This window comes from Klebsiella sp. C360 (genome assembly GCF_048822415.1).
In the GTDB taxonomy this organism is placed as follows: domain Bacteria; phylum Pseudomonadota; class Gammaproteobacteria; order Enterobacterales; family Enterobacteriaceae; genus Klebsiella; species Klebsiella quasipneumoniae.
Window position 1 is genome coordinate 1 of record NZ_JBMEZZ010000007.1, and the last position, 55,882, is coordinate 55,882.

Sequence of the window (55,882 nt, forward strand, 5' to 3'; positions counted from 1 at the left end):
CGCGGACATCTGAATTGAGCCACAGGCGGACATTACTATTGAGCCATTACAATCCAAGTGCGCATAATGTATATTATGTTAAATTGTCGATTGGAGGAATATACACCACATATCGCATCCACTCTTCTGTATCGCTCCTCTTCACGTGACTCGGTAAAACGCGCCGTAAAACCCCGTCCATCTGGGCCGGGTTTTACGGCCCACCCGATATTTGATACCGCCTGAACTACGCGCTAGAGAAGATTCTCTTCATCTAGAGAAATTACCTGAATGCCGGCATTACGATACGCCTGAACGTCATCAGGCAGCCGATCCACCACCACCGTGTCAATTCGATCTGCGGCGGTAAATTGGGCAAGCGAGGTGTTATTCAGCTTACTGTAGTCGCAGACAATAATCACCTGACTGGCGTGTTCCACCATGCCTCGTTTCGTTTCTGCTAGCATGATATCGGCCACGCAGGCGCCGTGTTTCAGCGACAGCGAATTGGTGCCCATAAATGCTTTATCGACGTTTAGCGTGTCGAGAATGGAACGTCCGTTGATCGCTACCACGCAGTGGTATCCCTTCTTAACGATCCCCCCCAGCAGAATAGTTTGAATCGAGGCACTGGCCTCAAGCTCCCGGGCGATTTGGTAATCATTGGTAACCACCGTGACGTTCTGTCTGTCACGAATATTGCGCGCGATATGCAGCGTCGTGGTACCGGTATCCAGCACGATTATATCGCCATCCTCAACCAGCGCCGCCGCGCGTTGGCCGATCCGTTCTTTCGCGCTGAAATTAACAATTTCGCGGGCGTCCGACGCCTGTTCGAAGCTCGCTCGGGTACGAAGGACGGCTCCGCCATGAGTTCGGGTCAGCAGCCCCTCCTCTTCCAGTTGGCGGAGATCGGCACGAATGGTAGCGCCAGATACATTAAAGACGTCACACATCTCAGAAACAGCAACTTTGCGTTTTTCCCTGAGTATACCGAGTAACTTCTCCTGTCTTTCTTCTGCAAACATTCTGCCTCTCTCTTTTTTACAGCTCGTTACGCGCGTCGCGGCGCTGGCTTACCTTTGCGTATCAGTCGGGTCCTACGCTGAGCGCATCCAGCCTGTCGTATAAGGCAGCGGATTGCCGGTACAGCGTATCAAAAAGCTCGCAGCAGGCGTGGTAATAATCCCGCAGACGGGGATCTGGCGAAATCAGTTTGTCGAACTGCACCGTTTGCCGCACGCCGCTGGCAAAATCGGCGTACAACCCTACGCCAACCCCGGCGATAATACCGCATCCGGTGACGCCATTCTCCTGATTACGCGTAGATAATATCGGCAGATTGTACGCTGCGGCTTTGATTTCAAGCCACAGCGGGCTGCGCGCGCCGCCGCCGGAAGCGATCATTTGTTGCGGATATTGCCCGCACGCCTGCAGCTGGCGAAGATTGCGCCAGGACGCAAAGGCCACCCCTTCCAGGACCGCGCGGAATAAATGACCGCGGCGATGCTTACGCTGCAGGCCGAAAAACTGCGCCCGCGAGTTCGTGTGTTCGGCCAGGCGTTCTCCCGTCAGATAGGGAAGAAAGAGCAGCCCTTCCGCGCCCGCCGGGACCGCTGCCGCTTCCTGCAAAAGCTGCGGATGCGTAATCTGGTTATCGGCCAGCGCCAGCCGCGCCCAACGGACGGCATCGCCGCCGGCGTCGAGAATCGTAAATCCGCCCCAGGCCGCGTTGGCAAGATGAAGATTATTAACCAGCGGATGGTGTAACGGCCGCGGGGACACCACCGTCATCAGCGTCGACGTGCCGGTTGAATCAGACGCCATCCCCGGTTCATACACACCCGAGCCCAGCAAAGAGGCCGCCATATCCGACGTCCCGGCAACCACCGGGATTCCCGCCGGCAGGCCCGTCAGGTCGGCTGCGCGCGGCGTCACCAGGCCGATTATGTCGCTGGAAAGTTTAAGATCCGGTAGCTGATCGACCCGCAGACCAAACGTTTCGCAGGCTTGCGAAGACCAGGCGCGGGTTTCGCTGTCCATCAGGAAATAGCAGGACGCCTCGCTATATTCGGTCGCCAGGGCGCCGGTCAGCATGAAATTAATATAGTCCTTCGGCATTAATACTTTGGCGAGCTGCGGCCAGCGCTCCGGATGATTTTCGCGCCACCAGGTTAACTTGAAAGCGGGCCATGCAGCCGCTGGCGGATTATTCAAATGCGCCAGCCACTTTTCCCGACCTTCGCGCGCGTTAAAGGCGTCAACCTGAGGCTGGCTGCGCTTATCATTCCACAGCAACGCCCTATCCTCCACCAGCTCGCCACGGTCGTCCAGCAGGACGGTGCCGTGCATCTGTCCGCAGGCGCCAATAACCGCAATCTGCGCAGCCGTTTCTGGATAGCGATAAAGCACCTCGCGTATACAATCGCAGGCGGCCCGCCACCATAAAGACGGCGCTTGTTCTGACCAACCCGCACGCGGCGTGATTTGCTCATACTCTCTTTGCGCAAAGCCGATCATCGCGCCGTCAATGCGCAAAATGGCGGCGCGGGTACTGCCAGTGCCAACATCAATCGTGAGTATTTTATCTTTCATCACTGACTCCGGTGACGTCTTAAGGCGGGCCATCAGGCCCGCGGTCTCTCAGTTTAATCGGCGTTCAGTTCGGGAAAACGTTCCGGGTGCTGCTCCAGTTCAGCCAGCACCTTGGTGACCGCGCCATGGCTCATGCCAAAGCGACGGACGCCAAGCTGGTACAGCGCGCGCACCGTGGCCAGATCGCGAATGCCGCCGGCGCCTTTGATATCGATTCGGCCTTTAAGCTGGTCGGCAATGATGCTGACTTTTTCCACCGTGGCGCCGGTGGGCGCCCAGCCGGTAGAGGTTTTGACCCACTTCATTCCCACCTCTACGGCGATATCGCACACGCGGCGAATCTGCTCCTCATTGAGATAGTGCGTTTCGAGGATCACTTTAGCGGGGACCGGGGCGGCGGCTTCCACCACGCGGCGCAAATCTTCCCGGACATAGTCATAATCACCGGATAACACTTTGCCGATATTCACCACCATATCCACTTCGCGGGCGCCGTCGGCAATCAGCTGCCGTACCTCCTGAACCTTGGTGTCGGTGGCATGCCCGCCGCCGGGAAAACCGACCGGCCCGCCAATCATCACCTCTCCCCTTCCCTGCTGCGGGAGCAGCGTGCTCAGAAAGCGCGTCCAGCATGGCAGCACATGGACGGAAATAATGTTGTAGCGAGCGGCCAGCTCGGCGCAGGCGCGAACGTCCGCTTCGGTACTGGTGGCCTGGACTGCGCTCAGGTCAACTAAACGTGCAAAACGACGGGTGGTTTCATTCATGGTTTTATCCTGCTCTTTGTTTTTAATTGATTTCATTTAATGCTGTTATCTGGCTTAAATCCATTTAAAAACGCATCAAATGAAAATAACGTGATCAGATTAGCATTTTTTTATTTTCATTTGCTTTTAATTAGCAGGCAGAAAATGATTGCTGCCCTTGCAGAGCAGGCATAAATGGTCATAAACGGGCGTAAAGACAATATTGCATTTATTTTTGTTTGTTTTTGTTTATGCCTGAAAAACGGGTGAGATAGCGAAAACCGCGGGCGGAAGCACCGCCGAAATGTGCGCGTTATCACGCTGTCCGGCGGCGAAAAGCTCGCCTTCGCCGGGCATTCCCGGGATCGCAACGCCCTGCGCAAGGGAAAGGTAATCTCATTATGTACTTCAGGAGAGCGCTATGTTGCCTCTGGAACGTCATCGTTTAATTGTTGAACTGCTGGGCCAACGCGGCGTAATGCGGGTGAATGAGATTGCGCAAGCGACTCGGGTCTCCAGGGAAACGATTCGCCGCGATCTAAGCGAGCTGGAGCGGAAAGGGATCTTAACGCGGAGCCACGGCGGCGCGCTGGCAGCGGAAAACCCGCTGCCGTCGCCCAGGGCGGCGGCGTCCGCCCTGCCGGTCGAAGACAGCCAGGGAAGCTTTCAGCAAAGAACGCTGCTGCACAGCGAAGGCAAAATGCGCGTGGCCCGTAAAGCGCTGCAGTTTCTCCAGCCGGGAAAGACCATCGTCCTGGACGGCAGCAGCACCAGCTGGTTTTTGGCCCGGCAGATGCCGGAGATGGCGTTAACGGTTATTACGCCCTCCATCCGCATCTTACAAACCCTGATGAGCCGACGCTCGTTGCATCTCGTGGGGCTGGGGGGCGACTTCTCCCCGACCGAAGAGTCGTTCTTCGGGGAAACCGCCTCACGAACGCTACGCGAGTATGCTATCGATACGCTCTTTTTCTCCTGCCAGGGTCTGGAGCGCGATAGCGGCTTGTATGCGGGTACGGAAGCCCACGCCGCCCTGCTGAAACAGATGATGCTGGCGGCCTGTCAGACCATAGCATTGGTCGACGGCAGCAAGCTGGGGCGAACAGGCGTCGCCCGCATCGGCGGATTGGGCGAGCTGGACTGTCTGGTGACCGAAAAGTTTGTCGATCCGCTGCTGGAAAAAGAGATGACCTGGCATAACGTCGGCCTACAAATCGCCTGAGTACGCCGTCATGACGTGACGGTTAATACGCGCAATGTCGAAACGCTGCTTCCCGCGGCAGGGCCAGACTTTGCCTGAAATCAGCCACTACCGGAATAAATGAGGCCTTATGCGTTATTACCTTTCTCCCTCGCTCATGTGTATGGACATGATGAAGCTGACGGAACAGCTGCACTTTTTAAACGGCAAAGCCGACAGGCTGCATGTCGACATAATGGACGGCCACTATGTCAAAAATCTGGCGCTATCGGCCAGCTTTGTGGCGCAAATTCGTCCCTACACATCGCTTCCCATCGATGTCCACCTGATGGTCGAAGAGCCCGCCTCGTTTATCCCGTCGCTGATAGAAGCCGGCGCTGACGCTATTTCACTGCATCCGGAAACCATCTGCCGCGAAGCCTTCCGGCTCATCAATATGCTTCGCCAGGCGGGGAAAGAGGTGGGCGTGGTGCTCAATCCCGCCACGCCGGTTGAGAGCATCCAGCACTATCTGCATCTGCTCGATAAGGTGACGGTGATGACCGTCGATCCAGGCTATGCAGGTCAGCCTTTTATTCCCGAAATGCTCGCCAAAATCGCGCAGCTTCATCAGCTAAAAGAGAGCGGCAACCTCAGCTTCTTGCTGGAAGTCGACGGCTCATGCAATCGCAACACCTACCGCGAGCTGCTGGGAGCCGGGGCGCAGATATTGGTCATGGGCAGCAGCGGTTTATTCCGCCCGGATATGCCGCTTGAGCAGGCCTGGGAAAAAATGTCCCGCGATCTGTCCGCCGCGCTGCACTCCCCCGAGCTCGTATAAAGGAGCGAATGATGTCAGGAAAAGTCTGTGTTTTTGGTTCATTCAATTTCGACATGGTTGCCAGGGTGGAGCGCTTTCCGGTACCGGGCGAGTCGTTAGTGGCCTGCGGGAGTATGACCAGCGCCGGGGGGAAAGGGGCGAACCAGGCCACCGCCGCGCTAAAAGCGGGGGCGAATGTCCACTATATCGGCAAGATTGGCAATGATACCTTCGGCCATTTTGCCCGCCGTCATCTGAAAGGCGTGGGCTTCAATGCCGTGACGCTGCTGGTCGCCGAAGACGTCCCCACCGGCAACGCGCTGATTTATGTGGCCGGCAATGATGCCGAAAACATGATTGCCGTCGACCCCGGCGCGAATATGACGGTGACCGATGATGAAATCGCCGGCTGCATTCCCGCTATCGGCTGCGCGGATGTGGTGCTGGTTCAGCTGGAGAACAATCTTTCCGCCATTGAGCAGGTCGTTGACGCCGGCAAAGAGGCCGGGGCCTTCGTGGTGCTCAATCCTGCGCCCTGGCAGCCCGTTGAGCACGCCTTTCTAAGCAAAGTGGATCTGCTCACGCCGAACGCCACGGAGGCCGGGTTAATGACCGGGCGCCGGGTTGACTCTCTGGCGGCCGCGGCCGAGGCCGCCGATGCGCTGCATGCTCAGGGCGCGCGCAACGTCATTATCACCCTCGGCGCAAAGGGCGCCCTGCTGAGCGAGCAGGGCGTGAAATCCCCTATTCCGTGCTTTCCTTCTCATCCCCGCGATACCACCGGCGCGGGCGATGCCTTCAACGGCGCGCTGGCGGCGCGACTGGCCTGCGGCGAGCCGCTGCATGCCGCAGCCCGATTTGCGGCGGCCTACGCCGCCGTCAGCGTCGAAAAGCAGGGCGCATCATCTTTACCTGAGTACCAGGAGGCACGAGAACGGCTTTTGCGTGCCGCCTCTGATTATGAAATGGCATAAACCCTACTGTATAAAAACCATTAAGAGGATAGCTCAATGAGTACGCTAATCACGGATAAGGTCGATAAAGCGGCGGTCCACAATGAAAAACTGGACACCAGCGCGTATTTACCGCATACCCCCTGGCTGCAATTTTTACTGGTCTGTTGCCTGTTTGCGCTATGGGGGATGGCGGGCAACCTGAATGATATTTTGATCGCCCAGTTTAAAAAGGGCTTCGATTTAACGGATACCCAGACGGCGCTGGTGCAGTCGATTTTTTTCCTCGGCTACTTTTTTGTCGCCCTGCCTGCGGCGGCGCTGATAAAGCGTTATTCCTATAAAGCGGCGATCATTATTGGGCTGTGCCTGTACGCCCTCGGCTGCTTCCTGTTCGTTCCGGCCGCGCAGATCATGACCTACGGCGCGTTCCTCGCCTGCCTGGGGGTGATCGCCTGCGGACTCTCTTTTCTGGAAACATCGGCAAACACCTATTCAAGCCTGCTGGGCCCGATTCAATCCTCCACCCAGCGCATTAACTTTTCGCAGATCTTCAACTCGCTGGGCGTGATTTCCGGCGTGCTGATTGGCCAGGTGATGGTGTTTGGCGAGAACGATCCGAGCCATGAACAGCTGCTGGCGATGCCCGCCGCCGCCGCGGACGCTGCGCGCCATCAAATGGTCGGCCAGGTGGTCGGACCCTATCTGATTATCGGCTCCGTGCTGGTGGTGCTGGCGCTGGTGTTCGTGTTTATTAAATTCCCGTCGTGCAAGGGCACGCCCTCTCAGCAGCAACAACTCCCGACGGAAAGCATGGGACCTACGCTGAAACGCCTGTTTGCTATCCCGCGCTTTCGCCTCGGGATCCTGTCGCAGTTTTTGTACGTCGGCGCCCAGGTTGGCGTATGGAGCTTCACGATTCGCTTTGTGCAGCTCGTGCAGCAGGGCACCAGCGAGCACTCCGCGACTTACTGGCTGCTGGCTTCTCTGGTGATTTACGCGGTGGGTAAAACCGTGGCCACCTGGTTGATGAACCGCCTGAACCCGGCGCTGCTGCTCGGTAGCTTTGCCCTGGCCGCCACTGTCCTTTTATTGGTTGCCGTATTCAGCAGTTCAATGCTGGCGGTCTATGCGCTCATTCTGGTCAGCTTCTGTATGGCGCCATGCTGGCCGACGAACTTTGGTCTGGTGATCAAAGGGATGGGGAAAGATACCCAGACCGCAGGCTCAATCGTGGTGATGTCGATTATCGGCGGGGCCGTTATTCCGCTGGTGATGGGCATTATCTCGGATATGAACGGCGGCAATATGCAAATCGCCTTTATCGCTCCGCTCCTGTGCTTTGTGTATGTCGCTTTCTACGGTTTCTGGTGCGTGCGTAAGGGGGTATAACATGCGCGAACTTATCAACACGATTGCTCATATTGGCTATCAGGTCAGTGACTTAACGCGTTCGCTTGCCTTCTATGAACCGCTGGGCTTTCAGCGCCAGCAGCGGTTTAGCAAGCCGTCGCCGCAGGGCAATATTGAAGTCGCGTTCCTGGAAATGGCGGGCGCCGTCCTCGAGCTGTATCAGCTTCCCGCAGGAACGCCCTTTGACGCTCCTCGCTGCGGTATCGATCATCTGGCGCTGGAAGTCCGCGACCTGGATGCGGTGCAGCAGCGGCTGGCGGCGCTCGGTTATCCGCTCGATGAAGGGCCGATAGAAGAAGACAACATGCGCTTCCTGCTTATTCGCGGCCCCGATGGCGAACGGCTCGAGTTCGATGCTTTTAAGCGCTAAGCGGCCGGCCTGATCCCCTTCTCCCTTTTAGGCCCGGTTAATACGGGTCTAAAAGCGGGCTTCCTCAGGCTTTACAAAAGCCTGCCTGATTCCAGATTTTCTCCCTCCACCCGGCCTCTCCCGCCCATTGTGCAATGTTACAAAATTGCTTCTGTTTTGTTGATTTTCTATTGTGAGCCATTCGGCAATTTCCTCTCCTGAATTTCCCCAGACTACTCCTACTCAATACGCGATATCAGGAGAGACACATGAAGAGCACCTCCGCCGACTTCCAGAATCTGTACCAGGCCCTGAGTCACAGTGCTGCCCGCAGCCCGGATGCCCTGGCGCTGGCGTTTGAGGACCGGCGCTATCTGTACCGCGATTTTCATCTGCGGGTACAGCGGGCGATGGCGCAGCTTGATCGCGGCTGGTCGCTGCGCAAAGGCGACCGTATTCTGCTGGCCTGGGGGAATCACCCCGCTTTTTGCGAAATCCTTTTTGCCGCACTTGGTCTGGGCATCGAAGTGGTGCCTTTCAGCACCAAACTTAAGCAGGCCGAAAGCGAAGAGCTGGTAGGCCATATCGCTCCCCGGGTTGTTCTGTTCGATGCGACCGTGCAGGACTGGCTGAAACACACCCCGGACGCGCGTGCGGTTTCACTTAGCGAATGGCAGGCGCTCAGCCTTCCCGAACCGCTGACCCACCAGCCGGTCCCGGTTAACCGCGACGATACGGCGGTCATGATGTTCACCTCCGGAACCACTGGAGAGCCTAAAGGGGCGATTATCACGCACAATAACCTGCTCTGCGCGATTGACGCCTATACGCAAAAACTGAATCTCACCGCCGCGGATAGCACCATTCTGGCGGTGCCTGTCTATCACATCACCGGCCTGTCGGCGCTGCTGGCGCTGTTTATTAGCCTGGGCGCGAGCATCTGGCTGCAGCACCGGTTCAATGCCCCGCAGGTGATCAACACTCTGCGCGAACAGAACATTACCTTTCTGCACGGCTCGCCCACCATTTTTATCCTCCTTTGCCAGGCGGCGCGCGAGCAGAGCGCCAGCCATCCCGGTGATTTTCCCGCCCTGCGCACGATTGCCTGCGGCGCGGGCCACCTGAGCGACGGACTGATCAGGGAGTTAAAAACCCTGTTTCCGCATACCGCAATTCAGCCGATCTACGGCCTCACTGAAACGACCTCGCCCGCGACCATTTTTCCCGGCGACGTCTGGGGCAGCGATAAATGCGGCAGCTCGGGCCAGGCGATCCCCGGCCTCGCCATTACGATCCGCAACGATCGCCAGCAGCCCCTCCCCGCCGGGCATATCGGCCATATCTGGCTAAAAGGCGATGTGGTGATCCGCGAATACTGGCAGCACAGCGAACGACGCCCGAGCTGCGATGCGCAGGGCTGGTTTTGTACCGGCGATCTGGGCTATCTCGACGACGAAGGCTGGCTGTACATCAAAGACCGCAGCAAGGACATGATCAATCGCGGCGGCGAGAAAATTTACTCGCTGGAGCTGGAAAACATTCTCTCTACCTACCGGGGTGTACGGGAAGTTGCCGTCATCCCGACCCCCAGCCCGGTCTATGGCGAAGAGCCCGTGGCGTTTATCGTGCCGGATGGCCAGCACCACCTGACCAGCGAAGAGATCCTCAGCTGGCTGAAGGTCAGAATCGCCCGCTTTAAGCTGCCGGCGCGCATTATTTTCACCCGTGCTTTACCGCGTACCCACAACGGCAAAGTGAGCAAACAGCAGCTCAAAATGCGCCTTGCAGAATCCATCATCACGCTATCAACGGAGGATAAAAAGTGAGCAGCAAATTTATCGACGCCCATCAAGCGGCACAGTGGGTCGCCAGCGGCGACACCGTCTGCACCGTCGGGATGACGCTTATCGGCGCGGCGGAGTCCATTTTAAGCGCTATCGAAGCGCGCTTTCTGACCGCGGGCGAACCGCGCGACCTGACGCTGCTGCATGCCGCTGGGCAAAGCGATCGCCAGCGCGGCATCCAGCACTTCGCCCATCCGGGTATGGTGACGCGGCTTATCGGCTCGCACTGGGGCCTGGCGCCGCGCTGGATGGCGATGATCAACAACAACGAAGTGGAAGCCTGGTGCCTGCCGCAGGGGCAGATCGTCCATCTCTATAGCGCGATGGCCGCCGGGCTTACCGGGCGGCTTTCCCCCGTCGGGCTCGGTACCTTTGTCGATCCGCGAATGGAAGGCGGGCGGATGAACGCCCGCACCCGCGAACGGCCCAATCTGGTCGAGCACGTGGCGTTTCGCGGCGACGAGTATCTGTTCTACCCGGCTATTCCCCTGAACGTAGTCATTGTGCGCGGCACCCATGCTGATGAAGACGGCAACCTCACGACCGATGAAGAGGTGATGAAGCTGGAAGTCCTGCACGCAGTGCTCGCCGCCAGACGCTATGGGGCAAAGGTGCTGGCGCAGGTGAAATATCGCGTAACGAAAGGCTCGCTGCATCCGAAAAGCATCACCGTTCCCGGCAACCTGATCGACGCCATTGTGGTGTGCGAAGAGCCGCAGACGGATCACCGCCAGACTTCAAGCTGGGCCTTCGACCCAGCGCTGTGCGGCGATATTCAACTGCCCGCCGCGCAGAATGCGCCGCTGCCGCTCGACCTGCGCAAGCTTATCGGGCGAATTGCCTGCCGCTACCTGACGCCAGGCTGCGTCATCAATCTCGGCACCGGCATTCCCAACGATGTTATTGGCGCCATCATTCACGAAGAACGGCTCGGCGAGCAGGTCACCATCACCGTGGAATCAGGGATCTACGGCGGGCAGCAGGCGGGCGGCGTTGATTTCGGCATTGGTCGTAACCTGAGCGCGATGATAAGCCACCAGGATCAAATGCTTTATTACAACGGCGCGGGGGTCGATATCACCTTTATGGGCGCCGGCGAGATGGACCCGCACGGCCACGTCAACGCCACGCGGCTCGGCGCATCCTGCCCCGGCGCGGGCGGTTTTATCGATATCACCCAGAATGCCCGCCACGTCGTGTTCTGCTCTTCTTTTACCGCTAAAGGGCTGGAGATCGCCTGTGAACAAGGGGCGCTGCATATTCGCCGCGAAGGCGAGGTACGTAAATTTGTCGCTGGGGTAAACCAGATTTCTTATAACGGCGAACTGGCCCGCGCCAAAGGACAAACCATGCATTACGTCACCGAACGGGCGGTTTTTGAACTGCGCCCGGAAGGACCGGTGCTGACGGAAATCGCCCCCGGCATCGATCTTGAGCGCGACATCCTCGCGCATATGGATTTTCATCCAGCGATCGCCGCGGATCTTCAGGTTATGGACCGCCGTTTGTTCGCCCCGCCGCCCTGCGGCCTCGCGGAACATCTGTCCCGGAATTCATCCTCTGACTCATAAGGAACTTTGCTATGAAACTTGCCAGTAAAACCGCCATTGTCACCGGCGCCGCGCGCGGTATCGGCTTTGGTATTGCCCAGGTGCTTGCGCGGGAAGGCGCGCGAGTGATTATCGCCGATCGCGACGCGCACGGCGAAGCCGCCGCCGCTTCTCTGCGCGAATCGGGCGCACAGGCGCTGTTTATCAGTTGCAATATCGCTGAAAAAACGCAGGTCGAAGCCCTGTTTTCCCAGGCCGAAGAGGCGTTTGGCCCGGTAGACATTCTGGTTAATAACGCCGGAATCAACCGCGACGCCATGCTGCACAAATTAACGGAAGCAGACTGGGACACGGTGATCGACGTTAATCTGAAAGGCGCTTTCCTCTGTATGCAGCAGGCCGCTATCCGCATGCGCGAGCGCGGCGCGGGCCGCATTATCAATATCGCTTCCGCCAGCTGGCTTGGCAACGTCGGACAAACCAACTATTCGGCGTCAAAAGCCGGCGTGGTGGGAATGACCAAAACCGCCTGCCGCGAACTGGCGAAAAAAGGCGTCACGGTTAACGCCATCTGCCCGGGCTTTATCGATACCGATATGACGCGCGGCGTCCCGGAAAACGTCTGGCAAATCATGATCAACAAAATCCCTGCGGGCTACGCCGGGGAGGCGAAAGACGTTGGCGAGTGCGTGGCGTTTCTGGCGTCCGACGGCGCGCGCTATATCAACGGTGAAGTGATTAACGTCGGCGGCGGCATGGTGCTGTAAGGAGAAAAACGATGACACAGGCTAATGATATTGTGGTTGTCAGCGGCGTTCGTACCGCTATTGGCACGTTTAACGGCAGTCTTAAGCATACCCACCAGCATGACCTCGGGGCAGCGGTCATTCGCGAAGCGATCGCCCGCGCCGGGATTGCGCCACAGGATATCGACGAAACGATCGTCGGCAACGTCGGGCAAATCGCCGAAAGCGGTTTTATCGCCCGCATCTGTCAGCTGCGGGCGGGGATCCCGCAGGAGAGCGCCGCGTATTCGGTGAACCGCCAGTGCGGCTCCGGACTGCAGGCCCTGGCGGACGGCATGATGCAACTGCAAGGCGGCCAGGCCGAGGTGGTCGTCGCCTGCGGAACGGAAAATATGACCCAACTGCCCTACTACCTGCGCAAAGCGCGCGATGGCTATCGCATGGGCCACGGCGAGCTGGAAGATGGGCTGATCTCTATCCTTACCTGGCCGGAAGGGCCTTATCACAACGGCATCACCGCGGAAAACGTCGCGCAACGCTTCGGCATTACCCGCGAAGAGATGGACGATTTCGCCTGGTCAAGCCAGCAAAAGGCGCTGAAGGCGATCGCCGAGGGTCGCTTCCGCGAACAGATCCTGGCCCTTGAAGTGCCGGACGGCAAAAAAGCAACCCGCCTGTTCGCGACCGATGAACACCCGCGCGACACCCCGCGTGAAAAACTCGCCACGCTGCGTCCGGCCTTTAAAGCCGATGGCATGGTGACGGCGGCAAACTCATCGGGCATTAACGACGGCGCGGCCGCCCTGGTGTTGATGACCCGTCAGCAGGCGGAAAAACGCGGCTTAACCCCGCGCATGCGTATTCGCGGCTGGGCGGTTGCCGGCTGCGGCGCGGAGATTATGGGGTTTGGTCCCTCTCCCGCGACCCGACGCCTGATGGACCGTCTCAATATGGATGTCCACGCCATCGACCTAATTGAACTCAATGAGGCCTTCGCCGCCCAGGCGCTGGCGGTGATGAACGATCTGCGTCTCGACCCGGCCCGCGTTAACGTCAACGGCGGCGCGATCGCCCTCGGCCACCCGGTGGGCGCCAGCGGTGCGATCCTGCCGGTCAAACTGATGTATGAAATGGCGCGCAGCGGCGCACGCACCGGTCTGGTCACCATGTGCATCGGCGGCGGCCAAGGGATTTCTATGCTGTTCGAGCGCGAAGGCGCTTAGGAAAAGACGGCCCGAAGTGGGGCTTCGGGCCGGGCGTCGTTCGGGTCAGCACCCGGCGACAACCTGTGAGCTGACGAACGGGATCGTCTCGATTCCGGCAAGGCTTCTGACCACGAATACGGGGAAATAATAACCATGTCCGCAATAAATGAAAAGGCGGTAAACGGGACGCAGCTGCAGCTCACCCATAAAAAGATCTACCGCCATTTAATGCCGCTGCTTATCGTGGCGTACATCATCAGCTTTATTGATCGTACCAATATTGGCATGGCGAAAGCGACCATGTCGGTGGATATCGGCCTTTCCGCAACCGCATTCGGCCTCGGGGCCGGGTTGTTTTTTCTCACCTACGCAGTGCTGGAGATCCCCAGCAACCTGTTTTTAACCCGGATTGGCGCGCGGCGCTGGATCGCCCGCATCATGATCACCTGGGGGATCATCTCCTGCGGTATGGCGTTTGTCACCGGGCCTACGTCCTTTTACATGATGCGCCTTTTGCTCGGCGCCGCCGAAGCGGGGCTCTATCCGGGCATTATTTACTACCTCACCCTCTGGTTTGGCCGTGAAGAGCGCGCTAAAGCCACCGGTCTGTTCCTGCTGGGGGTCTGCCTTGCCAACATTATCGGCGCGCCGTTGGGCGGATTGTTATTAAGCCTGGATGGCATGTCCGGCTGGCACGGCTGGCAGTGGATGTTCTTTATCGAGGGACTCCCTGCGGTACTGCTGGCGTTCGTCGTCTGGCGCAGACTGCCGGATAAACCTGCCGACGCCCGCTGGCTGGACAGCGACGATGTGCAGGCCATCAACGCGGTACTGGCGAAAGAAGCCGAGGAAACGCGCCATACGCCAAGCCGTTTCTCCCTGAAAACCGCGCTGACCACCCGGGTGTTTTTGTTGCTGGTGCTGATTTACTTTACCCACCAGTTTTCGGTTTACGGCCTGAGTTATTTCCTGCCGGGGATCATCGGTAGCTGGGGCCAGCTTACTCCGCTGCAGATTGGTTTGCTGACCGCCATCCCGTGGATGGCCGCCGCCGCGGGTGGGATCCTGCTGCCGCGATTCGCCCGCACGGAACAGCGTTCCCGCAGCATGCTGATGGCCGGCTATCTGGTCATGGCGACCGGCATGGCGATTGGCGCCATTGCCGGTCACGGTGTGGCGCTGCTTGGCTTCTCGCTGGCCGCCTTCATGTTCTTCGCTATGCAATCCATCATCTTTAACTGGCTCCCGTCCATCATGAGCGGGCATATGCTGGCGGGCAGCTTCGGCCTGCTTAACTGCCTCGGACTGTGCGGGGGCTTTCTCGGGCCGTTTATCCTCGGCGCGTTTGAGGATCGCACCGGCGCGGCAACGTCCGGCTTATGGTTCGCCGTCGCGCTACTGATCATCGGCGCGCTGGTGTCTCTGTTCATCAAAAGTTCGTCATCCCCTGGCAGAGCATCGGCAAAACAAGCCGGCGGCGAAAAAGCGTAATCAGGAGGTCCTTATGCGCATCGAAGTCTTACTGGATTTAAAAACTCGACTCGGCGAAAGCCCGGTCTGGGATGTCGAACAGCAGCGTCTTTGGTGGGTGGACAGCCTCGACGGGCGCCTGTTCGCCTGTAACGCGCAGGGCGGCGCGATTAAGAGCTGGGACGTGCGGCAGAAAATTGGCTCGTTCGCCCTGCGCCAGAACGGCGAAGGCGCGGTGGTGGCGCTACAGAATGGTGTGCATCTGCTCGACTTCGCCAGCGGCGAGCTGACGCTGCTGCACCATCCGGAAGCGGACCGGCCCTTTAACCGGCTCAACGACGGCAAAGTCGATCGTCAGGGACGTTTTCTGTTCGGATCGATGGATATGCGTGAAGAGGAGCCGAGCGGCGCGCTATATCGCCTGGACGCCGATCTGTCACTACACGTGCTGAAGAAAAATATCATCGTCTCTAACGCCCCCTGCTGGAGCCCCTCCGGCGAGACGTTCTATTTTGCCGATACCTGGACGGGCGAAATCTGCGCCTGGGACTACAACACTGCGACCGGCGATCTCTCCGGAGAACGAGTCTTTTGCCGTGTCGATAGCAGCGAAGGCGGCGCGGCGGATGGCGCCACCGTGGACAGCGAAGGCTATCTGTGGAACGCGCTGGTCTACGCGGGCAAGCTGGTGCGCTACACGCCGGAGGGCAAGATCGATCGCATCATTGAGATGCCGGTGAAAAAAGTGACCAGCGTGATGTTCGGCGGCGAAAACCTCGACGTGCTGTACGTCACCTCCATGGCACAGCCGCCCCTGCCGCGCTTCCCGGAAGACAATCAGCTGCGCGGTAGCCTGTTCGCCATTTACGACCTGGGCGTGACCGGCGTAGCAGAACGGCGTTTTGCCGGCTAAACGAACCACCGGTTCGCCGCGATAACAATAATACCCGGCGAACTGACTCTGACCCTGACACCAGGCGGCGCGCAGCATGCTGTCGCGACGCCGCGGAGTAAACACGACTATGACAACAATCAATCACACACCTGCCGGCGAACAACGTGGGAAAAAGCGGCTGATACATCGTTTCTCCTGGGTTTCGCTACTGGTTTGCTGGCTAATCTGGGTGCTCAACGCCTACGATCGCGAGATGATCCTGCGCCTTGGCCCGGTCATCTCTAAGGAGTTCTCGCTCGCCCCGGAACAGTGGGGCAATATCGTCGCCCTGATCATGGTAGCCCTTGCGGTACTGGATATTCCCGGCTCCATCTGGAGCGATCGCTACGGGTCTGGCTGGAAACGAGCGCGCTTTCAGGTACCGCTGGTGCTGGGCTATACCGCCCTCTCTTTTCTTTCCGGTATTAAAGCGATCAGCCACGGGCTGACGGCCTTTGTGCTGCTGCGCGTTGGCGTCAACCTTGGGGCCGGCTGGGGCGAACCCGTCGGCGTCAGCAACACCGCGGAGTGGTGGCCGAAAGAGAAGCGCGGCTTTGCGCTGGGGGTGCATCATACCGGCTATCCGATTGGCGCGCTGCTGAGCGGCGTGGTGGCAAGTCTGGTGCTTTCCGCATTTGGCGAAGGCAGCTGGCGCTACTGCTTCCTGCTGGCGCTGATCGTCGCCATCCCGCTGATGATCTTCTGGGCGAAATATTCTACCGCCGACCGCATCAACACGCTTTATCAGCATATCGACAGCCAGGGGTTGACGCGCCCGGCGACGCAGGAAAGCAGCCATGTCGCCAAAGGCGAAGGGATGAAGACCTTTTTACGCACCCTGCGCAACCGCAATATTTCGCTGACGGCGGGCAATACCCTGCTGACGCAAATTGTCTATATGGGCATAAACGTTGTGCTGCCGCCGTATCTTTATCATGTCTCCGGCCTGTCGCTGGCGGCATCCGCTGGCCTTAGTATTATCTTCACGCTTACCGGTACCCTGGGGCAGATCATCTGGCCCTGGCTGTCGGATAGCTTTGGCCGTAAACGAACCCTTATCGTCTGCGGTCTGTGGATGAGTATCGGCATTGCGCTGTTCTATTTCGCCACCAATATGCCGCGCCTTATTGCCATTCAGCTATTTTTTGGCCTGGTGGCCAACGCCGTGTGGCCTATCTACTACGCCATGGCGTCGGACTCCGCTGAAGAGCGCGCCACCTCGACCGCCAACGGCATTATCACCACGGCGATGTTTATTGGCGGCGGCATTTCGCCATTGCTGATGGGCTGGCTCATCCAGTTCGGTGGGGGCTGGGGAAATCCGGCAGGGTATATTTACGCCTTCTTTACCATGGCGGGATGCGCCCTGCTGGGGATGTTATTGCAGCTCATGACCATCGATAAAACGCCGCGTAAAGCGCATTAATTCAGGAGAACGCATGAAGATTGTTATCGCGCTGGATTCGTTTAAGGGGAGCTGTAGCGCGCAGGCCGCCTGCGCAGCGGTAGCACAGGGTTTGCGTCGGGTAGACAAGGCGCTGGAACTGGTCGAAATGCCCGTCTCGGACGGCGGAGAGGGTCTGCTCTCAACCCTGGCGGAAAGTCCGCTGCTGAAGGGGGCGAGGTGGCAACAGCAGCGCTGTACCTCGCCTTATGGTCCCTCCGTGCAGGCGGATTTTCTGATCCTGCCCGGCGAGCGGGCCATTATCGAGATGGCGCAAAGCTGTGGGCTGGAACTGACGCCGCAGGCGCAGCGGGATGTGCGTCAGGCCAGTAGCTACGGGCTGGGGGAACAGGTAAAAGCGGCGCTGGACGCCGGGTGTCGGCATTTAATTATCGGCCTGGGTGGTAGCGCGACCAACGATGGCGGCATTGGTTTTGCCCAGGCGCTTGGCGCACGATTCTGGCGTAAGGACGGCACCCTGCTGCCGGTTCCCGCGGCGGGTCAGGACCTGACGCATATTCAGCGCATCGATTTGAGCGAACTGGATCCGCGTTTACACCAGGCCGAAGTCCAGGCCTCCTGCGACGTCTCGAACCCTCTGCTTGGCGAGCATGGCGCTACCTGGGTGTATGGCGCGCAGAAAGGCGCGGACGAGGCGGCGCTCTGTGAGCTGGAGACGGGAATGGCGCATTATAGCCAGCTGCTTACGCAAACCCTCGGGTTCGACGTCAGCGAACGGCCCGGCGCCGGGGCCGCAGGCGGTATGGGCGCTGCGCTTATCGCCTATACCGGCGCCACGCTGCGTCCGGGCATTGACCTGGTGCTGGAACTGCTTAACGCCGACGGCCATCTGCACGATGCCGCGCTGACGATCGTTGGTGAAGGATGGCTCGATCGACAGAGCGCCTTTGGTAAAGCCCCGGTGGGTGTGGCGGGTAAAGCGGCACGCCACGGCGTACCGGTTGTTGCCCTTTGCGGCGGGCGCGATGAGAGCAGCCGGCAATTATATCAACACCATATTGACGCCATGTGGTCTATCTGCCAGCGCCCTATGCCGCTGGCGGAGTCGATGAACACCTGCGAACAGCTCCTCGCTGACGCCGCGGAAAATGTACTACGAACCTTTCTGAGCGGGCGGCGCGGAGAGGCACCTGAGCGGAAAACGGTATGATTATTACGACAGCGCTGGCTAATGAAATTGTCGCCCGGGCAATGGCGATAATTCATCATAACGTGAACGTGATTGACCATCATGGACAGATCATTGCCTCAGGTGAACGGCATCGTATCGGCGAGCAGCATGAGATCGCCCGTGAGGTGATACGTACCGGTAAACGCATTTGTATTAACAACACCGCGGAAGCCGCGCGTTTCCAGAATGTGCATCCCGGTATTAATCATCCCATTATCTATGACGATCGCGTGGTGATGGTGGTGGGCATCAGCGGCGATCCCGCAGCGATCAGCCGCTATGCTGAACTGGCGGTACTCACCGCCGAGCTGCTGGTCCGCCAGGCCATAGAGATGCGGGAAACCAACTGGCGTCAGCGTCTGCGTGATACCCTGTTTGGTCAATATCTTGATCAAGGCGCTTCGCCCGCCGGACAGGAAGCGCTTCATCGCCTGATGGAGCTTGGCTTCGCTTTTGATGCGCCGCTGGTGCCGGTCGTGGTGACCGTGCAGGTTGAACAGCATCAGCTAAGCGAAATACTGAGTACGCTGCTGCGAGAATTCTCGCAGTTGGCCGGGGTAAGAGACGTCATTTTGCTGGGGAGCAATGAGATCCTGATCCTCAATACGCTGAGCGAATCCCAGGAAACGCTGCTGCGGGGCATCGAGTTTGTCCTCAGCAATCAGATCAGCCATTACCATATCGGCATTGGCGTGCAGGCTGACAGCGCTCCGGATATTCGCGAGGCCATCCGATTCGCCCGTTCGGTGATTGAGGTCGGGAGCAAAGTACAGCCGCAGCGGCAGATCTACTACTTTCGCGAAATGGCGATGCTCTGCCTGTTCCGGGTGCTGGAAGACAGCTATATGGTCAATTTTTTTATCAATAACGTACGCCAGCTGCTTGAGCATGATTCCGGCGAAGTGCTGCTGGATACCCTCAGCAGCTTTATTGCCAATAACGCCGAGCCGGGAAAAACGTCGCTGCTGTTGGGGATTCATCGCAATACGCTCACCTACCGGCTGCAGCAGATTAAAAAGCATATTCAGCTCGATCCGATGGTTTTCACCGACCTGACGCAGCTGGCGGTGTCTGTACACTGCTATCGTCGGCAGAACCCGCGCCAGAGCGAATGGATTGATACCTTAAGCTAACGTGCGGTAGATTCGAATTGATGCCCCATCCTCAAGGATAAGTGGCCGCCGAGGCCACTTTTTCCTGAGGGCGCTTCACTATGCTTTCGCCGACGTCGACAGCCACTGATATATCGAGGACAGATCCTGCCCGGCAAATCCCGCATCCGCCGCCTGCTGCCACAGTTCGGCGATGTTATCCAGTCCCGGCATGGTGTGCGGCTCGGACAGGGACAAGGCCAGCCGGGCATCTTTCAGCGCATGCGCCAGCTGCATCTGCGGCGCGAATTGCTCATTGGCGATGGCGTCCAGTTTGACTTTGACATAGGGCGCCGCCAGCGGGCCGCCCTCCAGGGCGCTCCACAGCTGGTCGGGGGTAAAGCCCAGCGTCTTCGCCAGCTGTGCGCTTTCCGCGATGCCCTGCATCATCGCAATCAGCCAGGCATTGAGGACCAGCTTCATTTTCTGGCTGTTGCCCGCCTCGTCAAACCACTGCGTCCCACGTGAGATAGCGGCAAATACCTGTTCCGCCGGGCCACACTTTTCACGATCTCCGCTGGCGAGCACCAGGATCTGCGCCTTCTCCGCCGGGGCTTTGGTCCCTGAAACCGGGGCATCGACGAAGGTCATCGCCGGCTGACGCTCCCGCAACAAAGCGATAGCCTCCTGGGTCTCCGCCAGGCCGATGGTGCCCATCTGGCAATAGATCGCCTGCGGCTGACAGGCAGGCGCTATTTGCGCCAGTACCTGCAGGGTAGCCTGACCATCGGCGAGCATACTGATGATCACCTCGGCATTGGCCACCGCCTGCTGCGGCATGGCGTGCAGGGATAATCCCTGCTCCTGTAAATCCTCGCCGCGCGCTGGCGAACGGTTCCAGCCCGCGACGGTAAAGCCCTTCTTCAGCAGATTGCTGGCAAAAGCGTGTCCCATGGCGCCGAGTCCCAGCACCGCGACTTTTGGTAATGTACTCATCTTGTCTGTCCTGATTCGCGTGTTAATAAATGGCGGACGTCTACTATCGCATCTCTGGCACGGATGTCAGTAGCAATAACCGCCCTATAAAGTGACACTGTCACTATATGATAGCCACGTTTATCGCGGCTCAGGGCTGGCGGAGCCACTCCAGCAAGCGGCGCATCGCTGGCGACAGGCGTTCGTCATCCTGATAGCACAGGCACAGCCGACGCAGCGCCCAGCGATCCTGCAATGTGATAACGGCGAACCGGTAGCGTGGCAGGTAGCGTTCGGCAATAACGCGCGGCAGGATCGCCGCGCCGGCGCCGTGAGCCACCATCTCGCAAAGCCCTTCAAAATGGCTCATCCTGATGCGGACGTTCAGCGCCTGGCCGACTCCGGCGGCCTGCTCTTCGATATGCTGCTGCAGCGCGCTGGTCTGATAGAGCGCGACCAGCGGCTCATGGATGATCGTTGCGAAAGCCACCTCGGCGGCGTCACTCAAGGCATGGGCCGGCGGCACGATCAGCACCAGGGGATCCTCCGCGACGGGCTCCAGGCGCAACGGCCCGGGGTCGACCGCATCGGACACCACCCCGACCTGCGCCACGCCAGCCAGAATGCTGCTGACAATATCTGCGCTGGTGCGCTCTTCGGTGTCGATCTGTATCCCGGGATGCGCGGCCATCCACGTGGCGAGCTTGCCTGGCAGAAAAGCCGACATCGCCGAGGTATTGGCAAACAGGCGCAGCGTGCCCTGCTGACCGCGGGCGAAGGCGTGCATCGCCTGGCGCAGACGCCGCTGCTGCTCTAACAACGGACGGGCATGGCGCGCCAGCACCTCACCGGCCTCGGTCGTTGTCACCCCCCGGGCATGACGGTGCAGCAGCGGCACACCGACCTCCGCTTCCATTTTGCGCAGCCTTTCGCTGGCGGAGGCCAGCGCCAGATGGGCCGCCGCCGCCCCGCCGGTAATGCTGCCGCTATCCACGATGGCGATAAACAGTCGCAGATCGGCGAGATCCAGTCGCATAACGCCCTCCTTTCCCTTCGGTTTTACCGTAGCCTGCGGGCAACATACCGCATTGTCCACCCGGCGACCAGCTGTTTCAATGCCCTTCTCTGAGCCGATAAGTGAGCCATGATGTTTGATCTTCACACTCTCTGTTTACTGCTGATCTTTATCGCCGCCGGGCTGGTCAAAGGGGTGACCGGTATGGGACTACCCACCGTGGCGATGGGCCTGCTTGGCCTGCTGATGCCGCCACCGGCCGCGGCGGCCCTGCTGGTGCTCCCCTCGCTGTTAACCAATCTCTGGCAACTGCTGGCAGGCCCCGCGCTGGCGCAGATTGTGCGTCGCCTCTGGTTAATGATGACCGGGATGATTATCGGCACGCTGGCAGGGTCGTCACTGCTCATCCACCTGAACCCGCGGTGGTCGGCGCTGGCGCTGGGCGCCGTGCTGATAGCTTATGCCGGATACGCGCTCCGTGGTCCGGCGGTGCAGGTTTCCGCCCGCGTGGAAGAGCGCCTGTCGCCGCTGATGGGCGGACTGACCGGACTGATCACCGGGGCGACCGGGGTGTTCGTTATTCCGGCGGTGCCCTGGCTGCAGGCGCTGGGCTTTCGTCGCGACGAGCTGGTCCAGGCCCTGGGACTGTCGTTCACCCTCTCTACTCTGGCGATGGCGGCCGGCCTCTCCCTGCACGCTGGCTGGCGCGCAGAGTCGCTGCTGCTGTCGGCGCTGGCGCTGTTGCCCGCGCTGCTCGGCATGTGGCTGGGACAGCGGATCCGCTCGCGTCTCAGCCCGCAGCGTTTTCGTCAGGGCTTTCTGTTGTTCCTGCTGGCGCTGGGGCTGGAGCTTGTCCTCCGGGGGCTGCTGGGGGGATCGGCCTAGCGGCGGGTAATGTGCTTCACATTGTATTTACTGGTGTTCTGGTAGATCTCTGAGAAATCAACGATCGCCCGGTTCTGGGCGTAGCTGACAGACTGCACCCGTAGCAGGAGGCTGTTAGGCGCCACCTGCAGCAGCTCCGCCTGCTCGCGGGTCGCCAGCACCGGCGTATAGCTGCGATGGCTCTCGATAATGGTGATATGGCACTCTTTTTTGAAATAGTTGAACTTAGACTGCTCAAGGTTACCCACGCTGAGCCACGGAAAAGCGGCGTACGGAATGTAGCTGTTCTCCACCAGGATCGGGACCTCATCAATCAGGCGCAGCCGCCTGACGTAGTAGACTTTCTCTCCCGGCTGGATCTTTAACTGCTGGGCAATGGCCGGCGGGGCGTCAAGCAACGTGAACTCAATGACCTTATTACGGTAGTTGGTGACCCCCACCACCTGCATCTGGTAGTTAAACCCCTCCAGCTCGCCGCCATGATAGTTACTCTTACGCACAATGCAGGTTCCGCTGCCGTGCCGTCGGGCGATCAGCTTTTCCTCCTCCAGTAGCGCCAGCGCTTTGCGCAGCGTCATCACCGAGACCTGCAGCTCCGCAGCGAGCGCTTTTTCGCTGGGCAGCATATCCCCGACGGCGTAGTCGTCGCTGTTGATACGGGCCTTCAGTTCGGTGGCAATCTTTTTATAAATCACTTTTAGATGTCTCGTTGAGATGGAGGGTGTGGGAAAGAACGATAAATAACGCATTGTATTTACAGATAATAGTTAACTTTTACGCGAGAGATAAGACGTTAACTCATCTATAAAAATGGTTATATTTATATATCTCTCCTGCAACAATATATATGACTTTCGTCACAGATGGCCTTTTTCCTGCTCGGGATCCCGGTGGTCTGATCCTAGTCTGATAAGCCTATTGATCAGGTGATGACAGCTGGCTATGAAGACGAGAGGACAACCATGATTGGCGTGAAAAAGCTTCAGGACTTTTCCAAGGCGATGATCGGGCCGGTGCTGTATCTGCCGGCTATCGGCCTGTTGATCGCCCTGTTCAGCATGACCACCAACCGGCTGTGGGTGGATGAAAGCAGCGGGATCTATCTTTTAGGGAAATTCGTCTCCAGCATGCTCTGGGCGCTGATGAACAATCTCGGGTTTCTGTTCTGCCTCGGGCTGGCAAGCGGTCTGGCGAAAACCCGCAAAGCCGAAGCCGCTTTCGTGGCGGCCATGACCTGGCTGGTCTACCTGGCGGCGAACAACAGCTGGCTGACCCTGACCCATCGCCTGGCGACCGGGGCCACCAACGCGCAACTGTATGGCAGCGGACAAACCTACATCTTCGGTTTTCAGGTTATCGATATGGGCGTGTTCCTCGGTATTATCCTTGGCTGCGCTGTCGCCTTTGTTCACAATCGCGTGGTCGGCATCGAATTTCGCGGCGCGCTGTCGATCTACGGCAACAGCAAGCTCGTGCTGATCGTGATGCTGCCGCTGGTGGGCCTGTTTGCTATCGCCACCGTCTATCTCTGGCCGGTGGTGGAGTTGGGCATCTCGGCGCTGACCGGCTTTATGAAATCATTTGGCGCCATTGGGGTCTTCCTGTACGGCTTTCTCAACCGGTTCCTGATCCCCACCGGGCTGCATCATCTGATCTGGTCGCCGTTCGTCTTTACCTCTATCGGCGGTCAGTTGCTGATTGATGGCCAGACCGTCATTGGCGCCAAGCCCATTTTCCTCGCCGAAATCGCCCGTCATCCCGTTGACGCGCTCAGTGATTCCGCCCGCTTTTTAACCTATGGGATGGTGAAGATTTTTGGCACCGCCGGTATGGCGCTCGCCTTCTACCGCACGGCGAAACCGGAGAATAAACAGCGACTCAAAGTCACGCTGATCCCCTTAATTGTCACCTCAGTGCTGGTGGGGATCACCGAACCGTTTGAGTTTCTCTTTATCTTCACCGCCCCGCTGCTGTGGCTTATCTACTCCCTGCTGGACGGTTTCTTCCAGATGCTGGCCTGGCTGCTTCATGTGCGGGTCTGCGCCACAAACGGTCTTATCGATTTTGTCGTCTATAACCTGCCCGCCGGCGCCAGCGTGACGCGCTGGCCGGTATTTGTCCTGCTCGGCCTGCTGGAAACCGCCACCATGTACCTGGTCGGCACCTTCTGCATTACCCGCCTGCGAATGCTTACCCCGGGGCGCGAAGCCGCTGCCGATGCGGCGTCTTCCCCACAGACGGATCAGGCGCATGGCGATTCAGACAAAGGCGCGCTGGTGATTGCGGGGCTGGGCGGTAAAGAGAATGTTTGTACGGTGGAAAACTGTTTTACCCGTCTGCGGGTCGATGTGCGCGACCCTGCTCTCATCCAGCAGACGCTGTTGAAAGAGAGCGGCGGGAGCAGCGTGCTGATTAAAGGCAATCATGTCCAGGTGATCTATGGCCTGGGGGTTAACAAAATTCGAACGGCGGTCAACGCCAGTCTGGGTGTAACTGAATAACGAGGTGGTAAATGAAAGATAACTTTGTGGTCACGATTGCCGGCGGCGGGAGTACCTACACGCCAGGGATTGTCATGATGCTGCTGGAAAATATGGCGCGCTTTCCCCTGCGGGAGATCCGTCTGTACGATAACCATCACGAACGTCAGAAGACCATCGGCGACGCCTGCGCCATTCTGGTGGCTGAACGCTTCCCGCAGGTGAAGTTCAGCTATACCACCGATCCGCAGGCGGCCTTCACCGACGTTGATTTTGTGATGGCGCATATTCGCGTTGGCCTGTATGAGATGCGGGAAAAGGATGAAAAGATCCCGCTGAAATATGGCGTGCCGGGCCAGGAAACCTGTGGGCCGGGGGGGATCGCCTACGGTATGCGCTCGATTGCCGGCGTACTGGAGCTGGTCGATTATATGCAGCAGTACGCCCCGGGGGCGTGGATGCTCAACTACTCCAACCCGGCGGCCATCGTCGCGGAAGCGACCCGTCGCCTGCGTCCCGACGCGCGCATTATCAACATCTGCGATATGCCGGTGGCCATTGAGGGGCTGTTTGCCGACATCCTCGGTCTGCCGTCCCGCAAGGCACTGAACGTCCGCTACTACGGCCTGAATCATTTTGGCTGGTGGACCAGCATCACCGATAAAGCCGGTAACGATCTGATGCCGGCGCTGAAGAGTCACGTGGCGGAGCAGGGTTACAGTAGCCCAAAAGAGGATTTTCAGCATAAGGCGCCGAGCTGGATCGAGACCTTTAAAAAGGTGAAGGATGTGTTTGCCCTTGATCCCCTGACCCTGCCTAACACTTACCTGAAATACTACCTCTACCCTGACTACGAGGTGGCGCACTCTGACCCGGACTTTACGCGGGCCAACGAGGTGATGGCCGGGCGTGAAAAAGAGGTCTTCGATATGGCCCGGGAGATCACCCGTCGCGGCACCGCGGAAGGCGCGCATTTCCACGCCGGGGCCCATGCCACTTTCATCGTCGACCTCGCCTGCGCCATCGCCTTTAACACCCAGGAGCGGATGCTGTTGATCGTGGAGAACAACGGGGCGATCGCCAACTTTGACGAAACGGCGATGGTGGAAGTCCCCTGCCTGGTGGGCGTCAACGGCCCGGAACCGCTGGCGATGGGAAAAATCCCTTCGTTCCAGAAAGGGTTGATGGAGCAGCAGGTGGCGGTGGAGAAGCTGGTGGTTGACGCCTGGATCGAGGGCAGCTACCAGAAACTGTGGCAGGCCATCACCCTGTCGAAAACGGTGCCCAGCGCCGCGGTGGCGAAAGCGATCCTCGATGAGCTGATCGTCGCCAACGAAGGTTACTGGCCCGCGCTGCACTGATTTTTTGCCGCAACCCTGCCGGGAGACCTTCTCTCCGCAGGGTTATCAGCGGCACCCTTCCCGCGATGCCTGCCCCATGGCCTCCCTCCGCACAGACGCGTCAATGGCCTGCGCTACCCCCTCCAGACCGACGACCCAGAGCCGCCAGCCACGCTTTTCCCTGATCGGAGCAATGAAATATAAATTCTATTCTTCGATATTATGGCGTAAAAATGTGATCTGCGTTGTATTCTTTGAGTTACATTAACCCACTGAAAACAACATCATTATTACTCACTCGCAAAATTAACCCCCTTTTCATGGGGATATCGCGCTGCATGCCATTGTGATTGGCTTCATGTATTTACCTTCCTGCAACACTGATTTGAAACTAAATTTTCATAATGTGATCTTGTAGCATGCTCGTTCCATTTCTTTGTGCCATATTCTTATCACAGTAAATCGCCGGAACGACAGCAACATGCCACACCAGGGCGCTGTCCTGCCGACGCACTGAAGACCGCTAACCCCGAAAAGGAGAACGGATATCGACAACATCCATATCACCACCAAGCCGTAAACCTCTTTGACCGCCATTGCTTAGCGTACCCTGCCATGTGCTGAGCAATTACACAAAGAAGAAAATCATTCAATTCAGTTAGATACGACAACACAGGCGTGATAAATCCTGACTGGGGAGATGTATTTTTATCTTGTGTCGTTCAACAAAATAAAGGGACTACCATGTCATTTATAACAAACCTGAACCAGCAACAGAGAAAACGACTTCATCAGATCACCTTAGTGGCCACCTTCGGCGGCCTGCTTTTCGGTTACGACACTGGCGTTATCAACGGCGCCTTTTCCTCACTGAAGCAGTACATGGCGCTGACCCCGACCACCGAAGGGCTGGTGATGAGCGTCCTGCTGGTCGGCGCCGCGCTGGGCAGCGTGTTTGGCGGCAAGTTTGCCGACTACTTCGGCCGGCGCAAATACTTACTCTTCCTCTCCTTTATCTTTCTCATCGGCGCCCTGCTTTCCGCCGCGGCTCCCGATATCACCACCCTGCTGATTGCCCGCGCCCTGCTGGGCTACGCCGTCGGCGGCGCCTCGGTTACCGCTCCGACCTTTATTTCTGAAGTGGCGCCCACCGAGATGCGCGGCAAGCTGACCGGCCTGAATGAAGTCGCCATCGTTATCGGCCAGCTGGCGGCGTTTGCCATTAACGCGATCATTGGCATCATCTGGGGCCATCTGCCGGACGTCTGGCGCTATATGCTGTTGGTGCAGGCGATCCCCGCTATCTGCCTGTTTGTTGGTATGTGGCGCGCGCCGGAAAGTCCGCGCTGGCTGATCAGCAAAAACCGCCACGAAGAAGCGCTGCATATTCTCAAACAGATCCGCCCGGCGGAACGCGCACAGAAAGAGTATGACGACATCTCCACCCTGATCAAAATTGAAGCCGGCAATAAGTACAGCACTCAGAACACCTTTACCACTATCCTCACAACGCCATGGATCCTCAAAATTTTGCTGGTGGGCATTACCTGGGCCGCACTGCAGCAAACCACCGGGGTGAACGTCATTATGTATTACGGTACGGAAATCCTGAGTGCCGCCGGCTTCTCAGAGCGTACCTCGCTGATCTGTAACGTGCTGAACGGTGTCTTCTCCGTCGGCGGTATGCTGATTGGCGTGCTGTTCCTGGTCGACCGCTTCAAACGTAAGACGATCATCATCTACGGCTTCGCCATTATGGCCACGCTGCATCTGATTATCGCCGCGGTCGACTACACCCTGGTGGGCGATCTGAAAGCCACCGCTATCTGGCTGCTGGGCGCGCTGTTCGTCGGTGTGATGCAGGGCTCGATGGGCTTTATCACCTGGGTGGTATTAGCTGAGCTGTTCCCGCTGAAATTCCGCGGACTGTCGATGGGGATCTCGGTATTTTTCATGTGGATCATGAACGCGGTAGTCAGCTACCTGTTCCCGCTGCTGCAGGCGAAACTGGGCCTGGGGCCGGTCTTCTTCATCTTCGCGGCCATCAACTATTTGGCGATTCTGTTCGTGGTGTTCGCCCTGCCGGAGACCTCCAATAAATCGCTGGAGCAGTTAGAAGCGGAGCTGTCAGCGAATCATGAGGATAAAAAATCCACTCGTCTCACCAGGGAGGTTGGCTATGATCGATAATATCACGCTGGATAATCTGCACATCGGCTGCAAGGCCAGTAATAAAGCGGAAGTCATCGCCATGATTGGCGCGGAGTGTAAAGCCAAAGGCTATGTCAATCAGGAGTGCGTTCACTTTCTGCTGGAGCGTGAACATCAGGTTTCCACTTTTTTGGGCAATGGCATCACCCTGCCGCATCTGCCGAAATCAGCGACGGATATCATCCTCAAAACCGGGATCGAGATCTTTCAGTTTCCTGATGGCGTTATCTGGGATCGCGGCAACGTGATGTTTATTGCCATTGGCGTGATTGCGAAAGAGAAAGAGCATATTGACGTGCTCAAAGAAATTGCCTCGATATTCAGCGATGAGCTGATCGCGAATGCGCTGTCATTAATCTCTGACAAAAATGACTTCCTGAAGATCCTCCAGCATAACGCGCTGCCCCATTAAGTGCGCCACCGGCCGGGGCGCTGCCCCCGGCCCCTCCATTTATTGGTCTCACAGAAAACAGACATTGCGAAAAATCTAATTTTCCCCGTTACCACGTCAATCACAATAATAACCGGGGAAATTAACGCATATTAAATTGCTATCAAATCTATTTATTATGCGTTCCCCCTTATCTGATGAACTAAATTCATCAATAAAAACAAAATGTTAAGAATTTGATCAGTGTTTTACCCTCTGTTTTTTCAATCAGGCCGCGAGTACCGTGCGCCAGTATTTCCTGCGCTATCCCATTAGTTTTGATTTAAATCAATACCTCTTCCGTGGTTAAAATGCATTTTACAGCGCGATTATTTTGGCAAGGTGTATACGACATTGGTTTTACGATTTGGATATTTATTTAGCCGGCCCGCAAGCCTGTGGGGATGGCTGATGTGTAACGCGCTTAACGGTATCGCTATCGTCCTTTGCTTTCGCGGGATAAGCGTCGTGACAGGCTATCGTCAAGCGGTCTGGCAGGTCATCATCACGCTGGCTATTATTATATCGACCTGGTATAGCGCTAATTATTTCGCCGCCCTGGAAGCGCGGCGCGACAGACGACGCTTTCTGCTGCTGGCCTGGGTGGTCATGACCATTCTGTTGAATTTCATTCACCTGAGCGGTGGTGAATACCGTTATTAAAGGAGCATGCCCATGACGCTGGCGATGCTGTGGGTGCTTATCACTCACCATAAAGGGCTCGCGCTCTTGCTGGTCGTGATGATTGCTCTGCTGTTTATTGCGCTTACCCCGCTGGTCAAAAGACTGCTGAGCACCCTTCACGATCGTTCCTGACCTTTCTCCCATGGCCGCCAACAGGCGGCTATCTCTCCTCCTGATGGACTGAATCCGCCACCAGCCTCAGCGGCATGCCACCTGCTACTGCGCGCATAAAAAGAAATGAGAACCATTATCAATGAAGCTATGCTAACGTGTCAGCCCAGGCAAAACGCCAGATGACACAGAACAGGGGGACAGACGAGGTGAAGCAGGATTCAGGGATCATCACAGCGCGGCAGACGCACGGATTGCTGACGCTGGCGATAGGCGCGCTATTTTACAGCAGCGGCAGTTTCGCCCGGCCGGATCTGCAGCCGCTGGGACCGAATATTGCGGATAAAGGGTCAGCTTTCTATCATTTTACCCAGCGCCAGTACGACTCTGCCGATGGCGAACGCCATTACCGGGTGTGGACCGCGGTGCCGGATAAAGCGCCGCCGGCCGCCGGTTACCCGGTGCTGTATATGCTGGACGGCAACGCGGTGATGGATAAACTCAACGACGCGTTTCTGCAACAGCTCTCCGCCGGTTCCCCGCCGGTCATCGTCGCTATTGGTTACCAGACGGCGCTGCCCTTCGATACCGCCGCCCGGGCCTGGGATTACACTCCGCCGCTGAAGGCGCATGAACCTCGCGCCGGGAAAACCGCGCTGCCGCCGCGAAAAACCGGGGGCAATGATCTGTTTCGTCAGCTGCTGTGCGAAACGATGGTTCCGCAAACAGAAGCTAACCTGAAAATCGATCCCCGCCAGCGCGCTATCTGGGGCCACTCTTACGGCGGACTGTTTGTACTCGACGCGTGGCGAAACCACTCCCTTTTCAGGATCTACTATTCTGCCAGCCCGTCGCTTGGCCAGGCGCAGACGTCTCCCCTGAAGGACACCCAGCCCCTTGATGCCACCGCGTTTACCGGGACGTCCCTGTATCTGCTGGAAGGCGACGGAAAAGCCGCTGGCGAGCCCTCCGGGCATGAAGCCTCCCTGGGCGTACTGCGTCAGACCCAGCAGCAGCTGGCCAGCAACGGTCTGACGGTGCAATTCTGGCGCTACCCTGGCCTGACGCACGGTCAGATGTTCGAGGTCTCCCTGCGCGCGGCACTGCTGCACCTTTCCGGGCAGCCTACGTTAGCGCATCAGTAACGATCCCGCGCCCACCAGCCAACGGCGGGTGCGTTAATTCTGCCGTGGCAGATGTTTAACATCGACCGGCTCGCCGAACAGAAAGCCCTGCATTTCGTCGCATCCCTCTTCTTCGAGGATTTGCCGTTGCCCTTCGGTTTCTACCCCTTCGGCGATTAGCGGGGTATTGATTGAGTTGCCCAGCGAGATAATCGCCCGCACGAACGAGCGAACCTGAGGATTGCTCTCCACATCCTGCATAAAGCTACGGTCGAGCTTGATGACGTCGAAATGAAAATCGCGCAGCATGCTCAGGGAGGAGTAACCGGTGCCGAAATCATCCAGCGCAATACTGATGCCCATCTTTTGCAGATGATGCAGCACGCTGAACGCCAGCTGTTTATTGATGATAAACGCCGTCTCCGTCACTTCAAATTCCAGCAGGCTAACCGGATAAGCGGTTCGCATCAGGATCTCGCGGACTTTTTCGATAAAGCTGCGGTGACGCAACTGTACCGGTGAGATATTGACTGAGATTTTTTTATTCAGCCGATTATCCAGTGATTCGCTGCACACCTGCTCCAGTACCCAGTAGCCTAATGGCACAATAGCGCCACTCTCTTCGGCGATGGGAATAAACACCTCCGGCGGGATAGCCCCCAGCTGCGGATGCTGCCAGCGCAACAGCGCTTCATAACCGGTGATGCGACGATCTTTAATGTTGCGGATCGCCTGATAGTGAAGCGAAAACTCCCCCGCCTGAATACCGCGGCGGATGTCGGCGGCCATCATATTCCGCTGCCGCGTCTTGTCGTCCATCTCACGTTCGTACCAGCAAATCTTGTGGTCGAGACTGCTCTTTGCCCGATACATGGCCAGATCGGAATTGCTCAGTACCGTATTAATATCCGTCCCGTCCTCCGGGTAGACGGAGATACCTATACTGGCGGAGAGGATCACTTCCGTCGCGGCAAACGTCTGCTTACCGCTGAAGCAGTGCCAGAGACGGGTGGCAAAGGCGTCCACCTCGCTTTCATCGGCAAAAGGTTTGACGGCCACAAACTCATCGCCGCCGAAGCGGGCGACCATCTCCTCCTTCTGCAGCGTTTTCAGCACGGCGCCTGCCACGCGCTGCAGCAGCTGATCGCCAATAAGATGGCCCTGCAGATCGTTAATCTCTTTAAACTTATCTAAATCGATGGTGAAAACGGCAAAGCGGCGGGCGTCATTACCGGTGATCAGCTTTTCCACCCGCTCAAAGAACTCCACCCGATTGGGTAAACCGGTCAGCGCATCGTAGCGCGCCATCCACGCGATGCGGTCATTGATCGCCTTCTGTTCGCTGATGTCGCGGGTAATTTTGGCAAAGCCCAGCAGGTTATGTTGTTCATCGCGGATGGCATTGATCATGACATGCGCCCAGAACCGGGAGCCATCTTTACGATACCGCCAGCCTTCGCCTTCGAACTGGCCGCTACGCAGGGCAATTTGCAGATTTTTTGCCGGCACCCTGGAGAGCTGTTCGGCTTCGCTATAGAAGAGACCGAAGTAGCGACCGACGATCTCGTCGCTCAGGTACCCTTTTGCCCGGCGGGCGCCCTCGTTCCAGCTGATGACCGTCCCATCGGCGCTCAACATATAGATGGCATAATCTTTAACACTTTCAATAAAGTGGCGATAGGCAATGTCCGTCAGGTGATCGTTACTCATGGTACAGCGCTCTCTGTGGCTCGGTCGTGGCAAAACGCATTAGATATAACAGAATCACGCCCATAATGAATACAAGGTTAAGGTGTTTTATGGTCGCCTTTCCGGCCCGGGCATGCGCCGACCGCGCGGCGCACACGCCTGTTAAGCGTAGTGGACCTGGCCATCTTCGGGAGTGACAAACTCGGCGATTTTCACACTTAGGTCGCCCACTAATAGTTACTTTTATTGATTAAAAAGTTTGATTGAAAGAATAAATAAAAGGAGTAATGTTAATAATACTTTCTATGGAGGTTAAATATGTTGCGTGATTATTTAAAAGTGGAAAAAGAAGATCGTCTGGTTGAACAACAGAGTCGTCATGACAATAGTCAGCATTATTCTTCGGTGACCGAATGGGTTATTTTAAGTAAAGATGGCCAGCGTAAAGGTCGGGTATCCCTGTTTGACCGCTTCACCACCCGCCGCTCCTGGAGCGACAGCTTCCGCATTACGCAGTTTGATAATGCGGGTAAAGTGGTGGTGGATAAACTCACTGACGCGCTGTAAATCCCCCGGATTCCCGGCCTGACGGGAGAATATTCATACGCAAAATTAACACCTGCATAAAATATATTGATGCGTCGCCATCATGCTATTTTCATTCCGCATACTGATAACCTAATGGGTAATTTACGCCATGGTAAACAGCGCGAATTTTTAACCCGAACACATGCTGAAAAATAAGCCCGCCGGTCGGGCTTTTTTGCATGGTGTTCGCCGCCCAGGCCACAAAATGCCAGGGACATCCCGCGCTGGATGGTATACGATACATATACGAATCATATATGGGTTGTTGCTATGGGAATCGTCAAAATCTCCGATCTGCTGCACGATGACATTCGTGATGCCAGCAAAGCCATGTCCCGCTCCGTCAATGCGCAGGCGGAATACTGGATCCGTCTGGGCATGATGAGCGAACTCTACCCCGAGCTTAACCACCAGCAGATCAAACTGCTGATGCTGAAATCCGGCTCTGACCGTCTGCTGGAGGTGATCAATGCCATCAATAATCATTAAAACCGCCGATGAGCTCGCGCGCCAGCGTCATGCCGGCCAGCTGCTGGCATCGGTGTTTGCCATGCTGGATACCTTTATCGTTCCCGGCGTGACGACGATGGAAATCAACGATCGAGTGGAAGATTTTATCGTCAACCAGCTGCACGCCCGCCCGGCCAGCAAGGGGCAATACGACTTTCCCTATGTGTTGAACACCTCGATTAACGACGTGGTCTGCCATGGGATCCCCAAGGCGACCGAGCATCTGCGCTCCGGGATGATCGTTAACGTCGATATTACCCTCGAGAAAGCGGGCATGATCGCTGACTCCAGTAAGATGTACCTGATAGGCGACGTTTCCCCGCTGGCCCGCCGGCTGGTAAAGACCACCTATGAAGCGATGTGGAAAGGCATTGAGGTGGTGAAACCTGGCGCGACGCTGGGCGACATCGGCCATGCCATTCAGCGCTGGGTCGAGGACCATGGCTACAGCGTGGTCAGAGAATACTGCGGTCACGGCGTCGGTCAGGAAATGCATGAAGAGCCGCAGGTGCTGCACTACGGCAGGCCCGGGGAAGGCGCCGTGCTGCGGGAAGGCATGGTATTCACTATTGAACCGATGGTGAACCAGGGCGACAGTCGTATCAAGACCAAAAAGGATGGCTGGACGGTGGTCACCCGCGATAAAAAACTCTCCGCGCAGTGGGAGCACACCGTGGCGGTGACCGCCAACGGTTTTGAGGTACTGACGCTGCGCGACGACGAGCAGTCGCGGATCCGCTGAGCATCTTCCCTTTCTGTATGACGGTGGGCCGCTTTCTGATCCCGGTGCTCGCCTGGGAGCCAGACGATACCTGGTTCTGCCGCCGGATGGCGGCAATAATTATTTCCAAGAATGGTTTTCTGCACGCGCGTCTCCCGGATGTGACGGCTGACGCGCGGATACACTGCACAACGGTTTACCTTTTACCTTCAGCATCCGCTTACCCTTCATCACGTCTATCCCGCCTTAGCGATAGCGAATAATAACATCTGCTTCACTATGCTGCGCATTTCGCCAGTGAATACTGACCTCACCGCGATTGTCCGGCATGGCATAGCCAGGGCGGTTGTCTGTCGTGGCGATCTGTTCCGGTGAATGGTACTGACACGAAACATCGATACGATCGCGCTGCGGAGCGATAAGACAGGCTGGATTGATGACCCGCCCTGAAAAATGAACCTGACCGGAAAGCGCAGCAGAGGACGCCTGCGGCGCCAGATACAGACATAACAGAGCGAGACGGAGCGGAGACATAGCAATCTTCCTTGATAGCGGGTGACACTGCGCGGCACAGCATCGTTTCTGTGCCATACAACCTGCGGCTTCCTGCCGTCACTCCACGCTACTGCAAAATAGCGGCGCCGTAAATGGTTATTACGGGCCACCCGGTCATCTGCCGGGAATAACAACTACTTTTCGCAAAATTTTGCCGGAATAGTTACCACTCCCGGAAATAATTCATTATATGCATGGGCCTCTTTTTAATATTTAGTAAGATTATACTTACACTAAAAAATAAATAATGTTACAGCTTAACACATCTTATCAATGGGCCTTTACGATGTTCTCCGTATAATCCCGCCCCCGACGGTAATATACATTAGCGATGCTTACCGTTTTTTGTGAACAGAAATAATAAACATGATTTAAAAATGTTAAGCGCTTTTATTAACTTGTGATTATTTAATAAGGTTTGAGTATGAAAGAAAAAGGCACCCTGCTGGTTGTTGGTTCACTGCTGGCCTTAAGTCTGGCTACTGTGACCACTGCCCACGCGGCGGGCACACTGAATTTCACTGGTAAAATTATTAACGAGTCCTGCCAGATCGCTAATAACGGTGGCGATGTTAATGTCGATTTTGGCAACGTCGATATTTCAGCGCTGAAATCACATGAAGCGAAAACCGCAGAAACACCGTTTACCATCAACCTGACCGGCTGCCCGCTGGCACAGAACATCAGTATCAGCCTGGAGGGTACCCCGGACACCAACGCTAACGGCACCAGCGCCGCCGTGCTGGCGCTCTCCGACGCTGCAGATACCGCCAAAGGTGTGGGCATTGAAGTCTTCTCTTCCCCTGACGGCTCGACGGAAGGTACTCAGCTGACCTTTGACAAGCAGAGCAAAACAGCGGTTTCGCAAGCCGACGAAAACGGTGATATTGCATTTAACTTTATTGCCGATCTGAAAAGCGATTCCTCACAGGATGTAACTGCCGGCAATATTAATGCTACGGCCAATATTGATATTGTATATGAATAGAATGTTCTGATTGCCGCTTTACCAAGGGCAGCTTCCCCTGCCCTTATTCTCATCCCTCATGACCGGATCTTCAATTATGCAGTGTTATAAAGTGGCTTTTATCCTGAGCCTTCTCTTTTGCCCTTTCCTGGCGTCTGCCGCCGGGGTTGCCATTGCCGGCACACGTGTCATTTATAATGAACAAAGTCATGAGGCAGACATCGCGGTAAAAAACACCAACTCTCACGATCCCGTGCTTATTCAGAGCTGGGTAGACGACCTGGCTGATAATAATAAATCACCATTTATCGTCACCCCGCCATTGTTCCGTCTGGATGCCGGAGACAGCAACGATCTGCGCGTACTTTTAACCTCGCCGCAAATGCCCCATGACCGGGAGAGTTTGTTCACCCTAAACATCAAAGTGATCCCTGCCAATACCGCGCCGGCTGGCGAGAACATTCTGCAATTTGCTATTAAGAATCAACTGAAGCTAATTTATCGCCCGGCAGGGCTCCCTGGTTCGGCGCTTCAAGCGGCGCAGCACCTGCGCTGGCGCGTCAGCGGCAACCACCTGCAGGCGGATAATGCCTCCCCCTATTATGTGACTATTACCACGCTCACCTGCGCGGGCCAGAACCAGAAAACGCCGCTTGAGCACAGCGTGATTGCTCCTCACAGCCGTGAAGAGTATACCCTCCCAGGCGAGGCCTGCGCCCACGAGGTGAGCTGGCGCATTCTGGATGACTTTGGCGCCGTGCAGTCGTTTAGCGCCCCCGTTTCGGCGCACTAGGCGTCTGATGTCGCCATGCGCCACGGCCCGGCTCATACCGTTACCGTCGTTAGCCTCTCCATCCTGTTGGGCGGACAGAGCGCGCTCTTGCACGCCCAGGCGACCTTTAATATGGATCTGCTGGAAAAAAACGACCATCTGCCAGCGGTGGATCTGCAGCGTTTCAATCAACAGACGGGCCAGCCGCCAGGCAAGTATCCGGTGAGCTGGCAGGTCAACGGCGTCACGCTGGATGCTCGTAAGACCGTCATGTTTCGCCAGAACGATCGCGGGCAGCTAACGCCCTGCCTAAAGCCTGAAGACCTGGTGCAGGCTGGGGTTAGTCCGGCCGTGCTGGTACAGGCGCCCGGCGCAACGTCCCGCTCATGTCCCGAACTCGCCACGCTGCTGCCGGGCAGTGTGGTCAATTTTGATTTCTCCCATCAGCGGCTGGTAATGACCATTCCTCAGGCGCTGATGACGCACCGGGCGAGGGATAATGTTCCCTCTGCGCTGTGGGACGAAGGTATTAGCGCCTTTCAGAGTAACTATCGCTATTCAGGCGCCAGCCAGCGTACCCGCATGGGCAGCACCGAGCGCGATAACTATCTGATGTTGAAAAGCGGCGTGAACGCCGGCGTATGGCGCTTGCGCGCCAGCAACGGCCTGACCGCCAACAGCGACGATAAGCCCCACTGGACCACCAGCGGCGCCTGGCTTGAGCGCGACCTGACGAGCTGGCAAAGTGAACTGACCCTCGGGGATACCTTCACTTCAGGCGATGTGTTTGACGCGGTACAGTTTCAGGGAATTGCCCTCGCCTCCAGCGACGCGATGCTCCCGGACTCGCAGAAAGGTTTTGCCCCGACCATTCGCGGGATAGCAAGAACCAACGCCCAGGTCACGGTTCGGCAAAATGGCTACGTGCTGTATCAAACCTACGTCACCCCTGGCGCGTTCGTGATTGACGATCTTTACCCCACCGCCAGTAGCGGCAATCTTGAGGTTGCCGTCAAAGAGTCTGATGGCGAAATCCGCCGCTTCACCCAGCCGTATGCATCGGTGACCAGCATGCAGCGCGAAGGCAACCTGAAATACAACCTGGTCGCCGGGCGCTATCATAGCGACGATGCCAGCCAGCGGCCGTTAATGATGCAGCTATCGCTGATGCGCGGGTTCGCCCATAACCTGACGCTGTTGGGCGGACTGCAAAGCGCGGCGCAATACCACAACCTCTCGCTCGGCGCGGGACAGGGGCTGGGAGAAGCCGGGGCGATCTCGCTACAGCTGTTAATCGCCCACGACCGGCACCAGCAGGATCCGATCGATGGCCGGGCCTGGCAGCTCCAGTACAGCAAAGGTTTTGATCGTCTCGGCACGCAGTTCACCTTCACCGGCTGGCGTTATTCGCATCAGCGCTATGCCACGCTGAGCGAGGCGTATTCCAGCCCAGACCCCGACGCCGACTCGCAGGATAACGACAACAAAAAAACGACCCTGCAAATCACCGCCAGCCAGAACCTGCCGTACGATATCACCCTCTATCTGAGTCTCGATCAGGACAGCTACTGGTCTGGAGGCGACCCGCAGCGTACCGCCAATATGGGGATCAGCGGCCAGGTTCACGGTATCGCGTGGTCGCTCAGCTACAGCGACTCCCACAGTAGCGATGGTGACGAAGTGGATGACGAGCCGCATTCCGACAAAGTGGTGACGTTGTCACTTTCGGTACCGCTAAGCCACCTGCTCCCGGGGAGCTACGCCAGCTATACCCAGAACACCTCCCGCCACAGTGCCACCAGTCAGATGGTCAGTCTCAACGGTACTTTGCTGGACAATCATGCGCTTAGCTACGCCGTCAGCCAAACCCTCGATCAACAAAACGGGCACAGCGGAAGCCTGACGGCCGGGTACAGCAGTGGTAGGGGCGATCTGAATCTCGGCTACAGCCGCGATTCGCAGGCCACTCGTCTGAACTACGGCGCCAGCGGAGGTATCCTGATTCACCGCCACGGGGTGGTCTTTACGCCGGAAATGAATGGTTCTGTCGTCCTGATTGACGCCGGTGGCGCCAGCGGTGTGACCCTGGCCAACCAGAAAACCATCGCCACCAATCGTGACGGGTACGCCGTGCTGCCCTTCGCCACCGCCTATCACCGCAACGACGTCTCTCTCGACAGCCATTCACTGCCGGGGAATGTGGATCTGGCCACCAGCACCGTGACGCTGGTCCCCACCAAAGACGCGGTGGTTCTGGCACGCTTTCACACCCACGTTGGTTATAAAGCGCTGTTTACGCTGCAGTCTCGGGGACAACCGCTGCCATTTGGCAGCGAAGTTCGCGCCAAGGACACCAGCAGCATTGTTGCCAGCGAGGGTCAGGTGTATCTGGCCGGCCTTGCGCCAAAAGGCATCCTGTATGCGCAATGGGGGCCTGGCCCTCAGCAGCGCTGTAGCGCCCGCTACGATCTCACCCCGACGCTGGCGCAGACACCCCATCCACTCATCCTACAGCAGGCGTTATCATGTTCTTTTTAACTCTCCTGCGTCGGGTCGTTCTGACGCTGTTACTCGTCTTGTTACCGACCGCCAGCGGATGGGCCTGCTCTCCGGTGTTTGTCCGCGGCCAGGCCTCCACCCTTCGGCTGAACGTGGGGCAACTTACGGTGTCGCCTGACGCCAGACCGGGCACCCCGCTGTATCACAAAAGTTTCGCCTGGAACCGCCTTAGCGACGGCGGCGAACAGTGGATCCGTTGCGCGGACGACCCGCATGGGCTGTCGCCGCTGCTGCTGGACAGTCTGCTGTCCGGGGGGGCGACGCGACCGACGGTTTATCAAACTAATCTCGCTGGCATTGGCGTTCGCGTAGCGCTGCGCGCTATCGGCGGATATGGCGGCTTTCCTGACCGACCAACGCCGTCGCCATTTAGCCTGCGAGTGGACAATCCCGCCGCTTTACCCGATGCGGTGTGGAAACTGGGCTATTTCCGCCTGACGATTGAGCTCATTAAAACCGGCTCTAAGACGACACCGGGCGAGCTTGAGTATCACAGCGAGCGCATTTTAATGGCGGAACATACCCCGCTGGCAGCCTTAGACTTAACCGGCAGGGTCAACACCGCAGGGTGTTCTGTGAATGACGCCACGCCAGCGCTGATTAAGCTACCTGCAGCGATGCTTGATCGCTTCGGCGGCGTCGGCAAAACCACCGGCGATACCCCTTTCGCGCTACAACTGGATTGCAACAGCGCGGTCACGGTTTCTCTGCGTGTTGACGGCACGGAGCCCCTTACCGCCCGGGGGCATGGCGTTTTGCGCAATGACGCCACCGACGATCGGGCACAGGGTATCGGCGTGCAGTTGCTTTACCATCGTCAGCCGGTCGCGCTGAATCATGAGATGATGCTGGGCACCGCGAGCGCGGGTCAGTTTACTCTGCCGCTCACTGCCCGCTACTACCAAACACGTTCCCGGATCACCGCCGGGCAGGTGTCGGCCGTCGCGACCTATACCTTACATTATGACTAGGCGATGACGAACCGACGGATGAAGAGGATCAAGGAATTGCTCTGACCGGCGAATCGTAAGAGAATAGCGCCTACACGCGACGATCTGATTACACGGGAGTTCATCATCAGCCATTCTCGTCGATTCCCCTTAGCCAGCAAAGTGGCGCTGGCAGGCGCGGCGCTCATCGCCGCCGGCATGCTGTTCAGCTGCACCAGTAAGGCCCCGAAATCCCTCGTCACGCCGCCGAAGAGCGCGGCCGTTAAAGCCGGTCAGACGCACCGGGAGCCGGTACGCGGCGTCTGGCTCACCACCGTCTCGCGCCTTGACTGGCCGCCGGTCGGGTCGATTATCGCCAGTACGCCGGAAAGCCGCATCACGCAGCAGAAGCTGGCGCTGATCGCCAAACTCGATAATCTGCAGCGCCTGGGGATCAACACCGTCTTTTTCCAGGTGAAACCGGACGGTACGGCGCTCTGGCGGTCGGATATTCTACCGTGGTCCGATATGCTGACCGGCAAAATCGGCGAATATCCCGGCTACGATCCGCTGCAGTTTATGCTGGATGAAGCGCACAAGCGCGGCATGAAGGTCCACGCGTGGTTTAACCCTTACCGCGTCTCGGTCAACACCAAACCGTCCACCATTGCCGAGCTGAATAACACCCTCACTCAGGTACCGGCCAGCGTGTTTGTCCTGCACCGTAACTGGATCCGCACCGCCAGCGATCGCTTTGTTCTCGACCCGGGTATTCCCGAAGCGCGTGACTGGATCACCAGCATCGTCGCTGAAGTGGTGCAGAACTACCCGATTGACGGCGTGCAGTTCGATGACTATTTCTACACCGAAACCGCCGCTTCCCCGCTTAACGACAACGAGACCTTCCGCCGTTACGGGCAGGGCTATGCCTCGAAGGGCGACTGGCGGAGGCATAACACTCAACAGCTTATTGCCCAGGTCTCCGCGACCATTAAAAAACTCAATCCGAACGTCGAGTTTGGCGTAAGCCCGGCCGGGGTGTGGCGCAACCGCTCCCACGATCCAGCGGGGTCTGATACCCGTGGCGCGGCCGCCTATGATGAATCCTATGCCGATACCCGCAGCTGGGTGCAGCAGGGACTGCTCGACTACATCGCCCCGCAGATCTACTGGCCATTTGCCCGCGATGCGGCGCGTTATGATGTGCTGGCCAACTGGTGGGCCGAGGTGGTTAAGCCCACGCATACCCGGCTGTATATTGGCGTGGCGCTGTACAAGGTGGGTGAACCGTCCAAAAATGAGCCTGACTGGACGGTGGATGGCGGCGTGCCGGAGCTGAAAAAGCAGCTCGATCTCAATGAGTCCCTGCCGCAGATCCAGGGCACCATCCTGTTCCGCGAAAACAACCTCAATCAGCCGCAGACCCGCCAGGCGGTTAACTACCTGCGCAGCCGCTGGGGGCAGCCGCAGAGCTAACCGCCACTCGGCTTCGCTATCGCGCCTGCAGCCCTTGCTGCAGGCGGGCGTGCAGTTTCAGCATGTTCTCCGTGATCGCCCGCCAGACGTGGGCGGAAAAGTCCGCCGGCAGCGTCCGGCGGGCGCTTTCGATGGCCTGCGGCACGCGGTCGGCAAACTCGTCAAGGATCGCCAGCATCTGATCCCGGGGAAAGTTAACCGCTTTGGCGGTCGCCAGAAAATGACGCGGATAGATGGCGTTAATCTCCGTTTTCCGCCCTCGGGTGGCGTTGAGCCCCATCGACAGCTTCAGGTCGCGCAGATGCAGTCCCGTCCCTCCCAGCACCGGAAATGCCGAAATAATGTCGTAGAACGGCGTGAGCCGATAGCTGCCGCCGGGCAGCAGAAAGAGCGAGAAATTCTTCGCATGCCCGTCCGTTGCCCCGGTCAGCCACTGGAACACCATGAACTTCATAAAGTCATAGCGATCTTTCAGGGCTTCACTGGAGCCCAGCAGAAAGGTCATGATCGCGGCGATACCCGGCCCGCCGTCAGACTCGTATTTCATCGACGACGGGATGCCAAATGCCTGACACAGATCCTCTTGTGGCAGCCGCAGCAGCACGCGCCCCTCCTGCGCCCAGCGCCGGTCGAAGCGGGTCACCGCCAGCGCACGGATCCGCGGGGTGGTGATAATCTCCGCCTCCGGCACCGCCAGGCCCAACGCCCTGGCCAGCGCCAGGCACAGATATTCGTTATCCACGCTTTCACGCAGATCCAGCGTCGCATTGGGCTGTTTTATCTCGCCAATGGGCAGTTTAATGATATGGGTGGTCGGGGTGGTGCCCTGCGGAATACACCAGTGCTCGCCCATTCGCAGCAGCGCGGTTTTCTCCTGGGCACCGGCCACCGAGATACGAAAATCGTCCTGGCCGGTCACCATCCCGAGCGGAATATCCGACTGGTAGGCGGTCAGCAACGCGGTCAGTTGCGCCTCATCCAGCGTCTGCCAGCGCAACGCTGCAAGATGCGCCTCTTCTCCCGGCGGCAGCAGAGTCACCGCCCCTACGCTATCCCGGCCGACCTCGGCCAGCAGATCGAACGGCTGTTTCGAGCGCGCCTGATAGCGCCTGACGATCCGGTCGCGGACCTGTGGGCTGTCGGGCAACAGGTTATCAAAATAGTGATACACCGCGTCGGCGGTGATATTGCCATACTGCAGCGGCAGCGAGAGGGAGAGCGGCCTGGCGCGCGGGCTGCGCAACCACTCGTCATCATAGCGGAAACTGTGCGCCCCGTTGGCCTGGCGGGTTAAGGTTCCCACGCGCACATTGTTCATCCAGGTGGTGAGCGTCGCCATTACCAGTCCAGATCCGTGGTGTTATCGGGGGCCGTCGCCGTCTCGGCCGGTTTGGCGTTCAGGGTCATCACCACCCCCAGCGACTGGAGGATCTTGAACAGGGTGGTCAAGGTGGTTTTGTCCGGGTGATTTTCAAAATTGGACAGCGTCGCCTGTTTAATGCCGATCCGGCTGGCCAGCGCCTCCTGAGTCCAGTGATTTTGCTGGCGCAGCAGTTTCAGGTAATTGGCCAGCTGAACGGGACTGTATATCTGCGGGGAATGCATCGCTTGTTCCTCACCATTGTTTATCCCCCTATCGGGATAAATCTGCTTTTATACCCTACAGGGGATAATGTCAAGATTATCCCCTGGTGGGGATAGGAGTATAATTATCCTTGTGTGGGGATAAAACAGGAAGAATGGTGGCCGGAGACACCTTTACATGCCCGGTGGCGGCTACCGCCTTACCGGGCCTACGGGCTGTCTCTGCCCGCTCCGTAACGATCCAGGCCGGGCAAGCGCAGCGCCGCCCGGCAATGGGCAGCCGGATTTAGCTGCCGCGGTAGGTCGACCACCCGCCCGGGGCTATCAGAAACGGCAGATGGAAATGGTCATCTGTCGCCTCGCCAATGACAAAATCAATCTGCGCCCGGGTAAAAACGCTCTCGCGCCCGACGCGGGCAAACCACGCCCCCGTTTCCGCGGTTAAGCAGTAGCGCCCCGCCGGCAGCGGCGCGGCACTGAAGGTGGCGATACGCCCCTGGGCGTTAGTCACCAGGTTTGCCAGCGTCTCGCCCTCCCGGCTCAGGCTGACCGTCACGCCTTCCGCCGGCGTGCCGGTGGAAATATCCAGAATATGGGTGCTCAGGGTACTCATTCGCCAATCGCTCCTTCCAGTCTTAACATCGTAATTTCCCGCAGCTGGGCAAGCGCCTCAGCCACTTCTTCGTCGGCGGTATGCTGCAGCCGGCGCGTCAGCGCCTGCAGCATCTCTTCGCCGCTGCGCCCTTTGGCGCGGATTAAAAACACCCGGCCAAAACGGGTCTCGTAGCGGGCATTTCCCTCCCGCAGGGCCTGCGCCAGCTTTTCATTATCGCTGTCCACCGCCGACTGCTCCTGGCGCGACATCGTCGCATGCGCCTGGCTGCCGGTCGGTTTTTCGCCGATCCGCGGATGGGCGCTGAGCGCCGCGTTCAGATCGTTCTCCCCCCAGTCGGCCATCGCTTCCCGGGCGACCTGCAGCAGCGCTTCACGGCAGGCGAAGGGTCGCAAGCTCACCAGCGTATCGCTCCAGGCCGGGATCGCCACGCAGGGGGCCAGCAGCGCCACTGCCTCATCATGACTCAGACGGTTAAACTGTCTCAGCGCGATCATCCTGACTCCTTATCGTTTTCGTCGCCGCCTGCTCCTGCGGCAGAACAAGGTTCAGCGCTATCGCCACCAGCCCACCGCTGGTGGCCGCCGAACCGAACAGATCGCCGACCATCGGCGGAAAATGGCTGAGAAACGCCGGCACCGACTCCACGCCAAGGCCCGCGCCAAACGCCAGACCAACGATCAGCACATCGCGTCGGGTGAGCGGGTTCTGGGTAATGATCCGGATCCCGGCCGCTACCACACAGCCAAACATCACCATCGTGGCGCCCCCCAGCACCGGCGCCGGGATCTGCCGCAGCAGTTCGCCCACCGGCGGGAACAGCCCAAGCAGGATCAGAATCACGCCAATGTAGCGCCCGACATAGCGGCTGGCCACCCCGGTCATCTGGATCACGCCGTTGTTCTGCGCGAAAGTCGTGTTCGGAAAGGCGCTGAGCATCGCGGCCACCATGCAGCTGACGCCGTCCGCCAGGATACCGCCCTTCAACCGGTTGCGGAAAGCGCGATCGTCAACAGACTGTTGCGAAATCAGCGAGTTGGCCGTCAGATCGCCCACCGCCTCCAGAATACAGACCAGCGACACCAGCGCCACCGGCAGAAAAATCGCGCTGTTAAACTGAAAACCGAACGGAAACAGCGTCGGCAGGCGAAACAGGGTGTCGCCCAGGCTGTGAAGGTGGAACTGACCGCTCAGCCCTGCCGCCACACAGCCCACGGCAATGCCCACCACCACCGAGGAGAGCCGCAGCCAGCGGTTTTTGGCGCAGCTCAGCAGAACGATAACGCCCAGGGTACCCGCCCCGAGCGCGATATTGCTCATGCTGGCGAAATCCTGCGCCTTTTCTCCACCGCACCAGTTAATGACGCTGACCTTGATCAGGCTGATGCCGATCAGCGCAATCACGCTGCCGGTAATGATGGGGGTAAAGATTTTCTTCAGCGGTTCAATAAAGCGGCTGACAATCACCGGCACCAGGGCGGCGACAAAGTTAACGCCAAACAGCATCGCCATAATATCCTGCGGCCCGCCGCCCTGCGCTTTCACCCACATCCCTCCGGCTACCGCCACGCCAAGAAAGGCGAAGCTGGTGCCCTGCATGCAGATCATCCCGGCGCCAATGCCCCAGACCCGGTTGGACTGCAGAAAGGTACCGATACCCGAGGCCAGCAGCGACATACTGATGAGATACGGCAGCCAGTCGCCAAGTCCGAGGGTGGCGCCGATAATCAGCGGCGGCGTGATGATCCCCACCAGACCCGCCAGCACATGCTGGAGGGCGCTAAAAAAGGCCGCAAGCGGTGGGATCCGCTGTTCAAGGCCGTAAAGCAGGCCGCTGTGATGTTCGTCAGACATGGTGTTATCCCGTAGCAAAGAGAAGTGCAAGAGCTTCTGCACAAAGCAGGCCAGAGACGACCAACGCGAACGAATAAATTTATTAATACTTTAAAATCATTCAGTTAAATCACTCCAGTCACGACTCGCCCCCCACCGCTGCGGAACCAGGATGCTGAAACGATAGATTCCTAATGCAACATATAGAAACTTTTGATTCATAAAAAGGCAACCAATGCGTCACATTGCACCGATGTGGTGCGTCATGACCTATCGCTGTGCCTCAGGCCGGCGGTTTTCCACCTTCCGGCGAACTGGTACGCAAATTGCTGTAGTCAGTCACAACATCGGGAGAAGGAGAAAAAAATGAAAGCAATCGTGATTGGCGCCGGCATCGGCGGCTTAAGTGCGGCAGTAGCGCTCAAACAGTCGGGGATCGACTGCGAAGTCTATGAAGCGGTGAAAGAGATCAAACCGGTCGGCGCGGCGATTTCCGTGTGGCCCAACGGCGTGAAGTGCATGGCCCACCTCGGCATGGGCGATATCATGGAAACCTTCGGCGGACCACTGCGCCGTATGGCGTATCGCGATTTCCGCAGCGGCGAGAACATGACCCAGTTCAGCCTCGCGCCGCTGATCGAACGTACCGGCAGCCGCCCCTGCCCGGTCTCCCGCGCAGAGCTGCAGCGGGAAATGCTGGATTACTGGGGACGGGAAAGCGTGCAGTTCGGCAAACGCGTCACCCGCTGTGAAGAAAACGCCGACGGCGTGACGGTGTGGTTTACCGACGGCAGCAGCGCCAGCGGCGATCTGCTGATTGCCGCCGACGGCAGCCATTCCGCGCTGCGTCCGTGGGTGCTCGGCTTTACCCCGCAGCGCCGCTACGCCGGCTACGTCAACTGGAACGGTCTGGTGGAAATAGATGAAGCGCTGGCGCCCGGCGATCAGTGGACCACCTTTGTCGGCGAAGGCAAGCGCGTCTCGCTGATGCCGGTCTCCGCCGGCCGGTTCTACTTTTTCTTTGATGTGCCGCTGCCGGCGGGTCTGGCGGAGGATCGTGACACCCTGCGCGCTGACCTCAGCCGCTACTTTGCCGGCTGGGCGCCGCCGGTGCAGAAGCTGATCGCCGCCCTCGACCCGCAGACCACCAACCGTATTGAAATCCACGATATCGAACCGTTCAGCCGCCTGGTGCGCGGTCGCGTCGCGCTGCTGGGCGACGCCGGACACAGCACCACCCCGGATATTGGCCAGGGGGGATGCGCGGCGATGGAAGATGCGGTGGTACTGGGCGCCGTTTTCCGCCAGACCCGCGATATTGCGACCGCCCTGCGCGAGTATGAAGCCCAGCGCTGCGACCGGGTCCGCGATCTGGTACTGAAGGCGCGCAAGCGCTGCGATATCACCCACGGAAAGGATATGCAGCTCACTGAAGCCTGGTACCAGGAGCTGCGGGAGGAGACCGGCGAGCGGATTATCAACGGCATGTGCGATACCATCCTCAGCGGGCCGCTGGGCTGACGGTCGCCATGGATTCAATCACCGCGCTCAGCGTCTGAATGGCCATCTGCGCAGGACGCGATAGCTGACGCGAAGGCGCGGTGCACAGCGCCAGGGTCAGCGGCCGCAGCAGCGTACTGCGCAGCGGGACAAAGGCCAGCTGTCCGCGCTGAACCTCGTCCAGCACGTCGAGCAGGCTGAGGAGCGTCACGCCGCTGCCGCGCAGCACCAGCGACTTAATGAGCCGGATATCATTGCAGCTGATGGTATTCTCCGGCGCAAAGTCATGGTGGCGATAGAGAAGCGCCACCCGCTCATGAACGATCAGCGGCGCGCCGGGCACGATGTGCCGCTCGAGGCTGAGCTCGCCCAAAGACAGGGCCCTCGCCCCCGCCAGGGGGTGGTCCGGGCGCATCACAATCCCCACCTCCAGTTCGGCAAAGGCCAGCACGCTGAGTCCGGCCTGCCCCTGCGGATCGAGGATCAGACCGACGTCCAGATCCGCCTGACGCACTTTCTGGCTGACGGTGTGGCTGTCGGCCACCTGCAGATCCAGCTCCAGCCACGGCCAGCTGGCGATAATCTCCGCCAGCGCGGCGGCGAAGCCACCTTCCGCCAGCGCCTGCACCATACCGACGCTGACGCTCCCGCGCTTCATCCCCTGCAGCTCATCAAATTTCTGCCGGGTCTGGCGAAACTCCTTCTGCCAGCGCAGCAGATTGTCATACAGCAGTTCGCCCGCGGTGGTCATTCGCAGTCCCTCCGGCAGCCGCTCGAACAGCGGTGTCCCGAAGGCCTCCTCGGCCTGCAGGATCTGGCGGTTAATCGCTGAGGCGGAGATATGCAGCTGCTCGGCGGCCCGGCGCAGGCTGCCGCAGCGGGCCACGGCGATGAAATAGTGGGCGAAACGGGAAAATGGACTCATGGCGACCCTGTACTCTTTTTTGCAACAGCAGAGTGAATTAATGGTGATGGATGTGAACACCCTAATATGACAACAATAATCTCACAACAATAAAACAATCACCGATGTGAGCAGGAAGAGAAATCATGAAGACAACCATCCCGACGCCCCCCGCCCATTGCACCTTTGATCCAGAGGACTGGCTGCGGCTGGCCCGCTGCTGGCACCCGGTGGCCCGCGCCTGCGATATTGGCGGCGCCCCGGTGAAAGCCACCCTGCTGGACGAACAGTTGGTTATCTATCGCATTAAAGGTCAGGTGGTGGTCGCCCGCGACGTCTGCCCGCACCGCGGCGTCCCGCTGACCCTGGGGTTTCATGAAGAAGAAGGCATCGTCTGCCCCTATCATGGCCTGCGCTTTGGCGAGGATGGCCGCTGCAATCGCATCCCCTCCAGTCCGGGGCAACCCATTCCAGCCAAACTGCATCTCACCAGCTTCGCCGTGGAGGAGCGCTACGGGCTGATCTGGACCTGTCTGGCCTGCGACCCGGACAATCCGCCGCCGTTACCGACCATGCCGCACTGGGACGACGCCGGCTTTCAGCAAATCAACTGCCCGGCCTTCGAGGTGAAGGGCTTTGCCGGCCGCCAGGTCGAAGGCTTTCTCGATGTCGCCCACTTTGCGTGGATCCACACTGATACCTTTGCCGACCCGGACAATCAGCAGGTGCCGGACTACACCCCGCAGGAGACACCGTTCGGCTTTGTTGCCGACTACTGGAGCTCGGTGGGCAATTACCCGGCCAGCTCCGATTTCCGCGCGCCGGAAGGGTTCCAGTGGCTGCGTCACTTTGAAATGCATCTGCCCTTCACCGCCACGCTGACCATCCATTTCCCTGCCGATGCGAAGCTGGTGATCATGAACGCCGCCTCGCCGGTGTCGTCGCGCGTGACGCGGATGTTCGCCCCTATCGCCCGCAATTTTGACCTGCATGTGCCGGTGGAAGACGTTCATGCGTTCAACCTGCGGGTGTTTGAGGAGGATCGCCTGATGGTTGAGACCCAGCGCCCGGAGCGGCTGCCGCTGGATCTGACCCTGGAGGCGCATATTCCGGCAGACCGCAGCTCTATCGCCTACCGGCGCGGGCTGAAGAAGATGGGCTTTGGCGATTTTTTTCTGGTATGAGTGGAGGTCTTATGCGCGACATACTCCCGGTGGTGGTCGATGGCCTGTGGCGCCAGGGCGCGAAAAATCTGGCCGTTCGTCTGGTGAGCGCCGATGGGCAACCGCTGCCGGCGTGGACGCCCGGCGCCCATATCGACCTCCATCTCCCCTGCGGGCTGATCCGTCAGTATTCGCTGACCGGCAGCCCGGCCGGGCGGGATCACTATCTGCTCTGCGTCGCCCGCGAGGCGCAGTCGCGAGGCGGCTCCCGTTATATTCATGATACCCTGCGCCCGGGGCAGCCCTTGCTGATCTCTGCCCCGCGCAACCACTTTCCCCTGCGCGGGGGCGGCCACGTGGTGCTCCTCGCCGCCGGGATCGGCATTACGCCGCTGCTGGCGATGGCCCACGCCCGGGCGGCGTCCGGCGCCAGCTTTACGCTGCACTACTACGTCAGCCGCGCGCAGGAGGCCGCCTTCGCCACCGAGATCGCCAGCCAGCTCACCGGCGGAACCTGCCTGATCCACTGCTCTGCCGACGGACAGAGTCCGCGCCTGCGGCTGGCGCAGGATCTGGGCGCGCCGGACGCCGACACCCGGGTCTATTTCTGCGGACCGGCAGGGTTTATGAGCCAGGTGCGCGACACCGCGCTGGCTGCCGGCTGGGCGGAGGCGCAACTGCACAGCGAAGCGTTCCAGCCGCCCGCCCCGACGGCGGCCTCGGCGGCGGACGGAACCTTCACCATCACCCTCGCCTCCACCGGGGAGCGCTGGCCGGTACCGGGGGACAAAACCATCGCCCGGGTGCTGCAGGAGCATGGCGTCGACGTGCCGCTCTCCTGCGAGATGGGGATCTGCGGCGCCTGCCTGACGCCGGTGCGGGAGGGAACGGTCGACCACCGGGATACCGTGCAGTCGGAGGCGGAAAAACAGGCAGCGGAGCAGCATATTGCGCTGTGCTGCTCCCGCAGCCTGTCGGCCAATTTAGTTATCGATCTCGCGGGATAAGCGACCGGTCTCCGGCTGTTCGGCGCGGGCGACCGGTTTCACCCGCACGGCGGTGAAGACCACGACCATCGCGGTCAACAGCAGCACACCGCTGCCGGTGAAGACGCCGCTGGCGCCGTGCAGATCGAACACCGCCCCGCCGCCGGCGGCGCCGGCGCTGATGGCCAGCTGAATAGAGGCCACCAGCAGACCGCCCGCGCTTTCCGCCTCATCCGGCACGGTGGTGGCCAGCCAGGTGGACCAGGCCACCGGCACCAGACCGAAGGCAAACCCCCAGAGGGCGACCAGCAGCCCGTCGAGCACGCTCAGATGGCCAAACGTCACCATCAGCAGCGCCAGGACGCTCATCATCAGCGGCACCAGCGCCAGGGTCAGACGCAGGCTGCGGCTCAGCAGATAGCTCGCTACCGAGGTGCCGATAAAGTTAGCGATACCGAAACCGAGTAAAATCAGTGAAACGCCTTCAACGCTGGCCTGCGCGACGGTCTCAAGGAACGGCCGCAGGTAGGTGAAGAAGGCGAAATGGCCGCTGAAAATGAGGATCGACGCCAGCATGCCGCCCAGCATACCGGGACGACGCAGCACCCTGAACAGCGTGGAGAAGGTGCCAACGCTTTCCGGGCGCATGGAGGGCAGCACCCACAGCTGCCAGAGCAGCGCCAGCAGGCTGGGTATCGCGCAGAGAATAAACACGTTGCGCCAGCCGATCAGCTCCCCGAGGTAGCTGCCGAGCGGCGCGGCCACCACTGTGGCGACAGACACCGCGGAAAAGATGATCGCCAGCGCCTTCGGCACATGGGCCGCCGGCACCAGACGCATCACCGTGGCGGTGGACATCGCCCAGAAACCGCCGATGGCGATCCCCAGCAGCAGACGACCGAGCAGGAGAAACGCCAGCGAACCGGCAAAAGCGACCATCAGGCTGGAGACAATCTGCAGCACGGAAAAAAACATCAGCACCCAGCGGCGGTCGATATTGCGGGTGGCGGTGGCGATCAGCAGGCCGGTGACTAACGCCACCAGCGCCGTGGCGGTCACCGCCTGCCCGGCCATCCCTTCGCTGACGCCGAGGCTGCTGGCCATCGGCGTTAACAGGCTGGCGGGCAGAAACTCGGCCACGATCAGGCCGAACACCCCGAGGGCCAGGGCATAGACGGCACGCCAGGCAGGCCTGACGGGTGTCAGGCTTGCGTCAGCAGCTATGCAGGAAGTCATATACATCTCTCCAGGTTTATTAACATCCTGGTCATCTTAGGGGCTTACCTCTGGACGATATATGATGCATACTCTTCAGTTATTGATTATTCGTCCGGAATTACCATGAGCCAGCCTACAATCGACCTGACCAGCGAACTGCTGCGCGGTATGCGCCTCTCCGGCGTGAATTACCGGCGCATCGAAACCTCCCGCCCGTTTGGCGTCGGCTTTAGCGCCGTGGCGGGCAAAGCCCAGTTCCATTTCATCAGCCGCGGACCGGTGCTGCTGCGCATGGCCAGCGGAGAACAGTTCACCCTGGAGAGCGGCGACGCGCTGTTTATTCCTAACGGCGACGGACACGCCCTGCTCTCCGATCCGCAGGCCGCGGTGGTGAATGTGGCGCAGCTGAACAGCGAAACGGTGTGCAGCACGGTAAGTTGCATCAACGCTGGCGGCCAGCCTGACTGCCCGGAGCGCGCCGTGATTTTCAGCGGTTGCATGGACTTTGAGCTCGGCGGCATGCAGCCGCTGGTGAAGGCCATGCCCGAGGTGATGCGGGTGAGTTGCCTGCTCCACACCTGGCCGGAGATCCAGCCGCTGCTGGCCGCAATGGAGCGGGAATCGCTCACCCGCCAGGCGGGCTATGCCGGGATCCTCGCCCGGCTGGCGGACGTGGTGGCCGCGCTGATTGTCCGCGGCTGGGTGGCATGCGGGTGCGGTAACGCCACCGGCTGGGTGCAGGTCCTGCGCGATCCCCGGCTGGCGAAAGCGATCTACGCCATGCATCAGCGTCCGGGCGTGAACTGGAAAGTGGAAGATCTGGCGCGGGAGGCGGGGCTGTCGCGCTCTCTCTTCGCCGAGCGTTTTCTTGCCGCCACCGGCACCACCCCCGCCCGCTATCTGACCGAGCTGCGTATGCGGCTGGCGGTGCAGTACATCACCCACGAAGGCCAGGCGCTGGAAAAGGTGGCCTTCCGCCTCGGGTATCAGTCGCTGGCGGCCTTCAGCCGGGCTTTCAAACGCATCACCGGCCAGCCGCCGGGGGCCCTGCGCGCCACGGCACGCTAGAGTCAGCCTTTATATAAAGCGATACACGCCGTTGCCAACGCGAAAGCGTTGCCCCTTAAGCGTCGGGTTGGCGACGCGAAACACCAGTTCGGTCAGCTGGTTGGCGGCTCCTTCGCGGAAAGTAAACCACTGGCCGCCCACGTCCAGCCCCTGCTCCCCCTGTGGCGGGAAGCCCAGCAGCGCCTGCCAGCGATCGCGCACCGCCTGCGGATTGTCCACCTCGAACACCGCCTGCTCGAGCACAATGTCGCCCAGCGGGTGAGGCACGTCCAGCCCCTGGGCGCGCAGCCGCGCCAGCCGGGTCTCGTCGTCTTCTCCCCACTGCAGCACAAAAGGATAGACCAGTCCGTCGGTGTCGCCATCGATGGTGAAGATCCGCCAGCGGATGACATTGCCCTGCGGATCGTGGCGCTGGCCATCGACGATCGGTGACACCGCCAGCCCCTTGCGACGCAAGTTGTCATGGGTGGCGTCGATGTCGTCGCTGCGCAGCGCGACGCGAAACAGCGCTTCGTTCTCCGGCAGCAACCGCGCGGCATCCCGCGAGAGCAGAAACCTGTCCGTCGCGGCGCGCAGTTCGTCCGGGTCGGAAATGGCGAGGAATTCGATATAGGTCAGACCAAAATAGCTGAGCGCATTGCGGGTTCCCCACCCCGGATGGCGCCCGCCGGCCACCGCCCGCAGCTGCTGTCCGGCAAAGGTTTCAATCGCCGCTTCCGGCTGATTCACAAACTGTACTGCGTGGTCCCACTGCAAGGTTGCCATGATCTCTCCCGCGGTTGTGTCTGTTCAGGCGTCTGCGGCAAAAGATAGTGCTGGGGTGAAGGGAATGGCAAACAAGAATTAAGTATATCGAAAGCTGGATACGTGATTTATATCAACGCGGTATATGGAGTCTGACAGGCGATGAAACGGCGGACTCACGAATGGCCCGCCGGCGGGATCAGACCGACCCTTCTTTCTCAATCACCAGAATACGCGCCGCCCCCTGGGGATGAGCGACATGCTCGCATCCCACCTCGGCGTAGAAAATATCGCCGGCGTTCAGCATGATCACCTGCTCCTCGCCGTTGACTTTCACATGCATCGCCACCTGACCATCCATGACGGCAAACACCTCCTGACCGTCGTTGATGTGCCAGATATAGGGTTGGTCGGTCCAGTGCAGGCGCACGGTGGTGCCGGAAAAATTAGCGATATCCAGCGCGCCCCACGCGCGGTCGGCGGTGAAATCTTTACTGCTCCAGCTCTGCATAATGATGTCCTGTGATAAGGGTTATTTTTTCTGCCAGTTTGCCCATGGATCCGCTTTCTCTGCCGGCGCATCGTCGTCGAGCGAAGCCAGATACATCGCCTCCACCTCTTTGCGCGCCCACGGCGTCCGGCGGAGAAATTTCAGGCTGGACTTGATGCTGGGATCGCTTTTAAAGCAGTTAATGTTGACCTGGCGGGCCATTTCCGCCCAGCCGTAGCGCGCGACCAGGGCATTGAGCAGCGCTTCCAGCGTCACGCCGTGCAGGGGATCTTTTGAACTGTGCATGAGGATACATCCGTTCCGCATTAAAAAAGTGCGCCCACCTTACTGACTCTCGATGACGGGCGCAACGGCTTCAGTGCGCCCTTACGCCTTTATCTATTTAACGCAAAAGCACTGAACCCCGCGCGAACATAAATTAGAAAATAACGTTATTGGTTGATTATCTGGCCCTGAGGCAAGCTGTGCTCAGCCCCGAACAGAGGAAATCACCATGCGCTGCTGTTGTGCCCGAACCCTGAACCTGAATCGACCCATAACATATTATCCCGTTTTCGGAGAACACAATGAACGCGACAACCCTGCCGATTCTCGATCTGGCCCGCTACGCGGACCCCGCGGATAAAGCGGCCTTCCTGGCCGACCTGCGCCACGCCGCCCGCGACATCGGCTTCTTTTATCTGATCAACCACGGTGTCGACGACGCGCTTCAATATGAAGTTCAGCGCCAGTCCCAACGCTTTTTTGCCCTCGATGAGGCGCAAAAACAGCAGGTGGCGATGATCCACTCCCCCCATTTTCGCGGCTATAACCGCGCGGCCTCTGAGCTGACGCGCGGCCAGCCTGACTGGCGAGAGCAGTTTGATATCGGCGCCGAACGTCCGGCGCTGACCCTCAGCGATGACGCCCCGCGCTGGCAGCGCCTGCAGGGTCCGAATCTGTGGCCTGCCGCCCTGCCGTCGCTTAAACCGGTATTACTTCACTGGCAACAGCAGATGACCCAGGTGGGGATCCGCCTGCTGCGCGCCTTTGCCGAAGCGCTGCAACTCCCGGAGAATGCCTTTGACCAACTCTATGGCGACAAACCCAACGAGCATATCAAACTGATCCGCTATCCCGGCCAGCAGGAGACGCAAAGCAGCCAGGGCGTCGGCGCCCATAAAGATTCCGGTTTTCTCAGCTTCCTGCTGCAGGACGAACAGAAAGGGCTGCAGGTTGAGGTGGCGCCCGGGCAGTGGATCGACGCTGTGCCGCTGGCCGGCAGCTTTGTGGTCAATATTGGCGAACTGCTGGAGCTGGCCACCAACGGCTATCTGCGCGCTACCGTTCACCGGGTGGTGTCGCCGCCGGCGCAGCAGCAGCGCCTCTCCATCGCTTTCTTCCTTGGCGCCCAGCTTGACGCGGTGGTGCCGGTTTATACCCTGTCGCCCGAGCTGGCGCGTGAGGCGCGCGGTCCGGACAGCGACCCGCACAATCCGCTGCTGCGCGATGTCGGCTGGAATTATCTCAAGGGCCGTCTGCGTTCCCATCCGGACGTGGCGGAACGCTACTATCAGGACGTGTTTCGCGAACGCGCCGAGCAATTGATCGTTTAACCATAACTAAAAAGGAACACACCATGAAATATGCCGCTTTTAAACTGGCAGGGGTCGCACTGTCTCTTTCTCTGGCATGGACGTCTGCCCAGGCCGCCGCGCTGCGCGTCGCCGCGGACCCGGTTCCCCACGCGGAGATCCTCAACTACATCAAAAAAATCGATCCCAGCCTCGATCTGAAGGTGGTGGAGCTGACCAGCGGGGTCAACGCCAATGAACTGCTGGCCAGTGGCGACGTGGATGCCAACTACTTCCAGCATGTTCCCTACCTGAAGGATCAGGAAAAAGCGCTGGGTAAAACCTTTGCCGTCGCGGCCACCGTGCACATTGAGCCGCTGGGGATCTACTCGCACAAACATAAAAATTTCTCGTCGCTGCCGGACAACGCCACGGTGGCGGTGCCGAATAACACCACCAACCTGAGCCGTGCGCTGTTCCTGCTGCAGGCGCAGAAGCTTATCAAGCTGGACCCTAAATTTACCGACCCGGCCACCACTCTGGCGACGCCGAAGGATATTGTCGAGAACCCGAAACACCTGAAGATCCTGGAGATTGAATCGCCGCAGATCCCGCGCTCCCTCGACGATGTCGACCTGGCGGTGATTAACGGTAACTACGCCCTCGAAGCCGG

Annotated in this window: 54 protein-coding genes (1 of these 54 cut by a window edge); 36 read left to right on the forward strand and 18 right to left on the reverse strand. The window is 58.8% G+C overall.

Translation table 11 applies throughout. The features are described from left to right. Window positions 1-233 precede the first annotated feature (233 nt). From ACOI7D_RS18445 to deoC, 3 genes are all read right to left on the reverse strand, one after another. The gene (locus ACOI7D_RS18445) at window positions 234-1,007 is read right to left on the reverse strand and encodes a DeoR/GlpR family DNA-binding transcription regulator (RefSeq protein ID WP_109547343.1); all 774 of its coding nucleotides are present in this window, start codon (window positions 1,005-1,007) and stop codon (window positions 234-236) included. A 61-nt stretch (window positions 1,008-1,068) separates the two neighbouring features. Further along, window positions 1,069-2,574 (reverse strand): xylulokinase, encoded by a 1,506-nt coding sequence (locus ACOI7D_RS18450; protein ID WP_244341713.1) that lies wholly within the window; start codon window positions 2,572-2,574, stop codon window positions 1,069-1,071. A gap of 53 nt (window positions 2,575-2,627) precedes the next feature. Next, window positions 2,628-3,377 (reverse strand): deoxyribose-phosphate aldolase, encoded by a 750-nt coding sequence (gene deoC / locus ACOI7D_RS18455; protein ID WP_109547345.1) that lies wholly within the window; start codon window positions 3,375-3,377, stop codon window positions 2,628-2,630. A gap of 364 nt (window positions 3,378-3,741) precedes the next feature. Between deoC and ACOI7D_RS18460 the strand changes: the two genes are divergently transcribed. From ACOI7D_RS18460 to ACOI7D_RS18525, 14 genes are all read left to right on the forward strand, one after another. Then, window positions 3,742-4,542 carry a DeoR/GlpR family DNA-binding transcription regulator gene (locus ACOI7D_RS18460; RefSeq protein WP_109547346.1) on the forward strand — a complete coding sequence of 267 codons (801 nt, stop codon included), beginning with the start codon at window positions 3,742-3,744 and terminating at the stop codon, window positions 4,540-4,542. Between the two features lie 109 nt (window positions 4,543-4,651). Beyond that, on the forward strand, window positions 4,652-5,341 hold the full coding sequence (gene alsE / locus ACOI7D_RS18465) for a D-allulose 6-phosphate 3-epimerase (RefSeq protein WP_004115216.1): 690 nt from the start codon (window positions 4,652-4,654) through the stop codon (window positions 5,339-5,341). An 11-nt stretch (window positions 5,342-5,352) separates the two neighbouring features. Next, window positions 5,353-6,294 (forward strand): ribokinase, encoded by a 942-nt coding sequence (locus ACOI7D_RS18470; protein WP_016809705.1) that lies wholly within the window; start codon window positions 5,353-5,355, stop codon window positions 6,292-6,294. Window positions 6,295-6,330: 36 nt separating this feature from the next. Then, the gene (gene fucP / locus ACOI7D_RS18475; RefSeq protein ID WP_004105419.1) at window positions 6,331-7,665 is read left to right on the forward strand and encodes an L-fucose:H+ symporter permease; all 1,335 of its coding nucleotides are present in this window, start codon (window positions 6,331-6,333) and stop codon (window positions 7,663-7,665) included. A gap of 1 nt (window position 7,666) precedes the next feature. Then, window positions 7,667-8,056: a VOC family protein gene (locus ACOI7D_RS18480; RefSeq protein ID WP_050534240.1), complete on the forward strand. Its 390-nt coding sequence runs from the start codon at window positions 7,667-7,669 to the stop codon at window positions 8,054-8,056. Between the two features lie 248 nt (window positions 8,057-8,304). Continuing rightward, entirely contained in the window at window positions 8,305-9,861 is a 1,557-nt protein-coding gene (locus ACOI7D_RS18485) for a class I adenylate-forming enzyme family protein (RefSeq protein ID WP_050534239.1), read from the forward strand. After that, entirely contained in the window at window positions 9,858-11,450 is a 1,593-nt protein-coding gene (locus ACOI7D_RS18490) for an acyl CoA:acetate/3-ketoacid CoA transferase (protein WP_109547347.1), read from the forward strand. The genes ACOI7D_RS18485 and ACOI7D_RS18490 overlap by 4 nt, the downstream gene beginning before the upstream one ends. 11 nt (window positions 11,451-11,461) lie before the next feature. After that, window positions 11,462-12,196 (forward strand): 3-oxoacyl-ACP reductase FabG, encoded by a 735-nt coding sequence (gene fabG, locus ACOI7D_RS18495; protein WP_023289688.1) that lies wholly within the window; start codon window positions 11,462-11,464, stop codon window positions 12,194-12,196. Window positions 12,197-12,207: 11 nt separating this feature from the next. Beyond that, window positions 12,208-13,398: a thiolase family protein gene (locus ACOI7D_RS18500; protein WP_109547348.1), complete on the forward strand. Its 1,191-nt coding sequence runs from the start codon at window positions 12,208-12,210 to the stop codon at window positions 13,396-13,398. A gap of 135 nt (window positions 13,399-13,533) precedes the next feature. Continuing rightward, complete coding sequence (locus tag ACOI7D_RS18505; protein ID WP_109547349.1) at window positions 13,534-14,871, forward strand: MFS transporter; 1,338 nt, start codon at window positions 13,534-13,536, stop codon at window positions 14,869-14,871. Window positions 14,872-14,884: 13 nt separating this feature from the next. After that, window positions 14,885-15,763, forward strand: a complete 879-nt coding sequence (locus tag ACOI7D_RS18510) for an SMP-30/gluconolactonase/LRE family protein (RefSeq protein WP_050534235.1) — start codon at window positions 14,885-14,887, stop codon at window positions 15,761-15,763. A 76-nt stretch (window positions 15,764-15,839) separates the two neighbouring features. Beyond that, window positions 15,840-17,210: an MFS transporter gene (locus ACOI7D_RS18515; RefSeq protein WP_162543123.1), complete on the forward strand. Its 1,371-nt coding sequence runs from the start codon at window positions 15,840-15,842 to the stop codon at window positions 17,208-17,210. Between the two features lie 13 nt (window positions 17,211-17,223). Further along, entirely contained in the window at window positions 17,224-18,399 is a 1,176-nt protein-coding gene (locus ACOI7D_RS18520) for a glycerate kinase (RefSeq protein ID WP_109547351.1), read from the forward strand. Beyond that, entirely contained in the window at window positions 18,396-19,553 is a 1,158-nt protein-coding gene (locus ACOI7D_RS18525) for a CdaR family transcriptional regulator (protein ID WP_047720701.1), read from the forward strand. Before ACOI7D_RS18520 ends, ACOI7D_RS18525 begins: the two co-directional genes overlap by 4 nt. 78 nt (window positions 19,554-19,631) lie before the next feature. Here ACOI7D_RS18525 and ACOI7D_RS18530 read toward each other — a convergent pair whose 3' ends face one another. Both ACOI7D_RS18530 and ACOI7D_RS18535 read right to left on the reverse strand, forming a co-directional pair. Next, complete coding sequence (locus ACOI7D_RS18530) at window positions 19,632-20,507, reverse strand: NAD(P)-dependent oxidoreductase (protein WP_109547352.1); 876 nt, start codon at window positions 20,505-20,507, stop codon at window positions 19,632-19,634. 130 nt (window positions 20,508-20,637) lie between these two features. Beyond that, the gene (locus ACOI7D_RS18535; protein ID WP_048334842.1) at window positions 20,638-21,522 is read right to left on the reverse strand and encodes a LysR substrate-binding domain-containing protein; all 885 of its coding nucleotides are present in this window, start codon (window positions 21,520-21,522) and stop codon (window positions 20,638-20,640) included. A gap of 111 nt (window positions 21,523-21,633) precedes the next feature. Between ACOI7D_RS18535 and ACOI7D_RS18540 the strand changes: the two genes are divergently transcribed. Next, entirely contained in the window at window positions 21,634-22,386 is a 753-nt protein-coding gene (locus tag ACOI7D_RS18540) for a sulfite exporter TauE/SafE family protein (protein ID WP_109547604.1), read from the forward strand. Here ACOI7D_RS18540 and ACOI7D_RS18545 read toward each other — a convergent pair. Beyond that, window positions 22,383-23,081 (reverse strand): GntR family transcriptional regulator, encoded by a 699-nt coding sequence (locus tag ACOI7D_RS18545; RefSeq protein ID WP_004205898.1) that lies wholly within the window; start codon window positions 23,079-23,081, stop codon window positions 22,383-22,385. The genes ACOI7D_RS18540 and ACOI7D_RS18545 overlap by 4 nt on opposite strands. A gap of 267 nt (window positions 23,082-23,348) precedes the next feature. On the opposite strand from ACOI7D_RS18545, the gene ACOI7D_RS18550 reads away from it, so the two are divergent. The 7 genes from ACOI7D_RS18550 (at window position 23,349) to ACOI7D_RS18580 (ending at window position 30,787) form a co-directional block, all read left to right on the forward strand. Next, window positions 23,349-24,887, forward strand: coding sequence for a PTS transporter subunit EIIC (locus tag ACOI7D_RS18550; protein ID WP_048334843.1), 1,539 nt, complete (start codon window positions 23,349-23,351; stop codon window positions 24,885-24,887). Window positions 24,888-24,898: 11 nt separating this feature from the next. Further along, window positions 24,899-26,227 (forward strand): 6-phospho-alpha-glucosidase, encoded by a 1,329-nt coding sequence (locus ACOI7D_RS18555; RefSeq protein ID WP_109547353.1) that lies wholly within the window; start codon window positions 24,899-24,901, stop codon window positions 26,225-26,227. A 723-nt stretch (window positions 26,228-26,950) separates the two neighbouring features. Beyond that, window positions 26,951-28,396, forward strand: a complete 1,446-nt coding sequence (locus ACOI7D_RS18560; RefSeq protein WP_032452833.1) for a sugar porter family MFS transporter — start codon at window positions 26,951-26,953, stop codon at window positions 28,394-28,396. Next, window positions 28,386-28,829 (forward strand): PTS sugar transporter subunit IIA, encoded by a 444-nt coding sequence (locus ACOI7D_RS18565; RefSeq protein WP_032452832.1) that lies wholly within the window; start codon window positions 28,386-28,388, stop codon window positions 28,827-28,829. The genes ACOI7D_RS18560 and ACOI7D_RS18565 overlap by 11 nt, the downstream gene beginning before the upstream one ends. Window positions 28,830-29,258: 429 nt before the next feature. Further along, complete coding sequence (locus tag ACOI7D_RS18570) at window positions 29,259-29,510, forward strand: hypothetical protein (RefSeq protein ID WP_023289674.1); 252 nt, start codon at window positions 29,259-29,261, stop codon at window positions 29,508-29,510. 12 nt (window positions 29,511-29,522) lie between these two features. Beyond that, complete coding sequence (locus ACOI7D_RS18575; RefSeq protein WP_162543124.1) at window positions 29,523-29,663, forward strand: hypothetical protein; 141 nt, start codon at window positions 29,523-29,525, stop codon at window positions 29,661-29,663. A 188-nt stretch (window positions 29,664-29,851) separates the two neighbouring features. Then, window positions 29,852-30,787 carry an alpha/beta hydrolase gene (locus ACOI7D_RS18580; RefSeq protein WP_109547354.1) on the forward strand — a complete coding sequence of 312 codons (936 nt, stop codon included), beginning with the start codon at window positions 29,852-29,854 and terminating at the stop codon, window positions 30,785-30,787. 33 nt (window positions 30,788-30,820) lie between these two features. Here the strand turns inward: ACOI7D_RS18580 and ACOI7D_RS18585 are convergent, their stop codons facing one another. Then, complete coding sequence (locus tag ACOI7D_RS18585) at window positions 30,821-32,476, reverse strand: putative bifunctional diguanylate cyclase/phosphodiesterase (RefSeq protein ID WP_023289671.1); 1,656 nt, start codon at window positions 32,474-32,476, stop codon at window positions 30,821-30,823. Window positions 32,477-32,773: 297 nt separating this feature from the next. Here ACOI7D_RS18585 and ACOI7D_RS18590 point away from each other — a divergent pair, with 297 nt between their 5' ends. The 3 genes from ACOI7D_RS18590 to map all read left to right on the forward strand — a co-directional run bounded on the left by ACOI7D_RS18590 (window position 32,774) and on the right by map (window position 34,295). After that, on the forward strand, window positions 32,774-33,022 hold the full coding sequence (locus tag ACOI7D_RS18590) for a hypothetical protein (RefSeq protein ID WP_004205912.1): 249 nt from the start codon (window positions 32,774-32,776) through the stop codon (window positions 33,020-33,022). A 291-nt stretch (window positions 33,023-33,313) separates the two neighbouring features. Further along, entirely contained in the window at window positions 33,314-33,532 is a 219-nt protein-coding gene (locus ACOI7D_RS18595; protein WP_002904808.1) for a ParD-like family protein, read from the forward strand. Next, on the forward strand, window positions 33,513-34,295 hold the full coding sequence (gene map / locus ACOI7D_RS18600; protein ID WP_023289670.1) for a type I methionyl aminopeptidase: 783 nt from the start codon (window positions 33,513-33,515) through the stop codon (window positions 34,293-34,295). The genes ACOI7D_RS18595 and map overlap by 20 nt, the downstream gene beginning before the upstream one ends. Window positions 34,296-34,520: 225 nt before the next feature. Here map and ACOI7D_RS18605 read toward each other — a convergent pair whose 3' ends face one another. Next, window positions 34,521-34,808, reverse strand: a complete 288-nt coding sequence (locus tag ACOI7D_RS18605; protein ID WP_109547355.1) for a hypothetical protein — start codon at window positions 34,806-34,808, stop codon at window positions 34,521-34,523. 445 nt (window positions 34,809-35,253) lie between these two features. Between ACOI7D_RS18605 and ACOI7D_RS18610 the strand changes: the two genes are divergently transcribed. The 5 genes from ACOI7D_RS18610 to ACOI7D_RS18630 all read left to right on the forward strand — a co-directional run bounded on the left by ACOI7D_RS18610 (window position 35,254) and on the right by ACOI7D_RS18630 (window position 41,532). Further along, on the forward strand, window positions 35,254-35,817 hold the full coding sequence (locus tag ACOI7D_RS18610; protein ID WP_044523030.1) for a fimbrial protein: 564 nt from the start codon (window positions 35,254-35,256) through the stop codon (window positions 35,815-35,817). Window positions 35,818-35,893: 76 nt separating this feature from the next. Then, on the forward strand, window positions 35,894-36,589 hold the full coding sequence (locus tag ACOI7D_RS18615) for a molecular chaperone (protein ID WP_049014124.1): 696 nt from the start codon (window positions 35,894-35,896) through the stop codon (window positions 36,587-36,589). A 15-nt stretch (window positions 36,590-36,604) separates the two neighbouring features. Continuing rightward, a complete protein-coding gene (locus ACOI7D_RS18620) occupies window positions 36,605-39,106 on the forward strand; it encodes a fimbria/pilus outer membrane usher protein (RefSeq protein ID WP_109547356.1) in 2,502 nt (833 codons plus the stop codon). Next, window positions 39,094-40,098 carry a fimbrial protein gene (locus ACOI7D_RS18625; protein ID WP_044523017.1) on the forward strand — a complete coding sequence of 335 codons (1,005 nt, stop codon included), beginning with the start codon at window positions 39,094-39,096 and terminating at the stop codon, window positions 40,096-40,098. Before ACOI7D_RS18620 ends, ACOI7D_RS18625 begins: the two co-directional genes overlap by 13 nt. 141 nt (window positions 40,099-40,239) lie before the next feature. Continuing rightward, complete coding sequence (locus ACOI7D_RS18630; protein ID WP_044523014.1) at window positions 40,240-41,532, forward strand: glycoside hydrolase family 10 protein; 1,293 nt, start codon at window positions 40,240-40,242, stop codon at window positions 41,530-41,532. Window positions 41,533-41,548: 16 nt separating this feature from the next. Here the strand turns inward: ACOI7D_RS18630 and ACOI7D_RS18635 are convergent, their stop codons facing one another. The 5 genes from ACOI7D_RS18635 to ACOI7D_RS18655 form a co-directional block, all read right to left on the reverse strand. Continuing rightward, window positions 41,549-42,871 carry a type II toxin-antitoxin system HipA family toxin gene (locus ACOI7D_RS18635; RefSeq protein WP_044523012.1) on the reverse strand — a complete coding sequence of 441 codons (1,323 nt, stop codon included), beginning with the start codon at window positions 42,869-42,871 and terminating at the stop codon, window positions 41,549-41,551. Next, the gene (gene hipB / locus ACOI7D_RS18640) at window positions 42,871-43,137 is read right to left on the reverse strand and encodes a type II toxin-antitoxin system antitoxin HipB (RefSeq protein WP_023289667.1); all 267 of its coding nucleotides are present in this window, start codon (window positions 43,135-43,137) and stop codon (window positions 42,871-42,873) included. The genes ACOI7D_RS18635 and hipB overlap by 1 nt, the downstream gene beginning before the upstream one ends. A 265-nt stretch (window positions 43,138-43,402) precedes the next feature. Next, window positions 43,403-43,729 carry a hydroxyisourate hydrolase gene (gene uraH, locus ACOI7D_RS18645; RefSeq protein ID WP_064154632.1) on the reverse strand — a complete coding sequence of 109 codons (327 nt, stop codon included), beginning with the start codon at window positions 43,727-43,729 and terminating at the stop codon, window positions 43,403-43,405. Then, complete coding sequence (uraD, locus tag ACOI7D_RS18650) at window positions 43,726-44,226, reverse strand: 2-oxo-4-hydroxy-4-carboxy-5-ureidoimidazoline decarboxylase (protein WP_109547357.1); 501 nt, start codon at window positions 44,224-44,226, stop codon at window positions 43,726-43,728. Before uraD ends, uraH begins: the two co-directional genes overlap by 4 nt. Further along, window positions 44,204-45,583, reverse strand: coding sequence for a nucleobase:cation symporter-2 family protein (locus ACOI7D_RS18655; protein WP_032452824.1), 1,380 nt, complete (start codon window positions 45,581-45,583; stop codon window positions 44,204-44,206). The genes uraD and ACOI7D_RS18655 overlap by 23 nt, the downstream gene beginning before the upstream one ends. 345 nt (window positions 45,584-45,928) lie before the next feature. On the opposite strand from ACOI7D_RS18655, the gene hpxO reads away from it, so the two are divergent. Continuing rightward, window positions 45,929-47,083 (forward strand): FAD-dependent urate hydroxylase HpxO, encoded by a 1,155-nt coding sequence (gene hpxO / locus ACOI7D_RS18660; RefSeq protein WP_023289663.1) that lies wholly within the window; start codon window positions 45,929-45,931, stop codon window positions 47,081-47,083. Here the strand turns inward: hpxO and hpxR are convergent. Next, entirely contained in the window at window positions 47,064-47,987 is a 924-nt protein-coding gene (hpxR, locus tag ACOI7D_RS18665) for a LysR family hpxDE operon transcriptional regulator HpxR (RefSeq protein WP_023289662.1), read from the reverse strand. The two genes, hpxO and hpxR, sit on opposite strands and share 20 nt — an antisense overlap. A 125-nt stretch (window positions 47,988-48,112) precedes the next feature. On the opposite strand from hpxR, the gene hpxD reads away from it, so the two are divergent. Together hpxD and hpxE are read left to right on the forward strand one after the other, a co-directional pair. Continuing rightward, complete coding sequence (gene hpxD / locus ACOI7D_RS18670; protein ID WP_048297498.1) at window positions 48,113-49,150, forward strand: molybdenum cofactor-independent xanthine hydroxylase subunit HpxD; 1,038 nt, start codon at window positions 48,113-48,115, stop codon at window positions 49,148-49,150. An 11-nt stretch (window positions 49,151-49,161) separates the two neighbouring features. Then, window positions 49,162-50,136: a molybdenum cofactor-independent xanthine hydroxylase subunit HpxE gene (gene hpxE / locus ACOI7D_RS18675; RefSeq protein WP_072420217.1), complete on the forward strand. Its 975-nt coding sequence runs from the start codon at window positions 49,162-49,164 to the stop codon at window positions 50,134-50,136. On the opposite strand, the gene ACOI7D_RS18680 is transcribed toward hpxE, so the two are convergent. Then, window positions 50,113-51,351 carry an MFS transporter gene (locus ACOI7D_RS18680; protein ID WP_109547605.1) on the reverse strand — a complete coding sequence of 413 codons (1,239 nt, stop codon included), beginning with the start codon at window positions 51,349-51,351 and terminating at the stop codon, window positions 50,113-50,115. The two genes, hpxE and ACOI7D_RS18680, sit on opposite strands and share 24 nt — an antisense overlap. 105 nt (window positions 51,352-51,456) lie before the next feature. On the opposite strand from ACOI7D_RS18680, the gene ACOI7D_RS18685 reads away from it, so the two are divergent. After that, the gene (locus ACOI7D_RS18685; protein WP_044522989.1) at window positions 51,457-52,401 is read left to right on the forward strand and encodes an AraC family transcriptional regulator; all 945 of its coding nucleotides are present in this window, start codon (window positions 51,457-51,459) and stop codon (window positions 52,399-52,401) included. A gap of 9 nt (window positions 52,402-52,410) precedes the next feature. Here ACOI7D_RS18685 and ACOI7D_RS18690 read toward each other — a convergent pair whose 3' ends face one another. The 3 genes from ACOI7D_RS18690 to ACOI7D_RS18700 form a co-directional block, all read right to left on the reverse strand. Beyond that, window positions 52,411-53,166 carry a VOC family protein gene (locus tag ACOI7D_RS18690; RefSeq protein WP_109547359.1) on the reverse strand — a complete coding sequence of 252 codons (756 nt, stop codon included), beginning with the start codon at window positions 53,164-53,166 and terminating at the stop codon, window positions 52,411-52,413. A gap of 178 nt (window positions 53,167-53,344) precedes the next feature. Continuing rightward, window positions 53,345-53,656, reverse strand: coding sequence for a cupin domain-containing protein (locus ACOI7D_RS18695; protein WP_032452817.1), 312 nt, complete (start codon window positions 53,654-53,656; stop codon window positions 53,345-53,347). Between the two features lie 21 nt (window positions 53,657-53,677). Continuing rightward, window positions 53,678-53,941, reverse strand: coding sequence for a VF530 family DNA-binding protein (locus ACOI7D_RS18700; RefSeq protein ID WP_004205937.1), 264 nt, complete (start codon window positions 53,939-53,941; stop codon window positions 53,678-53,680). Between the two features lie 281 nt (window positions 53,942-54,222). Here ACOI7D_RS18700 and ACOI7D_RS18705 point away from each other — a divergent pair, with 281 nt between their 5' ends. Together ACOI7D_RS18705 and ACOI7D_RS18710 are read left to right on the forward strand one after the other, a co-directional pair. Then, window positions 54,223-55,251, forward strand: coding sequence for an isopenicillin N synthase family dioxygenase (locus ACOI7D_RS18705; protein WP_281166429.1), 1,029 nt, complete (start codon window positions 54,223-54,225; stop codon window positions 55,249-55,251). 23 nt (window positions 55,252-55,274) lie between these two features. Beyond that, a protein-coding gene (locus ACOI7D_RS18710; protein ID WP_032452814.1) for a MetQ/NlpA family ABC transporter substrate-binding protein crosses the window boundary here: on the forward strand, window positions 55,275-55,882 show its 5' portion. 199 nt of this gene lie beyond the right edge of the window; 608 of the gene's 807 nt are visible here — the first part of the coding sequence; it begins with the start codon at window positions 55,275-55,277; its stop codon lies beyond the right edge, outside the window.

What these genes read in the sequence shown, in the direction of transcription:
- ACOI7D_RS18445 (WP_109547343.1), bottom strand. Translation starts at nt 1,007, where the DNA reads ATGTTTGCAGAAGAAAGACAGGAGAAGTTACTCGGTATACTCAGGGAA.
- ACOI7D_RS18450 (WP_244341713.1), bottom strand. Translation starts at nt 2,574, where the DNA reads ATGAAAGATAAAATACTCACGATTGATGTTGGCACTGGCAGTACCCGC.
- deoC (WP_109547345.1), bottom strand. Translation starts at nt 3,377, where the DNA reads ATGAAATCAATTAAAAACAAAGAGCAGGATAAAACCATGAATGAAACC.
- ACOI7D_RS18460 (WP_109547346.1), top strand. Translation starts at nt 3,742, where the DNA reads ATGTTGCCTCTGGAACGTCATCGTTTAATTGTTGAACTGCTGGGCCAA.
- alsE (WP_004115216.1), top strand. Translation starts at nt 4,652, where the DNA reads ATGCGTTATTACCTTTCTCCCTCGCTCATGTGTATGGACATGATGAAG.
- ACOI7D_RS18470 (WP_016809705.1), top strand. Translation starts at nt 5,353, where the DNA reads ATGTCAGGAAAAGTCTGTGTTTTTGGTTCATTCAATTTCGACATGGTT.
- fucP (WP_004105419.1), top strand. Translation starts at nt 6,331, where the DNA reads ATGAGTACGCTAATCACGGATAAGGTCGATAAAGCGGCGGTCCACAAT.
- ACOI7D_RS18480 (WP_050534240.1), top strand. Translation starts at nt 7,667, where the DNA reads ATGCGCGAACTTATCAACACGATTGCTCATATTGGCTATCAGGTCAGT.
- ACOI7D_RS18485 (WP_050534239.1), top strand. Translation starts at nt 8,305, where the DNA reads ATGAAGAGCACCTCCGCCGACTTCCAGAATCTGTACCAGGCCCTGAGT.
- fabG (WP_023289688.1), top strand. Translation starts at nt 11,462, where the DNA reads ATGAAACTTGCCAGTAAAACCGCCATTGTCACCGGCGCCGCGCGCGGT.
- ACOI7D_RS18500 (WP_109547348.1), top strand. Translation starts at nt 12,208, where the DNA reads ATGACACAGGCTAATGATATTGTGGTTGTCAGCGGCGTTCGTACCGCT.
- ACOI7D_RS18505 (WP_109547349.1), top strand. Translation starts at nt 13,534, where the DNA reads ATGTCCGCAATAAATGAAAAGGCGGTAAACGGGACGCAGCTGCAGCTC.
- ACOI7D_RS18510 (WP_050534235.1), top strand. Translation starts at nt 14,885, where the DNA reads ATGCGCATCGAAGTCTTACTGGATTTAAAAACTCGACTCGGCGAAAGC.
- ACOI7D_RS18515 (WP_162543123.1), top strand. Translation starts at nt 15,840, where the DNA reads ATGCTGTCGCGACGCCGCGGAGTAAACACGACTATGACAACAATCAAT.
- ACOI7D_RS18520 (WP_109547351.1), top strand. Translation starts at nt 17,224, where the DNA reads ATGAAGATTGTTATCGCGCTGGATTCGTTTAAGGGGAGCTGTAGCGCG.
- ACOI7D_RS18525 (WP_047720701.1), top strand. Translation starts at nt 18,396, where the DNA reads ATGATTATTACGACAGCGCTGGCTAATGAAATTGTCGCCCGGGCAATG.
- ACOI7D_RS18530 (WP_109547352.1), bottom strand. Translation starts at nt 20,507, where the DNA reads ATGAGTACATTACCAAAAGTCGCGGTGCTGGGACTCGGCGCCATGGGA.
- ACOI7D_RS18535 (WP_048334842.1), bottom strand. Translation starts at nt 21,522, where the DNA reads ATGCGACTGGATCTCGCCGATCTGCGACTGTTTATCGCCATCGTGGAT.
- ACOI7D_RS18540 (WP_109547604.1), top strand. Translation starts at nt 21,634, where the DNA reads ATGTTTGATCTTCACACTCTCTGTTTACTGCTGATCTTTATCGCCGCC.
- ACOI7D_RS18550 (WP_048334843.1), top strand. Translation starts at nt 23,349, where the DNA reads ATGATTGGCGTGAAAAAGCTTCAGGACTTTTCCAAGGCGATGATCGGG.
- ACOI7D_RS18555 (WP_109547353.1), top strand. Translation starts at nt 24,899, where the DNA reads ATGAAAGATAACTTTGTGGTCACGATTGCCGGCGGCGGGAGTACCTAC.
- ACOI7D_RS18560 (WP_032452833.1), top strand. Translation starts at nt 26,951, where the DNA reads ATGTCATTTATAACAAACCTGAACCAGCAACAGAGAAAACGACTTCAT.
- ACOI7D_RS18565 (WP_032452832.1), top strand. Translation starts at nt 28,386, where the DNA reads ATGATCGATAATATCACGCTGGATAATCTGCACATCGGCTGCAAGGCC.
- ACOI7D_RS18570 (WP_023289674.1), top strand. Translation starts at nt 29,259, where the DNA reads ATGTGTAACGCGCTTAACGGTATCGCTATCGTCCTTTGCTTTCGCGGG.
- ACOI7D_RS18575 (WP_162543124.1), top strand. Translation starts at nt 29,523, where the DNA reads ATGACGCTGGCGATGCTGTGGGTGCTTATCACTCACCATAAAGGGCTC.
- ACOI7D_RS18585 (WP_023289671.1), bottom strand. Translation starts at nt 32,476, where the DNA reads ATGAGTAACGATCACCTGACGGACATTGCCTATCGCCACTTTATTGAA.
- ACOI7D_RS18590 (WP_004205912.1), top strand. Translation starts at nt 32,774, where the DNA reads ATGTTGCGTGATTATTTAAAAGTGGAAAAAGAAGATCGTCTGGTTGAA.
- ACOI7D_RS18595 (WP_002904808.1), top strand. Translation starts at nt 33,314, where the DNA reads ATGGGAATCGTCAAAATCTCCGATCTGCTGCACGATGACATTCGTGAT.
- map (WP_023289670.1), top strand. Translation starts at nt 33,513, where the DNA reads ATGCCATCAATAATCATTAAAACCGCCGATGAGCTCGCGCGCCAGCGT.
- ACOI7D_RS18605 (WP_109547355.1), bottom strand. Translation starts at nt 34,808, where the DNA reads ATGTCTCCGCTCCGTCTCGCTCTGTTATGTCTGTATCTGGCGCCGCAG.
- ACOI7D_RS18610 (WP_044523030.1), top strand. Translation starts at nt 35,254, where the DNA reads ATGAAAGAAAAAGGCACCCTGCTGGTTGTTGGTTCACTGCTGGCCTTA.
- ACOI7D_RS18615 (WP_049014124.1), top strand. Translation starts at nt 35,894, where the DNA reads ATGCAGTGTTATAAAGTGGCTTTTATCCTGAGCCTTCTCTTTTGCCCT.
- ACOI7D_RS18620 (WP_109547356.1), top strand. Translation starts at nt 36,605, where the DNA reads ATGCGCCACGGCCCGGCTCATACCGTTACCGTCGTTAGCCTCTCCATC.
- ACOI7D_RS18625 (WP_044523017.1), top strand. Translation starts at nt 39,094, where the DNA reads ATGTTCTTTTTAACTCTCCTGCGTCGGGTCGTTCTGACGCTGTTACTC.
- ACOI7D_RS18635 (WP_044523012.1), bottom strand. Translation starts at nt 42,871, where the DNA reads ATGGCGACGCTCACCACCTGGATGAACAATGTGCGCGTGGGAACCTTA.
- hipB (WP_023289667.1), bottom strand. Translation starts at nt 43,137, where the DNA reads ATGCATTCCCCGCAGATATACAGTCCCGTTCAGCTGGCCAATTACCTG.
- uraH (WP_064154632.1), bottom strand. Translation starts at nt 43,729, where the DNA reads ATGAGTACCCTGAGCACCCATATTCTGGATATTTCCACCGGCACGCCG.
- uraD (WP_109547357.1), bottom strand. Translation starts at nt 44,226, where the DNA reads ATGATCGCGCTGAGACAGTTTAACCGTCTGAGTCATGATGAGGCAGTG.
- ACOI7D_RS18655 (WP_032452824.1), bottom strand. Translation starts at nt 45,583, where the DNA reads ATGTCTGACGAACATCACAGCGGCCTGCTTTACGGCCTTGAACAGCGG.
- hpxO (WP_023289663.1), top strand. Translation starts at nt 45,929, where the DNA reads ATGAAAGCAATCGTGATTGGCGCCGGCATCGGCGGCTTAAGTGCGGCA.
- hpxR (WP_023289662.1), bottom strand. Translation starts at nt 47,987, where the DNA reads ATGAGTCCATTTTCCCGTTTCGCCCACTATTTCATCGCCGTGGCCCGC.
- hpxD (WP_048297498.1), top strand. Translation starts at nt 48,113, where the DNA reads ATGAAGACAACCATCCCGACGCCCCCCGCCCATTGCACCTTTGATCCA.
- hpxE (WP_072420217.1), top strand. Translation starts at nt 49,162, where the DNA reads ATGCGCGACATACTCCCGGTGGTGGTCGATGGCCTGTGGCGCCAGGGC.
- ACOI7D_RS18680 (WP_109547605.1), bottom strand. Translation starts at nt 51,351, where the DNA reads ATGACTTCCTGCATAGCTGCTGACGCAAGCCTGACACCCGTCAGGCCT.
- ACOI7D_RS18685 (WP_044522989.1), top strand. Translation starts at nt 51,457, where the DNA reads ATGAGCCAGCCTACAATCGACCTGACCAGCGAACTGCTGCGCGGTATG.
- ACOI7D_RS18690 (WP_109547359.1), bottom strand. Translation starts at nt 53,166, where the DNA reads ATGGCAACCTTGCAGTGGGACCACGCAGTACAGTTTGTGAATCAGCCG.
- ACOI7D_RS18695 (WP_032452817.1), bottom strand. Translation starts at nt 53,656, where the DNA reads ATGCAGAGCTGGAGCAGTAAAGATTTCACCGCCGACCGCGCGTGGGGC.
- ACOI7D_RS18700 (WP_004205937.1), bottom strand. Translation starts at nt 53,941, where the DNA reads ATGCACAGTTCAAAAGATCCCCTGCACGGCGTGACGCTGGAAGCGCTG.
- ACOI7D_RS18705 (WP_281166429.1), top strand. Translation starts at nt 54,223, where the DNA reads ATGAACGCGACAACCCTGCCGATTCTCGATCTGGCCCGCTACGCGGAC.